46 protein-coding genes and 2 pseudogenes (1 of these 48 cut by a window edge) are annotated in these 57,671 nt (G+C 67.8%); 19 read left to right on the top strand and 29 right to left on the bottom strand.

The genetic code is table 11. The features are described from left to right. The 3 genes from ASV56_RS15065 to ASV56_RS15055 form a co-directional block, all read left to right on the top strand. Positions 1-1,919: the 3' end of an annexin gene (locus ASV56_RS15065; RefSeq protein ID WP_062562832.1), read on the top strand. Its footprint begins 5,518 nt before the window's first position; 1,919 of the gene's 7,437 nt are visible here — the last part of the coding sequence; the start codon falls outside the window, past its left edge; its stop codon occupies positions 1,917-1,919. Between the two features lie 6 nt (positions 1,920-1,925). Continuing rightward, a complete protein-coding gene (locus ASV56_RS24175) occupies positions 1,926-3,302 on the top strand; it encodes an SUMF1/EgtB/PvdO family nonheme iron enzyme (RefSeq protein WP_062562831.1) in 1,377 nt (458 codons plus the stop codon). Positions 3,303-3,482: 180 nt separating this feature from the next. Continuing rightward, a complete protein-coding gene (locus ASV56_RS15055; protein WP_172823778.1) occupies positions 3,483-4,022 on the top strand; it encodes a LuxR C-terminal-related transcriptional regulator in 540 nt (179 codons plus the stop codon). Between the two features lie 544 nt (positions 4,023-4,566). Here ASV56_RS15055 and ASV56_RS15050 read toward each other — a convergent pair. The 8 genes from ASV56_RS15050 to ASV56_RS15015 all read right to left on the bottom strand — a co-directional run bounded on the left by ASV56_RS15050 (position 4,567) and on the right by ASV56_RS15015 (position 22,805). Further along, entirely contained in the window at positions 4,567-8,151 is a 3,585-nt protein-coding gene (locus ASV56_RS15050) for a transporter (RefSeq protein ID WP_062562829.1), read from the bottom strand. Next, positions 8,151-16,148 (bottom strand): DUF7507 domain-containing protein, encoded by a 7,998-nt coding sequence (locus ASV56_RS15045; protein ID WP_082724855.1) that lies wholly within the window; start codon positions 16,146-16,148, stop codon positions 8,151-8,153. The genes ASV56_RS15050 and ASV56_RS15045 overlap by 1 nt, the downstream gene beginning before the upstream one ends. Positions 16,149-16,456: 308 nt before the next feature. Then, positions 16,457-18,514 carry an ASKHA domain-containing protein gene (locus tag ASV56_RS15040; protein WP_062563336.1) on the bottom strand — a complete coding sequence of 686 codons (2,058 nt, stop codon included), beginning with the start codon at positions 18,512-18,514 and terminating at the stop codon, positions 16,457-16,459. Positions 18,515-18,518: 4 nt separating this feature from the next. Beyond that, entirely contained in the window at positions 18,519-19,469 is a 951-nt protein-coding gene (locus ASV56_RS15035) for a methyltetrahydrofolate cobalamin methyltransferase (protein WP_062562827.1), read from the bottom strand. 31 nt (positions 19,470-19,500) lie between these two features. Beyond that, positions 19,501-20,613, bottom strand: a complete 1,113-nt coding sequence (locus tag ASV56_RS15030) for a methylenetetrahydrofolate reductase (RefSeq protein ID WP_062562826.1) — start codon at positions 20,611-20,613, stop codon at positions 19,501-19,503. Then, the gene (locus ASV56_RS15025) at positions 20,610-21,194 is read right to left on the bottom strand and encodes a methylenetetrahydrofolate reductase C-terminal domain-containing protein (RefSeq protein ID WP_253880064.1); all 585 of its coding nucleotides are present in this window, start codon (positions 21,192-21,194) and stop codon (positions 20,610-20,612) included. Before ASV56_RS15025 ends, ASV56_RS15030 begins: the two co-directional genes overlap by 4 nt. Before the next feature lie 183 nt (positions 21,195-21,377). Further along, entirely contained in the window at positions 21,378-22,082 is a 705-nt protein-coding gene (locus ASV56_RS15020; protein WP_082724854.1) for a DUF1638 domain-containing protein, read from the bottom strand. 27 nt (positions 22,083-22,109) lie between these two features. Beyond that, a complete protein-coding gene (locus ASV56_RS15015) occupies positions 22,110-22,805 on the bottom strand; it encodes a corrinoid protein (RefSeq protein WP_062562825.1) in 696 nt (231 codons plus the stop codon). Positions 22,806-23,016: 211 nt separating this feature from the next. Between ASV56_RS15015 and ASV56_RS15010 the strand changes: the two genes are divergently transcribed. Beyond that, positions 23,017-24,585: a trimethylamine methyltransferase family protein gene (locus tag ASV56_RS15010; protein WP_062562824.1), complete on the top strand. Its 1,569-nt coding sequence runs from the start codon at positions 23,017-23,019 to the stop codon at positions 24,583-24,585. Positions 24,586-24,664: 79 nt separating this feature from the next. Then, positions 24,665-25,357 carry a hypothetical protein gene (locus tag ASV56_RS15005; RefSeq protein ID WP_062562823.1) on the top strand — a complete coding sequence of 231 codons (693 nt, stop codon included), beginning with the start codon at positions 24,665-24,667 and terminating at the stop codon, positions 25,355-25,357. A 19-nt stretch (positions 25,358-25,376) separates the two neighbouring features. Here ASV56_RS15005 and ASV56_RS15000 read toward each other — a convergent pair whose 3' ends face one another. The 8 genes from ASV56_RS15000 to ASV56_RS14970 all read right to left on the bottom strand — a co-directional run bounded on the left by ASV56_RS15000 (position 25,377) and on the right by ASV56_RS14970 (position 32,359). Continuing rightward, the gene (locus tag ASV56_RS15000; RefSeq protein WP_062562822.1) at positions 25,377-26,375 is read right to left on the bottom strand and encodes a GlxA family transcriptional regulator; all 999 of its coding nucleotides are present in this window, start codon (positions 26,373-26,375) and stop codon (positions 25,377-25,379) included. Between the two features lie 328 nt (positions 26,376-26,703). Next, a complete protein-coding gene (locus tag ASV56_RS14995; protein ID WP_062562821.1) occupies positions 26,704-27,495 on the bottom strand; it encodes an SDR family NAD(P)-dependent oxidoreductase in 792 nt (263 codons plus the stop codon). A 43-nt stretch (positions 27,496-27,538) separates the two neighbouring features. Continuing rightward, positions 27,539-28,126 (bottom strand): DUF4142 domain-containing protein, encoded by a 588-nt coding sequence (locus ASV56_RS14990; protein WP_062562820.1) that lies wholly within the window; start codon positions 28,124-28,126, stop codon positions 27,539-27,541. An 11-nt stretch (positions 28,127-28,137) separates the two neighbouring features. Then, complete coding sequence (locus ASV56_RS14985; protein WP_062562819.1) at positions 28,138-29,532, bottom strand: hypothetical protein; 1,395 nt, start codon at positions 29,530-29,532, stop codon at positions 28,138-28,140. 103 nt (positions 29,533-29,635) lie between these two features. After that, on the bottom strand, positions 29,636-30,109 hold the full coding sequence (locus ASV56_RS14980) for a DUF2269 family protein (protein WP_062562818.1): 474 nt from the start codon (positions 30,107-30,109) through the stop codon (positions 29,636-29,638). Next, the gene (locus ASV56_RS14975) at positions 30,109-30,996 is read right to left on the bottom strand and encodes an SDR family oxidoreductase (RefSeq protein ID WP_216635398.1); all 888 of its coding nucleotides are present in this window, start codon (positions 30,994-30,996) and stop codon (positions 30,109-30,111) included. Before ASV56_RS14975 ends, ASV56_RS14980 begins: the two co-directional genes overlap by 1 nt. Continuing rightward, positions 30,996-31,385, bottom strand: coding sequence for an NAD-dependent epimerase/dehydratase family protein (locus ASV56_RS24170; protein ID WP_216635397.1), 390 nt, complete (start codon positions 31,383-31,385; stop codon positions 30,996-30,998). The genes ASV56_RS14975 and ASV56_RS24170 overlap by 1 nt, the downstream gene beginning before the upstream one ends. A gap of 92 nt (positions 31,386-31,477) precedes the next feature. Then, on the bottom strand, positions 31,478-32,359 hold the full coding sequence (locus ASV56_RS14970) for an MBL fold metallo-hydrolase (RefSeq protein WP_062562817.1): 882 nt from the start codon (positions 32,357-32,359) through the stop codon (positions 31,478-31,480). Between the two features lie 180 nt (positions 32,360-32,539). On the opposite strand from ASV56_RS14970, the gene ASV56_RS14965 reads away from it, so the two are divergent. Beyond that, a complete protein-coding gene (locus ASV56_RS14965; RefSeq protein ID WP_062562816.1) occupies positions 32,540-33,484 on the top strand; it encodes an NAD(P)/FAD-dependent oxidoreductase in 945 nt (314 codons plus the stop codon). A 196-nt stretch (positions 33,485-33,680) separates the two neighbouring features. Here ASV56_RS14965 and ASV56_RS14960 read toward each other — a convergent pair whose 3' ends face one another. The 3 genes from ASV56_RS14960 to ASV56_RS14950 all read right to left on the bottom strand — a co-directional run bounded on the left by ASV56_RS14960 (position 33,681) and on the right by ASV56_RS14950 (position 36,774). Beyond that, positions 33,681-34,130: a hypothetical protein gene (locus ASV56_RS14960; protein WP_062562815.1), complete on the bottom strand. Its 450-nt coding sequence runs from the start codon at positions 34,128-34,130 to the stop codon at positions 33,681-33,683. A 206-nt stretch (positions 34,131-34,336) separates the two neighbouring features. After that, a complete protein-coding gene (locus ASV56_RS14955; RefSeq protein WP_253880062.1) occupies positions 34,337-35,578 on the bottom strand; it encodes a hypothetical protein in 1,242 nt (413 codons plus the stop codon). Positions 35,579-35,626: 48 nt separating this feature from the next. Next, positions 35,627-36,774 (bottom strand): IS3 family transposase gene (locus ASV56_RS14950; protein ID WP_437435906.1). Its coding sequence is split into 2 segments (ribosomal slippage): positions 35,627-36,519 and positions 36,519-36,774, totalling 1,149 coding nucleotides; the frame shifts between segments, so codons are not numbered across the junction. Between the two features lie 101 nt (positions 36,775-36,875). On the opposite strand from ASV56_RS14950, the pseudogene ASV56_RS14940 reads away from it, so the two are divergent. From ASV56_RS14940 to ASV56_RS14905, 8 genes and pseudogenes are all read left to right on the top strand, one after another. Next, a pseudogene (locus ASV56_RS14940) lies at positions 36,876-37,094 on the top strand (transposase); the annotation flags it as partial. A gap of 153 nt (positions 37,095-37,247) precedes the next feature. After that, positions 37,248-37,808: a TetR/AcrR family transcriptional regulator gene (locus tag ASV56_RS14935; protein WP_233352081.1), complete on the top strand. Its 561-nt coding sequence runs from the start codon at positions 37,248-37,250 to the stop codon at positions 37,806-37,808. Positions 37,809-37,811: 3 nt separating this feature from the next. Beyond that, entirely contained in the window at positions 37,812-38,957 is a 1,146-nt protein-coding gene (locus ASV56_RS14930) for an efflux RND transporter periplasmic adaptor subunit (protein WP_062562811.1), read from the top strand. Continuing rightward, on the top strand, positions 38,954-40,087 hold the full coding sequence (locus ASV56_RS14925; RefSeq protein ID WP_062562810.1) for an ABC transporter permease: 1,134 nt from the start codon (positions 38,954-38,956) through the stop codon (positions 40,085-40,087). The genes ASV56_RS14930 and ASV56_RS14925 overlap by 4 nt, the downstream gene beginning before the upstream one ends. Before the next feature lie 5 nt (positions 40,088-40,092). After that, positions 40,093-40,785: an ABC transporter ATP-binding protein gene (locus ASV56_RS14920; protein ID WP_062562809.1), complete on the top strand. Its 693-nt coding sequence runs from the start codon at positions 40,093-40,095 to the stop codon at positions 40,783-40,785. A gap of 76 nt (positions 40,786-40,861) precedes the next feature. After that, on the top strand, positions 40,862-41,344 hold the full coding sequence (locus ASV56_RS14915) for a cytochrome b/b6 domain-containing protein (protein ID WP_062562808.1): 483 nt from the start codon (positions 40,862-40,864) through the stop codon (positions 41,342-41,344). Between the two features lie 96 nt (positions 41,345-41,440). Next, positions 41,441-41,821, top strand: coding sequence for a hypothetical protein (locus tag ASV56_RS14910; protein WP_062562807.1), 381 nt, complete (start codon positions 41,441-41,443; stop codon positions 41,819-41,821). A 59-nt stretch (positions 41,822-41,880) separates the two neighbouring features. After that, positions 41,881-43,821 (top strand): heavy metal translocating P-type ATPase, encoded by a 1,941-nt coding sequence (locus ASV56_RS14905; protein ID WP_062562806.1) that lies wholly within the window; start codon positions 41,881-41,883, stop codon positions 43,819-43,821. Between the two features lie 15 nt (positions 43,822-43,836). Here ASV56_RS14905 and ASV56_RS14900 read toward each other — a convergent pair whose 3' ends face one another. Together ASV56_RS14900 and ASV56_RS24165 are read right to left on the bottom strand one after the other, a co-directional pair. Next, positions 43,837-44,487 carry a DUF924 family protein gene (locus tag ASV56_RS14900; protein ID WP_233352082.1) on the bottom strand — a complete coding sequence of 217 codons (651 nt, stop codon included), beginning with the start codon at positions 44,485-44,487 and terminating at the stop codon, positions 43,837-43,839. A gap of 68 nt (positions 44,488-44,555) precedes the next feature. Beyond that, positions 44,556-44,855: a hypothetical protein gene (locus tag ASV56_RS24165; RefSeq protein ID WP_199286329.1), complete on the bottom strand. Its 300-nt coding sequence runs from the start codon at positions 44,853-44,855 to the stop codon at positions 44,556-44,558. A 487-nt stretch (positions 44,856-45,342) separates the two neighbouring features. Between ASV56_RS24165 and ASV56_RS14890 the strand changes: the two genes are divergently transcribed. Together ASV56_RS14890 and ASV56_RS14885 are read left to right on the top strand one after the other, a co-directional pair. Next, the gene (locus ASV56_RS14890) at positions 45,343-46,695 is read left to right on the top strand and encodes a ferredoxin reductase family protein (protein ID WP_062562803.1); all 1,353 of its coding nucleotides are present in this window, start codon (positions 45,343-45,345) and stop codon (positions 46,693-46,695) included. Between the two features lie 412 nt (positions 46,696-47,107). Continuing rightward, complete coding sequence (locus ASV56_RS14885) at positions 47,108-48,022, top strand: LysR family transcriptional regulator (RefSeq protein WP_062562802.1); 915 nt, start codon at positions 47,108-47,110, stop codon at positions 48,020-48,022. Positions 48,023-48,066: 44 nt separating this feature from the next. On the opposite strand, the gene ASV56_RS14880 is transcribed toward ASV56_RS14885, so the two are convergent. The 8 genes from ASV56_RS14880 to ASV56_RS14845 form a co-directional block, all read right to left on the bottom strand. Continuing rightward, entirely contained in the window at positions 48,067-48,540 is a 474-nt protein-coding gene (locus ASV56_RS14880) for a hypothetical protein (protein WP_062562801.1), read from the bottom strand. 141 nt (positions 48,541-48,681) lie between these two features. Continuing rightward, positions 48,682-49,674 (bottom strand): FAD:protein FMN transferase, encoded by a 993-nt coding sequence (locus ASV56_RS14875; protein ID WP_062562800.1) that lies wholly within the window; start codon positions 49,672-49,674, stop codon positions 48,682-48,684. Beyond that, positions 49,655-51,862, bottom strand: a complete 2,208-nt coding sequence (locus ASV56_RS14870) for a PepSY domain-containing protein (RefSeq protein WP_062562799.1) — start codon at positions 51,860-51,862, stop codon at positions 49,655-49,657. Before ASV56_RS14870 ends, ASV56_RS14875 begins: the two co-directional genes overlap by 20 nt. A 9-nt stretch (positions 51,863-51,871) precedes the next feature. Then, positions 51,872-52,342 (bottom strand): DUF2271 domain-containing protein, encoded by a 471-nt coding sequence (locus tag ASV56_RS14865; protein WP_062562798.1) that lies wholly within the window; start codon positions 52,340-52,342, stop codon positions 51,872-51,874. Between the two features lie 26 nt (positions 52,343-52,368). Then, positions 52,369-52,749, bottom strand: coding sequence for a PepSY domain-containing protein (locus ASV56_RS14860; protein WP_062562797.1), 381 nt, complete (start codon positions 52,747-52,749; stop codon positions 52,369-52,371). 111 nt (positions 52,750-52,860) lie between these two features. Then, a complete protein-coding gene (locus ASV56_RS14855) occupies positions 52,861-53,163 on the bottom strand; it encodes a PepSY domain-containing protein (protein ID WP_062562796.1) in 303 nt (100 codons plus the stop codon). 186 nt (positions 53,164-53,349) lie between these two features. After that, a complete protein-coding gene (locus ASV56_RS14850) occupies positions 53,350-53,982 on the bottom strand; it encodes a cytochrome b/b6 domain-containing protein (RefSeq protein WP_062562795.1) in 633 nt (210 codons plus the stop codon). Then, positions 53,975-54,289 carry a PepSY domain-containing protein gene (locus tag ASV56_RS14845; protein ID WP_062563333.1) on the bottom strand — a complete coding sequence of 105 codons (315 nt, stop codon included), beginning with the start codon at positions 54,287-54,289 and terminating at the stop codon, positions 53,975-53,977. Before ASV56_RS14845 ends, ASV56_RS14850 begins: the two co-directional genes overlap by 8 nt. 141 nt (positions 54,290-54,430) lie before the next feature. Between ASV56_RS14845 and ASV56_RS14840 the strand changes: the two genes are divergently transcribed. From ASV56_RS14840 to ASV56_RS14830, 3 genes and pseudogenes are all read left to right on the top strand, one after another. Continuing rightward, positions 54,431-55,090, top strand: a complete 660-nt coding sequence (locus ASV56_RS14840; protein ID WP_062562794.1) for a response regulator transcription factor — start codon at positions 54,431-54,433, stop codon at positions 55,088-55,090. Next, a pseudogene (locus ASV56_RS14835) lies at positions 55,087-56,403 on the top strand (ATP-binding protein); the annotation flags it as partial. The gene ASV56_RS14840 and the pseudogene ASV56_RS14835, both read left to right, overlap by 4 nt. A 114-nt stretch (positions 56,404-56,517) precedes the next feature. Next, positions 56,518-57,620 (top strand): IS3 family transposase gene (locus tag ASV56_RS14830; protein ID WP_156429039.1). Its coding sequence is split into 2 segments (ribosomal slippage): positions 56,518-56,779 and positions 56,779-57,620, totalling 1,104 coding nucleotides; the frame shifts between segments, so codons are not numbered across the junction. Positions 57,621-57,671: the final 51 nt, after the last annotated feature.

Raw genomic sequence — 57,671 nt, 5'->3', positions numbered from 1 at the left:
AAGCAGCCAAGAAATTGCTGAAAGGCAATTTGCCGGAAAGAGTGAATCCCAGGGCGGTGGACACGCTTTTCGCGATTGCCCGACACGCCGACCAGGAGGCGGTGGTCAATTTTCTGGCCAGCCTGCGGCAACGCAACGCGGAATTCGCGCAGCGCGCGGCCAGCGCGGTCGACCAGGTTAGGGGCACGAAATTCGCCGAACTGTTGCAGGCCAGGGCGGCTGACCTCGACGCGCGCGCCAAAAGCCGGCAGGACCAGCTGGACCGCCTGCGGGCCGAACAGCTGCCCGAGCGCGTCAGACGTTTCATCGAGACCATGGCGAGGGTCGCGGACACGGGCCCCGAGCAGACCACCCGCATGTTCGACGAAACGCTGGACTGGATAACCAACCCACCCAGACCCGCGGCCGGCGACGATGCCGGCCGAAGCCTCGCGCTGTTCGAGTGGCGCAAGGCGGAAATCGACGCCATGCACGAGATGACCGAACTGCTCGGCAAGATCATGGCCGATCCGGATCTGGCGCTCAGGTTCGTGGACGCGGATGCCTCTCGGGCGGGCATTCCCGAATTTGACCGCTACGACGCGCTTCAGGCCAGGCTGGCGAAAATCCAGGAATTCAACGCGGCCCTGGACGAGGCCATGGCCGATGTCCGGGCCGGAAGACTGTCGCTGGACCAGGTGAAAGCCGGCGAGGTGCCACGCCTGCGCGACGCGCTTGCAGGGCTGGATGGGCAAGGCCCCGAGAAGGCCCGGACCCTGCTCCAGCACCTGCCCTTCAGCGAGGGATTGCATGGCCGGCGGCCCGCGTCGCGCGAGACGAAATGGATCGCCAGGGGCGAAATCGAAGCCCCCGGAACCTCCGACAGGCTGGAAGGCATGTTCGAGCGCAGCATCCTTCAGCAAAACATCGAGGCCATGGAACAAGTGCGCCAGTTCATCAGCGCGTTCAAACCCGACCTGGTTCTGGGGGTCGAGCGTGGCGGCGCGTTCCTGATCGAATCGCTCGGACCCGGCTTACCGACCAGGACGGTTCCCAAGGCACCGGACCTGAAGGGACGCAAGAAGCCCCTGGGCGAATTCGAACAGCCCAAACCGGAAGGGTTCGAGGGCGTCCAGGGCCAGCGCGGCCCCCATCTGGTCAAGGCCATCATGGACGCCATCGGCGACGGGTCGCAAGACTCCTATCGCTTCGTCGTCGTCGATGTCATCATGGGCGGCGGCGGCATCGCCGACATCAGGCGCAACGTCTTCGACAAGGTGATGGAGCGCCTGCCCGAGCATGTCCGGTCAAAGGTCAGGTTCGAAAGCATCTGGCTGCGCGAGCAGCACGGCTTCGAGCGCAGCGATCTTGCGCCCGAGGTGAGCAATCTGCTGGGGTTCCTGAATGTTGCGGACGATCCGGGTCCGATCATGGCCAGGCTGCGCGATGCTGCGCATCAGTCGCCCGAAGTCTTCCGCGATGCGGTCATGGACTTTGCGCTGAATACGCTGCCCGACGATCTGACGGGCAGCCAGACTCCGATCAATCAGATCCGGTCCTGGCTGGCCAGCTGGCAGAGGCTGACCGACCCCGAGGCACTGGCGGTCCTGCGCGACATCTTCCGCGCCGATCCCAGGCAGCGGGCGTATCTGCTGGGCGACGGCCTCGAGGCGCTGGGGCCATTCGAAGCCAAGTTCCTTCAGCAAGGGGTCAACGTCACCGAGCGCATCATTCCGGTGCGCCTGGCCGCGGGCGACGACATGAAGATGGTGATGGAACCGGGCACCAGTTCCGACCCCATCGTCATCGTCGACATCAAGACCGGCCGCTCTCTTGTCCTGCCGCTGGGGACGGCGGACCCCGTGACGAACGAAACGCTCACCTCGCAGCGCGCCATCGTCGCGGCCTTGCTGCAAGGCCATTTCAAGCTAGATTGGTAAAGACCGATGCCCAGCCCGCCCCCCGTCCCGGACCCGACGACCCCGCAGGTGCTGACGCGCGCCCTGGATTGGGACGCGGTCGTCCTGCGCCTGCGGGCCGCGGGCTGGTCGCCGCTGGATCCGCCGGTCGATCCGGGGCCGGTCGCATGGCGCAGCGGCGGCGCGACGCTGTGGCTGCTGCGCGACCTTGCGACCCGCAACCTCGTCCTGCGCCAAGGCCGGGGCGGCTTCGTGCCGGACGGCCTTGCCCTCATGCCGCCCGACGAGATCATCGGCCTTGCCCGCTCGGCGGATGCCCTGGAGCGGCTGGCGGCCCTGCAAGCGGCCGAGGGTGCCGATCCGCATATCGCCGCGGTCTGCGCCCTGGCGCTGGTCGCGGATCCGGAGCCGGTGATCGCCGAGCAGGCCTTGGCCCTGCTCGACCGGCTTGGCGCGGGTTCGCTGCCCACGCATTCGGCTGCCGCGCTGTTCGCGCTTCCCGGCTGGCGCCGGGAGAAGCTCCAGATCATGCGCTGGTGGATGCGCGACCGCCCGGCCGACCCGGCGCGGGTCGAAGGCGCGCTGGTCCGCGCACTGGCCGACCCCGATTGGGAGATCGCCGTCACCGCGATGCTGGCCGCCGGCAGCTTGCGCCTGGCCCCTCTTGCCGGCGCCGTCGCCCGCATCCGCCTGCCCGAGACGAAATCCGAGGGCGTGACCCATGACGAGGCGCGCATGATCCTCGCGCTGCGCGACGCCGTGCTGACCCGCCTTGGCGGGCCGCCAGGCAAGGCGCTTCCGCCCGGCGTCGAGGCGGTACTGGACGACGATCCCGACCGCCTGCCGCCGGGCCTGCGCGACACGGCCGCGGCGCTGAGCCAGCCGCTGCCGGGAGGCACCCCGCCGCAACCGGCGCCCGGCGTGATCCTCGGTCCCGCCGGGCCGGCCCTTGCCGATGGCACCCTGCTGACCTGGGTGCCGCCGGGCAGCTACCGGCTGGGCACCTCGCTGGCGCCGCGCGGCACCGTGCCGAACCCGCCGCATCGGGTGAGGCTTGAGCGCGGCTTCTATATCGACAGCCTGCCGCGCCCCGCCGTTCCCCTGACCGCCGCACAGGCCGAGGCGCGGCGGCTGGGTGGACGCCTGCCGACGCCCGACCAATGGGAAATGGCCGCGCGCGGCGCCGACGGCCGGCGATATCCCTGGGGCATGAATGCCGCAAAGCCCGTCGACCTGTCGCCCCTGGGTCTGTCCGGTCTGATCCACGGCCCCGGCGAATGGCTGGACCCCGGCCCCGGCAAGCCGCCCCTGATCGCCGGCGGCGCGGCATCGCCGGTGCCGGCCAACCGGCGGCCTGCCCTGGCGTCAGAATCTCGAAGCCACCGGTTGATCTTCGTGTTATGATATTTCCCTGTGATTGATTGCACTGCCCATGGCGTCCTCCTGAACAGGAGATTACTTGGTATGGATCGGTTCTCGTTACTGCTTTGCATTGAACATCGCATTTACCGGGAGGGGCTTCAGAAAGCGCTCTCCGACCGTTCGGAAATCCACGCCATCCTGGCATGCGACGGTCCGGGCTGCATGGATGGCGGCGCGCTGGAACGGGTGGATACCGTGCTTGTCGATGTGCGTGCCAGCCAGTCCGGCGACCCGGCGGCAGGCGTCCGGGCGGCCTTCGCCGTCGCCCGGGGCAAGCCGGTCGTGGCGCTGGGGCTGGACCGGGACGAATGTGCGCTGCTGGCCTCGGTCGAGGCCGGGGCGGCGGCCTGCGTCACCGTGGACCAGTCGATCGACGACCTGGTGACCATCATCCAGGCCACGCTGCGGGGCGATCTGGTCTGCCCGCCCCGGATCAGCCGGTTGCTGCAGGAACACCTTCTGCAGATCTCGCTGCGCGAACGCGAGGTGCAGCGGCTGACCAAGCTTTCAAGCCGCGAATACCAGATCCTGTCGCTTCTGACCGACAGCCTGTCGAACAAGCTGATCGCGCGCCAGCTCGGCCTCGAGGTGCCGACCATCAAGAACCATGTCCACAACATCATCGTGAAGCTGAACGTGCAGAACCGGGTCGAAGCGGCGGCGATGCTGCGCGGCGCCGGCGAGGCGATGGCGGCGAAATAGCGCCGGATCAGGCATGGACCGGCCCGAGGCGCGGCGTGGCGCATGGGCAGTTCGGCACAGGTCGGCGTCCTGCGCGATGCGCTGGACGGATGACCAGGCTTTGCCCGATGGCCTCTGCCGTGGGTCGTGGCGCATGTTTCGAGTTCGATGGCCGCCGCCGGTTCAGGTCCATCAGGCGGATCCACGACCCGGCCGCGGCCCTGGGGCGCCACCATTGGCGTTCCTGGTGATCCGATCCCGGCCAGATCGCGCCGGATCATGAGGCCAGAGCGCAGGGGGTCGGCCTGACTGGCTTTGAATTGTCTTGGGTTTATGGGCAACTCACCGGCGAGCACGGTTGGCCGGTGGCGGCAATGGCGCGATGCACATGCGGCCTCTGGCAAGATGCGATCCTGTTCCGGTCTGGCGGCTATACCGTCAGCGCCGCGCAGCCCGGTATCGATGAATCGGGGCAATGCTGCCAGCGAACCGAAGGCTCGCCGGAAAACACTCATCGCCCCCGAGGCCAGGTCGCGGCCTTCTGGGGAAACCTGCGCTCCGCGCGTCAGAACTTGCCGATCAGGTTCACGAACACCCCGCGCTTGGCCGGCTCCACCCCGCGCAGATCATCCGACACCCCGCCCCAGGCGTAGCCGATGCCGATCCGCGCGTTCGGGCCGATCTCGCGGTAGACGGCCAGCAGCGCGCCGTATTCCGTCATCGAGGCACGCGGCGCGTGAAGCACGCGAAGCTCGGCCATCGCGTCCCACAGATGCACGATGCGGTAATCCGCCCGCAGCACCGCCAGATGCGCGGTCGATGTCACCTGATCCGAACGGTCGCGGTCCGCCTGCCGGCGCGTGCGGAAGCCGTATTTGCCGCCCAGCGTCCAGCGCTGGTCGAGATCATAGCTGAAAGCGGCGTTCAGGATATGGCTGCGCTGGCGCGGCCCGTCTGTCTTACCGTCGATATTGACCTGATCCGCGCCCGGCAGGTCCTCGAGGTAGGTATAGCTCAGCAGCGCGTTCAGCCGGTCGCTGTCGATGGGGCGATAGGCATAGCCCAGCATCGCCTCGACATAGCGGCCGTCGCGCAACTCGTCCTCGCCCTGCGAGATCACGGCATCCAGCGCGCCCACCAGGCGCCAGTCGTCACCGGTGCGCCAGGTGAACTCGCCCGTGACCATCCAGCTCTGGCGCGCGGCCAGCCGCAGCGGATCGTCCGAGCGCTCGCGCCGCCATTCGCCGCGCAGCTTCGCGGCCTGATCCCCTCCGTTCGAGAATTGCGTGCCCAGCGACAGCCCGCTGCGCCGCATCATGGTGCCGTCCGGTTCCAGCACCCGCCCGGTGATCAGCCCGGCATCATGGCGCCACCGTTCGTCCGGCGTGTAGCTGACGCCATGGGTCGAGGCCAGCGACCGGCGGCTGGCGATGCCGCTGCGGATCGTCTCGGTCGTATAGGTCCAGGCGCGGTTGATCTGCCGCTGCGCGCCGAAGGTCAGGCCGCGCCGTTCGCCGCTGGCGAGGTTGTCGACCTGCGTCGGATCCTCGCGCCAGCCCAGCGTATAGCTGCTGGCCGCGCTTGCGGCCCAGGTCAGCTGCGCCTGCCCGGCGGCGCCCTGGGTGCCCTGCGAAACCTCGGCCAGGGCGCGCAGGCGGTCGGAGACCGCCGCCTCGGCCCCGACGCCGACCCGGTCGTCCCTGCGCATGTCGCCCGAGCGCGACAGGCTGGCCTGGCCAAAGATCCATGCCGAAAGGTCGTCGTCGCGGTGCCAAGTCAGGCGGGCGGCGGCGTCGGTGCCGCGGCCGTTTTCGCCCACGACCAGCGATCCGGGATTGGCGCGGTCGCGATGCGCGAGTTCAGCCTCGATCTGCCAATGGCGGCTCAGCCTGTGGTCGATGCCGATGCGCGCGCGGTCGTCGCGCTTTCCGGCATCGTCGCGGAACCGCGTCGCGCCAAAGGTCAGGGCGGTCGCCGGGCCGATCCCGACCTGCCCGTCAAGGCCGGCGCTGCTCTGGCCCACCGTCACGTTCCAGTCGGGCGCGGTGAAGCCCTGGTCCCGCCGGTCCCAGAAGGCAGAGACATGGCCCGCGCCGCCGATCTCGGCCAGATCCAGCCGGCCCTCGACATGCGTCCCGCGCGCCCGCAGGCCCTTGGCCCCGGCAGTCGGGCTCGCCGGGTCCAGATCCAGGCCGCCGGTCAGCGACAGGGTCTGGCCGAAGCCCGGCCCCTCGCTTTCGGCGATCTCGGCCGAGAGCCAGCTGTCCTCGTTGCGCTTCCACAGCAGGTCCGCGCCACCCAGCCGGTTATCGGCCCCGCCGGCCGCTTCCTGCGCCAGCGTGGCGCCGAAGCGCAGATGCGGCGTGACCCAGGTTTCGGCCCGCGCGCCATGGCTGTCACCGGCGCCGGCGCCATTGGCGGGAACATAGTCGTATTGCGCCACCAGATTGACGATCCGGTCGCCAAGCGTGCCGTCGCCGACCAGCCCCGGCCCGCTGGCCGAAGGCGACAGCGGCGCGTTCAGGATCACCACGCCCTGCACATAGTCGATGCGGTAGTCCCGGCCCTCGACCAGGCGCCGGGACGAAACGATGGTGTTCGAGACCCGGTCGCGCAGCTCGACCAGCAGCGTCTCGGTGCCCGATTCGATGTCGCGGTGCGACAGGAAATAGGTGCTGCCGCCGGTGCCGCGGAACACGTCGCGCTGGCTCAGCCGGTCGGTCGAGGCCGCATAGGCGCTGATCCTGCCGCGCGGGCTGCCATCGGCGACGGTCTCGGGCGATTGCCAGCCAGCCGAGGCGCCGTAGAGCGTGCGGTCGCTGCGCACCATGCGGTCCAGGTCGCCCTCGGGGCGGAAATCGCCCCACAGCGCATGGCCCCGGTCGTTTTCCAGCCGCAGGAACAGCCGCCCCGAGGTTGGCGCCAGATCCTCCACCGTGCTGTCGTCGCCGGTCGCCACCCAGACGTCGCGATCCTCGATCTGGCGCAGCACCTGGTCGGGGAAGCGCCGGGTGCCGTGGCGGAACATGTCGCGCAGTTCCGTGTCGCGCGTATCGACCGAACCGGTCAGCTTCGTTCCATCGGCCAGCACCCCTTGGACGAAACCCGCGACCCGGCCGTGACGCCAGTTCCCATCGGTCGCGCTGTCACGGCCAAGGGTGATCTCGGCGATGCCGGTCGCGAACAGCTCGCGCTGCGGCACGGTGACGCGGTGGGTCTGCGACTGGCTGCCCATGGCGATGTCCAGGTCATGCTCGCCCGGCGGCAGGATGCGTTGCAGCACGAAACGCCGGTCGGCGTCCGGCGTCACCGCCTCGCCCAGCACGGTCAGCCGGGCACCGGCCGGCAGATCCTGGCCCGAGACCGTGACCACCGCGCCGCGCACCGGGATGGTGCGGCGCGCCGTGCGATCCTCGCCCTCGCCCGCCGCGATGATCGGGCCGGTCAGTTCCGGCCCCTCCAACGGCGCCGAGGCGCGGGTCAGCGGCAGCGGCGCGGTCTCGTCGTAACGCCCGCTGCGGTCATGCACCCGCAGGACATAGAGCAGTTCCTGCGGCCCATCCGCAGGCATCACCCATTCGGTCAGCCCGTTCGGGCGCGCGGGCAGCACGGCGATCGGATGGCCGGGGCGGTCGGGATCGGTCACGATGACCTCGGCCCGCGCGATCCAGCCGGGATAGTTCGATGCGGTGCGGAAGCCTATCGCCTGCCCCGCCCGGTAGCGGCTGCGCATGTCGGCGGTCGAGACGTTCAGGACCGGCCGCGCGCCCAGCCCGTCGACGCTGACCTGCAGGTCCAGCCGGTCCAGATCGTGATCCACCACCGCCTGCGGCCAGTCCGGCGGCGGCGGCGGGCCGGCAATGGTCCGGGGGGGCGCCGCAGGGGCTGCATCGACCGAGATCGAAAAGCCCAGATCGCCCAGATCTCCGGCCGGATCGCGCTGCGCGTCGGGCGGCAATGCGGGTGAAGCCACCGATCCGGTATTGCCATATGCGCAAGCGCCGGGCCGTTCGCCCGGAACCGGCGCGCAGCCCCTGTCATCCCGCTGGGCCAGTCCCGGTTGCAACGAAAGGATCAGGACAAGCGCGGTGCAGGCCACCAGCCTGTGCTTGCTGATCGGGTTCATGCTGGAAAAATCCGCCCTGATCATCAGCGCCCCACCGGCCGCGTTTCCACCACCGTCTCGATATGCGGGGCAAATCGTCCGTTCGCGGGCCACAGCCGGCGCAGCGCGGCCTCGACCCGGCGCAGCCGAACCCTGGCGTCGCCGCGCCGCTCGCCCGGGCCCAGCCGATAGCTCAGCCGCAAGACCGAGGGCCGGGCCGCGATTTCGGCGACGAGCCGGCGCAGGCCATCCTGCAACTCGGGGCGCGGATCGTCGCCGCTGAAGGCGCGCGCCGAGAGATCCACGCGCGCGACCCGGGACAGGCTGGCTCCGAAATTCATCTTCGTCAGCATCCCCGGCGTCAGCCGCACCACGCGTGGATTTTCGGAGGTCGGCCGATAACCCAGCGGCAGCGTGCGCTCATCCAGCTTCAGCATGAAATTGGCGCCGATGTCGCGCGGCAGCGCCGCGCAGGGCAGGCTGAAGCGGCCATGCCGGTCCGTCGTCACCGCCAGCCCGTTCGGCGCTACCAGCCGCACGCCCGGCAGGCCCTGTTCGGCCCCCTCTTCGCCGGGTCGCGCGTTCCGGTAACCGTCATGGTCCAGGTCGTCGAAAACCCGGCCAATCACGGTGGCACAGGCAAGAACTGCATCGACCTCGACCCGGATCGTGGCCGTCGCCTCGGGCGTGACCGGCCGGCCGGTCGCGGGGCTGAACGCCTGCGCCCGGCTCGCATGAGGGCCCGGCCGGACGCCGCCGCCGACCAGAGCCTCGATTCGCACCCGCAGGGTTTCCCCCGCAGCAAGGGTCAACCCGCGCCAGAGCAGGCGGTTGCCCCGGATCTCGGGCTCGACCCTGGCGCGGCCGACCGTCGCGCTGCCGGAACGATAGCTGAAGCCGGCGGGCAGGGTATCGACCAGGTCGGTGGTCGTGGCGATCCCGGCGGCGTTATTGGTAAGTTCCAGCACATAGCCGACCAGATCGCCGACGACGGCCGTGCCGCGATCCGCCGCGTTGGTCAGCGTCAGCCCACCGGCCCGCATCGTCGGCGAGACCACGGCGTCCTCGGACACCGCCCGCACGCCCGCGACCGAACGGCCTGTCGCGGTGGCGGCCAGGTTGATCTGGCCCTGGCGGGCATCCTCGGCCGTGACCGTGTAGCGATTGCCGGCGCAGGTCAGCACCGCCGTCCCGGCCACCGATAACCGGATCGGCCGGCAGGAGAAGCCGGGCATCTCCAGGCTAAGGCTGCCCGCATCGATGGTGACGTCCTCCAGCGGGACATTGCCGGTATTGGTCACGGCGAAGCCATAGGCGATCTGGTCGCCCGCATCGAAGATGCCGTTGCCGTTGCGGTCCGGCGTCTCGACGATGCTGATCTTCAGCAGGATCTCGGGCCGGCCCAGCTTGACCACGGTGGGGTCGTTGGCCGGATCGCCGTCGGTGCCGCCCTTGCCGTCCGGGGTTTCCACCGCCTGCGGATCGTCCAGCGCCGCGCCCTCGGGATCGGTGCCGCTGTCCGAGACGTCTGTGACGCTGAGCAGCCCTCTGCCGTCGCGGATCGGCAGGCCCTGCGTCGTCACCGCATGGCCGGTGACCCGGGCCGCGTTCTGGACATGGCCGCGCCGCATATCCTGATCGCCCAGCAGCCAGATCGCGGCAAAGGCCGTGCTGTCGGTTTCTCCCGGGGCGAGGATCACCGGCCCGCCCGAGACCGTGGCCGCCGGGTCGTCGATGGTGTCGATCCGCAGCGCGACATTGCCGGTGTTGGCGACGGCAAAGGCGAAGTTCAGCGTATCGCCCGCGTCCTCGACGCCGTTTCCATTGGCGTCGGCAAAGCCGGCATAGCGCTTGATCAAGGCGACCGCCGGCGTCCGGGCCAGCCGCGCCACGGTCGGGTCATTGCCCGGATCGCCGTCGGTCTCACCGGCGCCATCCCGCGTCTCCGTGGCTTCGGGATCGGGGACCGCGCGCCCCTCGGGATCGGTCCCGGCATCCGAGCTGGCGCTGATCCGCAGCGGCGCGCCGCCGGGGCCGGGAATGGGGCTGCCGTCGCCGCGCACCGCCGTGCCGGCCACCACCGCCGTATTCTGCACATGGCCGCGATCCAGATCGGCCTGGGTCAGCACATGGCTGGCGGTAAAGCTGCCGCCGTCGCTCATGCCGGCAGCGATGGTGATCGGCCCGCCCGAGACGGTCGCGGTCGCATCCTCGATGCTCTCGACCTGCAGCGCGACACTGCCGGTATTGCCGATCCTGAAGCCAAAGCGGACCACATCCCCGATATCCTGGATGCCGTTGCCATTGGTATCCTCGATTCCGGCCAGCGACTTGATCAGCCGCACTCCGGCGGCGGGCGCGATGGGAACGACGGTGGGGTCGTCATCCCCGGCCGTGGTGCCGGAAATGTCGCTTGCAAGTTCGCCGCTGTCGGCGGAGCCCGTCACCGTCGCGCTGTTGCGAACCTCGCCCGCGTCGATATCGGCCTGGGTCAAGCGATAGGTCGCGGTGAAGCTGGTCGAATCGACCGCTCCCGGCGCCAGCGCGGCGATCGGCCCGCCGGTCAGTTCGACACCCGGCATCGTATCGGTCAGCGCAATGTCATTCAGGGCCGCGCTGCCGGTATTGGCCACCGTGAAGCTGTAGGTGATCGGGTCGCCGATGGCGGCCGGTGTCGAGATGCTGCTGGCATCGGCCAGCTTGATCAGGGCGATGGCGGGCCGGCCCGTCAGCGCCACCACGGTCGGATCGTCGTTCGTGGCATCCGTGCCCGAAACGTCCGTCACCCGGCCGCCACCCGGAGCCTCGCCCTCGGCGGTCGCGGTATTGACCACCTCGCCCGCATCCAGATCCGCCTGAGTCAGCGCATGGCCGGCCGTCACGGTCCGCGACGCGCCCGGCGCCAGCACGGCCACCGGACTGCCCGCGACCGCACCCAGCATCGGGTCGGCCACGGTGACATTCGTCAGCGTCACATTGCCGGTATTGGTCACCGTCAGGCTGTAGGCGATCTGCTCGCCGACCGCCGCCGGTGAAGAGAGCGCAGAGGCATCCGCCGTCTTGATCAGCGCGATCGCCGGCCGGGCAGCCAGGTTCGTCTGCGTCGGATCGTCATTCGTCGCATCCGTTCCCGAAACATCGTCCACCGTGCGGCCGTCGGGCGCCTTGCCTGCGGCGAACGCGCTGTTTTCGATCCTGCCCCGGTCCAGATCGGCCTGGGTCAGTTCGTGATCCGCATTCAGGGTCCGCGACGCGCCCGGCGCCAGCGCGGTCACGGGGCTGCCCGGGATCGCGCCCAGCATCGGGTCGGTCATGGCGACATCCGTCAGCGTCACGTTGCCGGTGTTCGTCACCGTCAGGTCATAGCTGATCCGGTCTCCCCGCATCGCCGGCAAGGACAGGGCCGAGACATCGGCGCTTTTCACCAGCGCGATCGAAGGCGCTGCGGTCAGCGGCACCACGGTCGGATCGTCATTGCTTGCACCCGTCCCCGAGACGTCGGCCACCGCGCTGCCATCCGGGGCTTCGCCCTCGGCGGTCGCGGTGCTGACGACCTCGCCGGAATCCAGATCCGCTTGCGTCAACTCATGGACCGCCGTCAGCGCCTGCGACGCACCCGGCGCGAGCGCGGCAATCGGACTGCCCGCAACCGCACCCACTGCGGGAGCCGCGACGGTGACATTCGTCAACGTCACGTCGCCGGTATTCGTCACCGTCAGGCTGTAGGTGAGCCTGTCACCCTTCGCCGGCGGCGTGTTCAGGGCCGAGGCATCGGCCGTCTGCACCAGCGTGATGGATGGAGCGAAGACCGGCGCCAGCGGCGTCGGCGAGACGACCCCCGGCTGAACCATCGTGCCATTGTTGGAACCGTCGGCAAGCGCGGGGTTGCTTGCCCTGGTCTGGCCCGACAGCGCGCCGGTGCCCTCGGCCTGCGCCCTGTTCTCGTAATGGCCGCCCGATGCCTGAACCGGGGGAAGCGGCCCCAGCGGACGCACGCGGATCCGGAAGCCCAGGCTGCACTGCGCCCCGGCGGCAAGGCTGAAGCCGCTGGCCACGACGTCGTTCGACGCGCCGTCGAAGCCGCCATTCGCACCGCCGCAGCTGCCCGAGGGGGCCGCGACGATGGTGTAACTGCCCGGCGCCAGCGGATCGGTCGCCGGGCTGGCAAGCGCCGCGAAACTGCCGAAGGCCGGCGCGGCGCCGGCCAGCGGGTCGGTGACCTCGATCTGCTCCAGCGCCTCCAGCGAGGGGTTCTGGACGATCAGGCCGAAGCCCGCCGTGAAGCTGCCATCGGCATGGATCGTCAGCCCGCCGGCCAGGGATTTCGCGATTCCGATGCGCGCCCGCGGCACTTTCGGAAACAGGTAGCCGGTCGCGGGCGTCGCGGCGGGCAGCGCGATGCCGCTGATCGTGCTCGCGGTCGCCGTGCCGCCCGCACTGCCGGCGGTCGTCATTCCGTCCTGCAGGTCCGCCTCGCCGATGGCGGCATGGCTGACGCTGTAATGCCCTGCGGGAAGCCCTGCGAAGACATAGCTGCCATCCGGCGCGGTCGTCGCCGTCCGGTGGACCGGCGTCGTGTCGAAGGCGGTGCCGCTCAGCGAGACGGCAAGGCCGCCGATCCCGGCATCGCCGCCATGCGCCGCGGCATCATTGTCGAAATCGCGGAACACGCGGCCCCCGAGCGAGCTGGCATTGACCGTGACGGTGCCGGATCTGGCATTGTTGGCGGTATTCGCCTCGAAGGACGAGGTTGCGATGCCCGCGGTATTGGTAAAGACCTGCCCGGTGGCCGCGATGGAAATCACCCGCGAGGGGGCGGTGATGCGGAGTTCGGCGCCGGGGCTCAGCGTCCCGAGATTGCAGGTGAAGGTGGTCGCGCCGGCCACGCCGGTGCAGGACGACAGGCTTGCCGTGCCGCTGACCATGGCGACCGTCGGGGTTCCGGTCAGTTCGATCCCGGCGGGCAGGTTGCCGGTGACGACCACGTCATCGGCTTCGGCCAGGCCGGCACCGGCGATATTGCGCAGCTCGATCCGGAAATCGAACGGATCGCGCAGATTGACCGTGGCGGGATCCGAGGTGTTCGACACCATCTCGACATCCGCACGGGTGCGCAGCGTGGTCGGCTGGGTCGCGACATTGTCCAGAAGGTTCGCCTCGAATCCGGCCCGGGTTTCGGCTGATGCCACTTCGACCCGGTTCAGCGCCACGCCCTTCGCCAAGCCGCGCGCCGTCACCTCGATCACCCGGCTGTCGCCCGCCGCCAGCAGCGGAAAGCTGCAGGCCAGCTGCCCGCCCGGAACGCCCGCCGCGGGCACCGTGCCGCACGTGCCGTCACCGGGCAGGTCATGGCCGGCATAGGCAAGCGCGCCCGGCAGGTCGTTCGTCACCGCGACGCTGGTCGCGGCCAAGGGCCCGGAATTGGTCACCGTGATGCGATAGACCGTGTCGTTGCCCACCGGCAGCGGATCGACGCTGTCGGTCATATTGACCAGCAGGTTGATCTGCGGATCGGCAATGGTCGTGTTCAGCGAGAAGCTGTTGTTGCCGGTCTCGGTTTCCGGGCTGCTGGTCGCGACGCTGACGGTATTGGACACCGATCCGCCCTGCGCGCCCAGGTCGGGCCGCATGCGGATGGTGACGGTGCGCTGCGCATTGACCGGGATCGTGCCCAGGTTGCAGCTGACCGTATCGTTGCCAGGCCCGACGGCCGTGTTCGCCGCCGGCTTGACCGCGCAGCTTCCGCTGGCAGGCGTGGCCGAGATGAAGGTCAGCCCGGCGGGCAGCGTATCGGTGATGGTCACGTTCTCGGCCTGCGAGAGCCCGCTGTTCAGGTTGCGCGCGGCGATCTCATAGTCGAAGGGCTGGCCCACCGCGGGCGTCGCCGGAGCGGCGGTCATGCTGACAGACACATCCGCCCGCGCGGTGACGGCATAGCCGGTGCTGCCGGAATTGTTGCCGGGCACCGGATCGGGCGTGCCGGCCGAGAGGGCGCTGGCCGTGTTCGTGCGCGCCCCCGCATTGCCTCCGGGTCTGACGGTAAAGATGATGCGCGGGCAATCGCTGCCCGCCGTGCAGACCGGCAGGGTCGCGATGGTGCAACTGGCGGTGCGGCCCGATCCGTTGGAGCCGGTCGAGCAGGACGGGGCCGACGCGCTGCCCGGCAGCGCCGCATAGCCCGCAAAGCCGTGGTTCGGCCCCACGTTGCTGTTGAGAAGCCCGGTCAGCGCATCCGTGACCGTGACCCCGGTGGCGGTGGCGGGACCGTCATTGACGATCTCGACGGTGAACAGGATCGGATCGCCCGAAGCAACCGCGGCCAGGTTCGCCGTCTTGATCACCCGCAGGTCGGCGCTGTTGGCCGCAAGCACGGCAGTGCCGGCATAGGTGGTGCTGTTGTTGCCGGTGTTCGGCTCATCCGGCAGATCGGGTGAACCGACCGTCAGGCCGTTCGGCTGCGCCCCGGCCTGCGTCACCTCTGCCGTCAGCGTGACGGCCGGCGTGGTCCCGTTCACGCCCAGCGGCGCGGCAGAGGAATAGTCCCGCTGGCAGCTCAGAGGCGCCGGCCCCGTCACCGGCAGGGCGGTGCAGCTCCAGCCGTTCGGCGCCGCATGCGTCACCCGCAGCCCGGCGGGAAGCTGGTCCGTCATGCGCAGCCTGCCCACGAAGGCCGCGTTGCCGATATTGCTGGTGCTGATGGTGAAGTTATAGCTCTGGCCCACGACATAGAGCGCCGGCGAAGGGCCGCTCTTGTTCGCGCGCAGATCGACCTGCGGCGCCTGGATGGTCACGCCGCCGTCGCTGGCGCCGTTGTTGGCCGGGTTGGGATCCTCCGGCGCGGCCGAGACGATCTGCGCCGTGTTGCTGACATTGCCCGCCGCATCCGCCCGCGCCACGATGGTGATCGGGCCAAGGGCCAGGTTCGCCCCCGTCCCGCTGCCGGCGGCCCGCGTTGCCGTCACCGTCTGGCCCGAGGTGGTCACGTTCCAGCCCGGCGCGTTGTAGGATACCAGGCTGTAGTGTGCAGGCAGCGTGTCGGTCACGGTGATGCCTTGCGGGCTGTCGCCGGAATAGCGCGGCGTCAGTGTAAAGGTGACCTGCTGGCCCATCAGGATGACGCCGCCGGGCGCGCGCGACTTGCTGATGGACAGATCGCTGCCCGGCGCGATCCCGGTGGTCTTCTGGATGCTGTTGTTGGCCGGGACGGGATCGGGGACCGAGCCGCCGCCGATGCTGGCCGCCGGCGTGACGGTCAGGCCGGAGGCCCGCACAACCTGCGCCTGGAAGCTGCACGTCACCGTCATGCCGGCCGCGACCGGCCCGGCAATGGGGCAGCTATAGGTGCCCGCCGCCAGCGTGCAGCCCGCCGAGGGCGGCGGCACGATATTCGCCAGCCCGGCAGGGACGGCAAAGCCGAGCGTCAGGTTGCCGACCGGATCGGGGCCATTGTTCCTGGCGACGAAACTGTAGATCACGACCGCGCCCGACGGGGCATTGTCGGGTCCGCTCAGCGTCAGCGCCATGTCGGCGCCGGCGGTCAGGCTGGTATTCTCGGTAACCGCGTTGTTGCCGGGCTGGCTGTCGACAGCCCCGGCCATGCTGGTCGGAACCGAGGCGGTGAAGCCGATCGTCCCCTGCGTCGAGGTCCGCAGCTGCGCGGTAAGGCCCGCATGGGCATCCGCGGCCAGCGCCGGCACCAGGCAGGACACCCTCTGCGGGCCCGCGGCCGGCAGCGGCGCGCAGCCAGCGATCGCGCCGGTCGTCGCCTCCAGCACCGTGCCGCTTGGGACATCAAGGCCAAGCGTGGTCGCCGGGGCCGGGCTCAGGCCATCATTCGCGATGCGGATCGTGTAGTCGACAAGCCCGCCGGCCGGCGAAGGATCAGATCCCGAATCGTCGATATTGACGACCCAATCCACGGACTGCGCGACCGCGGCCTGGGATTGGAATGCCAGCAGCCAGCAACCCAGCAGGATCGAAGCCAGATGGCGCAAAAGCGCCCGATGAAAGGGCAACCCGTGATGAGTGAAGATTCTGAACATATGAATCGGGCCCGATCGTCGCCCGCCCCAAGCCTCGGCAGCAGGGTCGTTTTGGCAGAGGACCGATGAATAAATCCCTAATGCTGATGATTTTTTTGGAACGCCCCGGGAGTTCTAACTCCGACCATTGGGCGCCCAGCGCGTGCAGCGCCACCGCGGCGTCCGTCCCCCGGAAGCTGAACCGACGTCGAAGCCGCCCAGCACCAGCGGCGCCAGCATCGGGTTGGTGCGGCATCGCCCAGGTCCTTCGGTACCGGAAGAAGCCCGTGGACCCGCGCAAGAGGCCAGCCCAAGAGACAGGCCGCGCCTCAGGCTTGATCGCGGCGACGGGTCACGCGGTTCTCGCGCCGCCGGCGCGGGCTGTCCCCGGGCGCGCCGCCGCCGGGATCGCCGCGCGGTGGCAGGGCTACCTCGCGCGCCAGGTGCGGAAAGGCGTCAACCTTGTGGGGCAGGCCCATGGCATCGACGAAAAGCTGCTGGAAATGCGGCTCGAGCGCGGTCTCGATCTTCTCGATGCGCTGCACCACCTGCTCGATCTCGCGCCGGTGGCCGCGGTTCAGCAACGCCATCATCGCGCCGGTTCCGGCGGCATTGCCCACGGCCCGGACCTCGGCCAGGTCGCAATCGGGGATCAGGCCCAGCACCATGGCATATTTCGGGTCGATGAACGAGCCGAAGGCGCCGGCCAGCCGGATCGTGTCCACCGCCGCCACGCCCTGCTTTTCCATCAGCAGCCTGATGCCGGCGTAAAGCGCGGCCTTGGCCAGTTGGACCGCGCGCAGGTCGTTCTGCGTCACGGCGATGCGCGGCTGACCGTCGTGCAGCAGATAGGAAAACGTGCGCCCGTTCGGGATGATCCGCGGGCTGCGCGCCGCCTGCGCGCCGCTGATGACGCCGTCCCCGGTCACGATGCCCGACAGATACATCTCGGCCACGACCTCGATGATGGCCGAGCCGCAGAGGCCGGTGACGCCCAGCCGGTTGGCCTCCGCGGCAAAGCCCGGCGCGTCCGACCATAATTCCGAGCCGATGATGCGAAAGCGCGGCTCCAGCGTATCGGGGTCGATGCGCACCCGCTCGATGGCGCCGGGGGCGGCACGCTGGCCGCAAGAGATCTCGGCGCCCTCGAAGGCCGGGCCGGTGGGCGAGGAAGCCGCGACGGTGCGGGCGGCATTGCCCAGCACGATCTCGGCATTGGTGCCGATATCGACCAGCAGCATCATGCGGTCCTGGCGGTGCGGGTCTTCGGCCAGCGTGGCCGCGGCGGCATCGGCGCCGACATGGCCAGCGATGCAGGGCAGCAGATAGGCGCGCGCGCCGGCATTGCCGGAAAGCCCCAGCTCGGCCATGGTGGTCTGCACCGCGCCCGACACGGCCAGGGCGAAGGGCGCCTGGCCCAGCTCGGTCGGGTCGATGCCCAGAAACAGGTGATGCATGATCGGATTGGCGACGAAGACCGCATCCAGGATGTCGTCGGCCGCCACGTCGCCCTCGGCACAGACCTTCGCGATCAGCCCGTTCACCGCCTCGCGCACGGCTCGGGTCATCGCCTCGCGCCCTTCGGGATTCATCATCACATAGGACACCCGGCTCATCAGGTCCTCGCCGAAGCGGATCTGCGGGTTCGGGGCACCGGCCGAGGCCAGCACCCGGCCCGAGAGCAGCGACATCAGATGCAGCGCGATGGTGGTCGAGCCGATGTCGCAGGCGATGCCATAGGCCTGGTTGTGCAGGCCGGGCCAGAGCGCGAGGATTTCGGGGCGCGTGCCGTCCGCGTCGTGATGGACGGCGACGGTGACCCCCCAGTTTTCCCGGCGCAGGATCGTCTGCACCTGCGGCAGCAGCCGCAGCGGCACGGCCGGGTCGTGGATACCCCAGTCGCGCACCAGCACCGCCTTCAGCCGGTCGAGGTCGCCCAGCGGCTGGTGCATGTCGGGCGGGTCCACCTCGACATAGCACAGCCGCACCGCCGGGTCGCGCGCGATGACGCGGTCGCTGGCGGCTTTGCGGACCACCTGGGCATTGACGGTCGTGTCCTGCGGCACGTCCACCACCAGGTCGCCGAGAATGGCGGCGGAACAGGCCAGGCGCCGGCCCGCGGGCAGGCCGCGCAGACGGTCATAGCGGTCCTCCTTGCCGCCCGGGGCCGAGACGTGGTCGCTGGACGAGGTGATGCCGAACTTGGCGAAGCTGCCCTCCTGCACCGCGACCTGGCAGCGGCCGCAGGTGGCGCGGCCGCCGCAGACGCTTTCGACATGCACGCCAAGCTGGCGCGCGGCGTCGAGCAGGCTGGTCCCGACCGGAAAGCGCCCGCGCTTGCCCGAGGGCATGAACAGGACCAGCGGGTCTTTCGGGTCAGAGGCCATGGCGTCAGGCGGGCGCGCCGAGCCGCGCCGCCCGGCCACCGCGCCGCCGTGCCCCGCCCTCCACCGGAACCGCGGTGGGCGCGGCATGTTCGCCGGACCGGAAGTCCTTGTAGGTGCGGATCCAGGTGCCGCAGTCCTTGTCCACGCCGGCCAGCACATTGGCGGCGCGCACCGCCTCCATCTCCTGCGGGCGGCACGGGTTCATGATGGCGCTGGTCATGCCGGCGCCGATCACCATCGGGATGAAGCCCGCGTTGATGCCGTGGCGATGCGGCAAGCCGAAGGAGATGTTCGAGAGGCCGCAGGTCGTGTTCACCTTCAGCTCCTCGCGCAGCCGGCGCAGCAGGGCGAAGACCTGCAAACCGGCGTCCCCCAGCGCGCCGATCGGCATCACCAGCGGATCGACCACCACGTCCTCGGGGCGGATGCCGTGGTCCATGGCGCGCTGGACGATCTTCCTCGCGACCTCGAAACGCACGTCGGGGTCCATGGAAATCCCGGTCTCGTCGTTCGAGATCGCGACCACCGGCACGTCGTACTTGCGCGCCAGAGGCAGGATCGCCTCCAGCTTGTCCTCCTCGCCGGTGACCGAGTTGATGAGCGGGCGGCCGCGCGCGACCTTCAGCCCGGCCTCGATGGCGGCAGTGACCGAGGAATCGATGGCCAGCGGGACGTCCACCAGCTCTTGCACGATCTGCAGCGTCTGCACCATCAGCCCCGGCTCGGTGGCGTTGGGATCGACGGCGGTGACGCCCGCGTTGATGTCCAGCATGGTCGCGCCCGCGGCCACCTGCTCCAGCGCATCCCGGCGCACGGTGTCGAAATTGCCCTCGACCATCTCGGCCGCCAGCTTCTTGCGGCCGGTGGGGTTGATGCGCTCGCCGATGACGCAGAAGGGCTGGTCGAAGCCGATGGCGATTTCCCGGGTCTCCGAGGCGACGATGGTGCGGGTCATGGGTGTTTCCTTTTCGGAATGGGTGGTTGCGTCAGGTTGTGGCGGGATGCGGCGCCGCTTGCGCCTCCGTCAGGATCTGCTGCGGCGTTTCAACGCGGTTGTCGTGCAGGATGTGGTCCAGCCGGCCGGCGACCAGCGCATCGTCGGCCCTGGGCTCGGGGCGCCACGGGCGCCGGCCCTTCAGCACGCCCGAATCGTGGACGATCTCGGCCACGTATTCCTCTTGCCGATAGGCCATGACATGGATGCCGGCGACGCCCGCGATCTCCTTCACCTCGTCGATGATGTCGATGCAGAGCCGCTTGCCCTCGCGCTTCTGGTCGGCGGCGCCTTCCAGCCGGGCGATCACCGCGTCGGGAATATGCACCCCCGGCACGTTGGCCCGCATCCAGCGCGCGGTCCGGGCCGAGGTCAGCGGCCCGACCCCGCACATGATGAAGCACTGCTCGTGCAGGCCCAAGTCGCGGACCCGGGTCATGTAGTCGCGGAACATCGGCACGTCGAAGCAATACTGGCTTTGCACGAATTGCGCTCCGGCGGCGATCTTCTTGGCCAGCCGCAGCGGCCGGAAGTCGTAGGGCGGCGCGAAGGGGTTGATCGCCGCGCCCATGAACATTGCGGGCGGCGTGGTCAGCTTGCGGCCCGACAGGAACCGGCCCTGGTCGCGCATGGTGCGGATCGTTTCCATCAGCGACATGCAGTCGAGGTCGAAGACCGGCTTCGCGCCCGGCTGGTCGCCGGCCTGCACGCCGTCGCCGGTCAGGCACAGCACGTTCTGCACCCCCATGGCCGCCGCGCCCAGCACGTCGCCCTGGATGGCGATGCGGTTCCGGTCGCGGCAGGAAATCTGATAGATCGGCGCATAGCCCATGCGGGTCAGCAGCGCGCAGATCCCGACCGAGGACATATGGCAATTCGCCCCCGAGGCATCCACGGCATTGATCCCGTCCACCCAGCCGTCGAAGACGGCGGCGCGTTCATAGACATCCTCGGGGTCGGCGCTGTCGGGCGGGTTCAGCTCGGTGGTGACGGCGAATTCGCCGCGGCGCAGCACCCGCTCCAGCCGCCCGCGCGAGGCATGGCCGGGAAGCGGTTCCAGCGGCAGATGCGCGCCGGCGGGGTTCTCGTCATGGTGCGGGCTCATGCGGCATCCTTCCGGTGGTCGCGTTCGGCGGCGGCCTGGGCGGTCACGCGCAGCCAGGACGAGGTTCCGGCCAGCGTCCGGTCCACCGGCTTCTGCACCGTCAGGATGGCGTCGCCCTGCACCATGCGGCGCGAACCCTCCCAGGCCTTGACCCAGACGCAGGGCATGTCTGGCCTGACCTCGCAATGCCCGTTGGCGCGCACGCCGCCGCAGGGGCCGTTGCGCAGCTGCTTGGGGCAGTTCATCGGGCAGGACATGCCGGTTGAGGACAGCACGCATTGCCCGCACATCCGGCAGTCGAACATGAAGCCCTTGACCCGGCGTTCGACGAAGCGCATCGGCTTTTCGACCCGGCCGTAGCCCAGCGCCGACCACAGCGGATGCAGCAGCAGGACGGTTCGGGCGAACCGGCGATAGAACCACTCCAGCGCGCGGGCATGGCGCACCGACCACAGCCTGACCGCATAGCCGCGCCCGGGCCGCGCGACCTGCGCCGGACCCCCGGGCCTCGGCGCCTTCGCTTGCGGCGCCCGGCCCTGGCCTGCCGCCGGGATCATTGCACGATGGGTCTGGTCGGACATGCTTTTTCCTGCCTGGGTCAAGGAACACCTGCGGGTTCCGCGCGAAAGCCTGGGCGCCGAGGCCGCCTTGCCGGGCGGCCTTGGCATTTGGGGATGAATCTCCCCTTCCTTGGGGCGAGCATCGCCGAACCGGCAGCTGCCCACTGTCCGGCCCGCGACGGTGACCGCTTCAAAAGCGACGCCCTACCCCCCGCGGCGCAATGCCGCAGCTTGCAGCGCCGGGGCCAGGTCGCCATAGCGCGTCAGGCGTCTTTCATAGGCCAGGCCCAGCATGGCGGCGGCATCGCGCGCCACCCGCTCCAGCGCCGGATCCTCGGTCTGCGCCAGGTAGACGACCTTGCGGTAATTGCCGAAGAAGTCCCGCGCCAGCTCGGGGTGGCGGTCGAGCCCCAGCGGCCGCACGAAGAAGGCGTCGAACTGGCGGCACAGGAAATCCGTCATGTAGAAGGCCGTCACATCGGCATCCGCCACCGCGGCGAAGGCCGCGGCGCCCTGATAGACGGCAAAGCAATGCGGCCCTTCCAGCCGCGCCACGCCCTGCCGCGCCAGCACCTTGTCGAGCATGCCGCCGCTGCCGCAATCGGCATAGCCGACGAAGATGTGGCTATAGCCCTCGGCGCGCGCGGCGTCGATCGCCGCATCCACGGCGGCGGCGACGCGCTGGGGCTGGAAATGCAGCTCGGCCGGCAGGCATTTCAGCACCAGATGCGCCAGGCCCTGCTGCTGGCGGATTGCCAGGATCTCGCGCGCCAGCATGCCGCAGGCGATGACCAGCACCTTGTCCGGCGCGGGTGGCGGTCCCTCCGCCCGGGCCGGGGTCGGCAGGGGCGCCGTCACGATCCGACGCGCCTTCAGCCTTGCCGCGCGGCCGCGCCGAGCCTTTTCCATGCCCCCGCCCTGCCCTGCGTCCCGCCTTCAGGCCGCGCGGCTGTTGTGCTTGCGCGTCATGAAATCCTTGGCCATCTCGACGGTGACCGCGGCGTCGCGGCAATAGGCGTCCGCGCCCACGGCCTTGCCGAAATCCTCGTTCAGCGGCGCGCCGCCGACCAGCACGGTCAGCCGGTCGCGGATGCCCTTTTCCTCCAGGGCGTCGATCACCACCTTCATGTAGGGCATGGTCGTGGTCAGCAGCGCCGACATGCCCAGGATGTCGGGCTGGTGCTCCTCGATGGCGGCCAGATAGCTTTCCACCGGGTTGTTGATGCCGATGTCCACGACGTCGAAACCGGCGCCCTCCATCATCATGCCGACCAGGTTCTTGCCGATGTCGTGGATGTCGCCCTTGACGGTGCCGATCAGCAGCTTGCCCTGCTTGGGCGCGTCGGTCGCGGCCAAGAGCGGGCGCAGGATGGTCATGCCCGCCTTCATGGCATTGGCCGACAGAAGCACCTCGGGCACGAACAGGATGCCGTCGCGGAAATCCTCGCCGACGATGCGCATGCCCTCGACCAGGGCCTTGGTCAGCACGTCATAGGGCGTCCAGCCGCGCTCCAGCAGGATGGTGGTGCTTTCCTCGATCTCTTCCTTCAGGCCGTCATAGAGATCGTCGTGCATCTGCTGCACCAGGTCGTCGTCGGGCAGGTCGGCAAGGCTGATGTCGTCGTCGGACATGGCTGGACTCCGGAAGGTTGCAAGGGGCGCCTGTTTCCGCATCCGGCCAGCGCGCCGACTGGTGATGCGCCCTGTATAGCGCAGCGCCCCGCCGCCCCACTGTCCGGATTGCGACAGCCGCTGCCGCAGCCAAGCCGGTCCGCGCGCCGCGCTTGGCTACAATCCACAGTCAGCACGGCGCTGTGGCCGTGAGGGAGACGGGAATCACCGCATGACGGATAGCGTGACGACGGCAGAGGACACCGGCAGCAGGCGCGGCCGGGGCGAGCGCGGGGCATCGGCCCGGCGCGCGGCACGGGCCGGGGGCGGGCCGGGCGCGCAACTGACCTATATCAGGCGCCAGGTGCCCTATTACGAGGTGCTGAGCGAGGAAGGCCTGGCCCTGATCGAGGCCAATGCCGACACGGTGCTGGAGGAGATCGGCATCGAATTTCGCGACGACGCCGAGGCGCTGGCGATGTGGAGGGAAGCGGGCGCCGACGTGCGCGGCCAGCGCGTCCATTTCCCCAAGGGCCTGCCGCGGGCGCTGCTGAAGACCGCGCCTTCGGTCTTTACCCAGCACGCAAGGAACCCCGCGCGCTCGGTGCAGATCGGCGGCGGCGCCACGGTCTTCGCCCCGGTTTACGGTCCGCCCTTCGTGCGCGACCTGGACGGCAACCGCCGCTATGCGACGCTGGAGGATTTCCGGAATTTCGTGAAACTGGCCTATCTGGCGCCCTCGATCCACCATTCCGGCGGCACGGTCTGCGAACCGGTGGACGTGCCGGTGAACAAGCGCCACCTGGACATGCTGCTGGCCCACATGACGCTGTCGGACAAGCCCTTCATGGGCTCGGTCACCGCGCCCGAGCGGGCCGAGGACACCGTCGCCATGGCGAAGCTGCTGTTCGGCGAGGATTTCGTCGACCAGAACACCGTGACCATCAGCCTGATCAACGCGAACTCGCCCATGGTCTTCGACGACACCATGCTGGGCGCGGCCAAGGTCTATGCCCGCGCCAACCAGGCCTGCATCGTCACCCCGTTCATCCTGGCCGGCGCGATGAGCCCGGTCACGGTGGCGGGCACGCTGACGCAGGTGCTGGCCGAGGTGCTGGCGGGCGCCGCCTTCACCCAGCTGGTGCGGCCCGGCGCGCCGGTGCTGTTCGGCACCTTCGCCTCGTCGATCTCGATGCAATCCGGGGCGCCGACCTTCGGCACGCCGGAACCCTCGCTGGTCTCCTATGGCGCGGCGCAGCTGGCGCGGCGGCTGGGCCTGCCGTTCCGCACCGGCGGCTCGCTCTGCGCCGCGAAGATCCCGGATGCGCAGGCGGCCTATGAAAGCGCCAATACGCTGAATTCGACCCTGCTCTGCGGTGCGAATTTCGTGCTGCATGCGGCCGGCTGGCTCGAAGGGGGGCTTTCCGCCTGCTACGAGAAGTTCATCATGGACGCGGACCAGCTGGGCGTGGCGCAGAAGCTGGCCCAAGGCGTCGACCTGTCGGAAAACGGCCAGGCGCTGGATGCGATCCGCGAGGTCGGTCCCGGCAGCCACTACCTGGGCTGCGCCCATACCCAGGCGAATTTCCAGACCGCCTTCTATCGCTCGATCGTGGCCGACAACAACTCGTTCGAGCAATGGCAGGCCGAGGGCGAGAAGACCGCCCCGCAGCGCGCGGGCGAGATCGCGCGGCGCTGGCTGGACAACTATGAGGCGCCCTCGCTGGACCCCGGCATCCGCGACAGCCTGGACGATTTCGTGGCGCGCAAGAAAGCCTCGATGCCGGATGCCTTCACATGAAAGCCGCCGGTCTCGGCACGGGCAAAGGTGGCGGAGCTGATCCATGATGAGGTCTGGCGCAACCAGGTCCGCCCGCGCGATGGCGGCTGACCTGCCCGAGCGCGCGGCCGCCGCGCTGGCCCGCAGCGGCCTGGTGCTGCGCGGCGGGCTGAATTTCGAACCGGGGGAGCCGCGGCCCCCCGGCCCCGGCGGCGCCCCGGCAGCGGCGGTGCTGCTGGTCGGCAATGTCGGCGCGGGCTACTGGCCGGTGTTCACGCGATGGCTGGACCGGCAGGCGACCCCGCCGGCCGATCCGCTCGACCAATGGTCGCGCGCGGTGATCGCGCGGGCGGCGGCGCAGGTCGGCGCGCGGGTGCTGATGCCCAGCGACCGGCCCTTTGCCCCGGTCCAGCAATGGGCGATGCGGGCCGGCGGGCTGAAACCCTCGCCGCTGGGACTGCTGATGCATCCGCGCTACGGGCTGTGGCACGCCTATCGCGGCGCGTTGCTGTTCGACGCCCCGCTGCCCGGCGCGGTGCTGCCCGGACCGGACGGGTCCGGCGGCCATCCCTGCGATTCCTGCGCCGCAAAGCCCTGCCTGCACGCCTGCCCGGTTGCGGCCCATACCGCCACGGGCTTTGCCGCCGCGGCCTGCATCGCCCATGCCCGCAGCCCGCGCGGCGGCGCCTGCGCCCGGCAATGCCCCGCGCGCGATGCCTGCCCGCACGGCCGCGCATGGCGCTATCCGGCCGAGGTCCTGGCCTTTCACCAGCGCGCCTTCACCGGCGCATGACGGCCCTGCCCGGGCCGGGTCAGGGCAGGACCAGCACCTTGCGCTCGCCCCGCTCCTCATGCGGGGAAAGCGCATAGAGTTCGCGGTAGCATTTCGCGAAATGCGAGGCCGAGACGAAGCCGCAGGCCACCGCCACCTCGATCACCGGCAGCGAGGATTGCATCAGCAGGTGCCGGGCGCGGTCCAGCCGGATCTCGAGGTAATAGCGCGCCGGAGAACGGCCCATCTCGCGGTCGAACAGCCGCTCGATCTGGCGGCGCGACAGGCCGACATGGGCGGCCAGCCCGGCCAGGGACAGCGGCTCGGCCAGGTTCGCCTCCATCAACTCGATGACGCTCAGCACCTTGGGGTTCTGCACGCCCAGCCGCGCCCGCAGCGGCAGGCGCTGGCGGTCGCCCGGGCTGCGGATGCGGTCGGTCAGCAGCTGCTCGCAGACCCGGCCCAGCAGCGCCTCGTCGAAATCCTCGCCGATCAGGTGCAGCATCATGTCGAGCGCCGCCGTGCCGCCGGCGCAGGTGTAGATGGTGCCGTCCACCTCGAACAGGTCGGCATAGGCATCGGCCGAGGGGAAGGTCTCGGAAAAGCCCGCCAGGTTCTCCCAGTGCAGCGCGCAGCGCCGGCCGGCGAGCAGCCCGGCGCGGGCCAGGACGTAGGCCCCGGTGCACAGCCCGCCGATGGCGATCTTGCGGCTGTTCACCTCGCGCAGCAGGGTCAGGACCGGCTTCGGCTGATAGGTCTCGATCCCCAGGCCGGAACAGACGATCACCATGGACGGGCGGTCCGGCCCGGCGAGCTTGCGCCGTTCATCCTCGATCGAGGTATCCACATGGCATTCGACCCCGTTCGAGGCCTGCACCGGCCGACCGTCGAGGCTGGCCAGCCGCCAGCGATAGGCATCATGGCCCAGCATGCGGTTGGCTGCGCGCAACGGTTCAAGCGCGCTGGCAAAGGCCATCATGGTGAATTCCGGCACCATGAAGAAAACGATCGAACGCTTGACAGCGCCGACTTGTGACAACTGTGGTGTTCCCCCCGAACAGACCGCCTGCATCGGATGCCGCGGCCTCTCCAGCTTGGCGGAAAGGCCGGTCCGGTCAATAGCGCGCCGGGCCGCACCGCTGCGGCATGATGCCGCCGGGGGCGTCGGCCCGGACGCCAATGGCGGCCGCAAAGCCCTTCGTTGCACCCCAAGTTCGCGGACATCTTCGCAGGGGGCGCGATTGCCGCTAGTTCTCCCCAGCAAGCCTGAAACCGATGGAAGCGATGGGCGTGCTGGTGCGGATGAAGGCGGGCTGCCCGGTCGCAAGCCTCGAGAATCCGGAACCCGTCTTGCGGGAGCTGGGCGCTCAGCCCTCCTCCTCGCTCTCCTGCCCCGAGTTCGGCTCGGCCATGCGGCGATGCTGCTCGGCAAGCATTCCGGCGGGCGTCACATGCGCCGCCGCGACCTGCATCCTGTTCTTCCAGCCGGTGACGATCTGTTCCTCGCCGGCCATCATCGCCTTGAAGCCGGCCTCGGCCACCTCCGCGGCATCGGCTTTCCGGGCCTGGCCGATCCGGGTATCGAGCAGCCCGGCACGCTGGAAGAAGCGCGTCTCGGTCGCGCCGGGCATCAGCAGCGTCACGCTGACGCCGCTGTCCTGCAACTCGTGGCGAAGCGCGATGGCAAAGGAATCGATGAACGCCTTGCTGGCATTGTAGACCGCCTGGAAGGTGCCCGGCATGAAACCGGCGATCGAGCCGGTCAGCAGGATGCGGCCGCTGCCGCGCCGGATCATGTCGCGCGCGATACGCTGCACCAGGTAAAGCGTGCCGACGATATTGGTGTCGATCACATGGCGCGCCTGCTGCCAGTCCTGGTCGACGAAGGCATGGCCCAGCCCGCGGCCGGCATTGGCAAGCAGGATATCGACGGGCCGCGCGCCCGCCAGCCCGACCAGCCGATCGACCGCCGCCGGGTCCGAAAGATCGCCCTGCAGGGCCTTCGCCTCGCGCCCCATGGCGCGGATTTCCGCGGCGGCATCCTCGATCTCGGGCTCGTCGGCAGCCAGGATCAGGTCCAGCCCGTGGCGGGCGCAGCAGCGCGCCAGCTCCAGGCCGATCCCGCTGGATGCGCCGGTCACCAAGGCAAGTTGTGTCATGAAACCATCCTCCTTCGTGCCGCGCGGGTCGCGCGCGGCCTGCTCAGCGTGCCGGGCCGCCGGCCCCGCTCAGTTCCGCGTTCAGGCGCTGCGCCTGTTCCAGATGGCCCAGCACCACCGGCAGCTGCTCGGCCGCGAAGCGCTGGATCTCGCCGTCCTGGCCCTGCCCGACCTCCCAGGCCAGAAGCTGCGCCGTCTTCTGATGCTCGACGACCTGCGCGCGGACATAGGCCAGGTCGAAGGCCGTCCTCTCCGCTGCCTCCAGCCGTTCGCGCAGCGCCTGCTGATCGGGGGCGGGCTCCTGCGGCAGGGGAATGCGCACGGCCTCGGCCAGTTCGGCCAGCCGGGCATTCGCCGCGCCGTGATCCTCGACCATCATCGCGGCGAAATCCCGCACGCTCTCGGCCTCGGCCTTGTCGCGCGCCATCTCGCCCAGCTGCACCTCGGCCAGGCCGCCCGCGGCGGCAAGCTGCGCGAACAGCCGGTCCTGGGTATTCGTCTGGTGCGGCGCGGGCTTGCCCGGCTCGTCCAGCCGCGTGTCGGGGGCCATGCCGGCGGGATTGCCGATCTGGGCCAGCGCCGGAGCGGCAGTCAGTGCGGCGCCCAGCAGAAAAGCGGCAATGCGTGTCATGGAGTCCTCCGTTACAGGGTCAGCAGATAGGCAAGCAGGTCGTCCTTTTCGTCTTGGGTCAGCCGGGTGCTGAGGACGAGGTTGAAATACTCGACCGTGTCGGCCAGGGTCAGCAGCCGGCCGTCATGCAGATAGGGCGGCGAATCCTTGATGCCGCGCAGGGTGAAGGTCTTGATCGGCCCGTCCGGCAGCGTCACCATGTCGTTGGCGACCTGGCCCGGCTTGTAGAAGCGCTCCAGCTTCAGGTCGTGCATCTGGTTGTCCATGAAGGCGGTCTCGGGGCGATGGCATTCGGCGCAGCGGCCCTTGCCCAGGAAGACCTGTTCGCCCGCCAGCTCGCTTTCGCTGGCCAGCGCCGGGTCGAGCCGGCCGAACGGGTCGAGCTTCGGCGCCGGCGGAAAGTCGATGATGTTCTGCATCTGCGCCATCATCGCCACCTGGTTCGGCCGGTCGGGCAGGTTCACGCCCTTGCGGGTGGCGCTGACATGGTCGCCGTTGAAATAGGCGGTGCGCTGCTCGAATTCGGTGAAATCCTCGATCGAGCGCAGCGAGCGTTTCGAGCCGTGGATCTGCTGGTTGAACATGCCCCGCAGGCTGGTGGTGTCCAGGCGGAAGCGGTTGGCCTGCGGGCGCACGTCCGGCGTCAGGTGAAACGCCGCATTGCTGTGGAAATTCGAATGGCAGTCCAGGCAGGCCACGCCCAGGCTGGGCTGGGCGACCTTGCGATCCTCGGTCTGGTTGAATTCCTCCTGCGGGAAAGGCGTCAGCAGCAGCCGCAACCCCTCCATCTGCACCGGGGTGATCAGGCCGTTCATGATCTCGTAATAATTGCGGATGGTCAGCAACTCGCCACGCGAGACATCGCCCAGCTGCGGCTGCGTGGTCAGGAAGATCGGCGGGGGGAATTCCGGCGTCAGGTGGACGGGCAGGTCGGCTTCGACGTCGAAACGGCGCAGATCGCGCTGCTCCTGTTGCGCGATCGCGTCGATCTGCAACTCGGGAAAGACCTGGCCGCCGGTCGCCTGCTTGACATGCGGAAGCGGCAGGAAGCCCTGCGGCAGCAGGCCCTGTTCGCGGATCTCGGCGGGCGCCATGCCGGCCAGCGCGTCCCAGCTGCTGCCCTCGGGAAGCTTCACCCGCACGCCGTCCTGGACCGGCTTGGTGCCGCCCGACATCATCATGCCCTGTCGGGGCTGATCCGAGAGGTCGTAGCGCCGCTCCAGCAGCGCGCGCTGGCGTTCCATCACCTGGGGCTTCTGCGCCTCGTCCAAGGCCCTGGCCCTGGACAGCGGCATCGTGGGCAGGGGCCGGTAGGTGGTATCGGGCGGCAGCGGATCGGCCCTGGCCGCACCGATGCCGGCCAGGCTGGCGGCGCAAAGCAGGACGAATGCGTGACGGGCCGACATGACTTCCCCTCCCCGGTGTGCAGTCAGACGGGCGCCCTAACCACGACCCGGCCGAATTGTTCCCGGCCATCGCACGTCTCGGGATCCCGCCGCGCGGGCCCGCCTACCAGATCTGCTGCGGCCGCGCGATCATCAGCCACAGGATGCTCAGGACGGCGGCGAAGGCCGGAAAGCCGAAGACGAACCAGGTGCGGAACAGCCGGAAATAGCGCGGCGGCAGGGCGCCCCCCTCTTGCAGGGCGGCCACCGCGAGGTCGCGCATCTGCATCTGGATCCAGACCACCGGCAGCCAGAAGGCCCCGGTCACGAGATAGAGAATGAGCGAGAGCACGATCCAGTGCTCGCCCAGCCCATAACCCAGGTACCAGACCAGCGCGAAGCCCGTCACGGGCTGCGCCACGACAGCGGTGGCGGTGAACAGGAAATCCGCGATGACGACGATGCGCGCCACCCCCGCGATCAGCGCCCGGTCGCCGGAAAGATGCGCCAGCAGCATGAAGAAGGCGATGCCCGCCCCGGTTCCCAGCAGAACCGAGGCGCCGACGATATGCAGGTATTTCAGGATGAAATACAGCATCAGCGTTCGTCCAGGATCGCCAGCGCGACGAAATGCGCGACAAGGATCGGCCAGATCTTCAGCAAGGGGCCCAAGGGCTCATTCCACAATTCGGGCAGCAGCAGGCTTCCGGTGACGATATAGAAGCAGGACAGCGCGATCGCCGCCCAGAGCCCGCGCCGCGCCGTGGGCCGCCAGGCGATCGCCAGCCCGATGGCGCCGTCGGCCAGCGCCCCCGCCACCACGCCCGGCCCGGCCAAGGCTCCGGTCTGGGCGCGATGCATCAGCTCCAGCCCGTTGCCGAAACCGGTGGTCAGCGAGATCACCGCCGTCAGCGTCCAGAACAGCACCAGCACCACGAACAGCACCGGCTTGATGCAATAGAGCCCGGCGAACCAGCGGTCCTGGACCGTCGCCGGGCGCAGGCGCAGGGACTCGGCCAGGCTGCGCGGCCGGATGCCGGTGATCCGCGTCCAGGGCTCCGGGTCGCCCACGGCGCCATGCCGGATCTCGCGGCGGGCGGTGCTGCGCAGCGGCGGGCGCCAGCCCAGCAGGCCGGCCAGATCGCCCAGCCGATAGAGCAGTCCCGCCACCCAGCCCGGCAGCGCCAGGGGCCTGGCCGGGCGCCAGCCCAGCCAGGCACGATGCAGCGCGACCACCTCGGCAAAGGACAGCCGCTCGGGCCCGGCCAGTTCCAGCGCCACCCGCGCCGGGCTGTCGGGCCGGACGAGAAGGGCCACGGTCTCGGCGACATCCTCCAGCGCCACCACCTGCAAGGGGCCGGTATCGGGCATCACCGGCAGGACCGGAAGCGCCGCCAGGCCGCGGATCAGGGCGCTGGCACCAAAGACCGGGCCGCCCAGCACGACCGAGGGCCGCAGGATGACCCAATCGAGATCCAGCGCCATCAGCGCCCTGTCGCCCTCGAGCTTGCTGGCGGAAAGGCCGAGGCCTGGTGCCGATCCACGCCGATGGCCGAGAAATGCACTACCCGCCGCACGCCGGCTGCCGCGCAGGCGCGAAACAGCGCCGCCGCCCCGCTGGCATGGGCGGCGGCGGTATCCTCGCGCGCGTTGTCCTGAAGCACGCCGACGCAGTTCACCACCGCGTCGACGCCATGCAGATGCGGCAGCCAGGCCTCGGGGGCGTCGGCCTGCCCGAAATCCACCCGCACCCATTGCGACACGGCGCCAAAGCTGGACGGGTGCCGGCCGCGGCTTGCGCCCACCACGACATGGCCATCCGCCGCAAGCCGGGCGCAGACGCTTTGCCCGATCAGCCCGGTCGCACCTGTCACCAGCACCTTCATGGCGCACCGGCGCATGGATGCAGCGGAGGAACGGACTTGCCTTGTCCTGGGGCGTTGTCGAGGATCATTTCTGTCTCCCGTCAAGGATCGCGATAGATATCGCCGTTTTCAACCGTGGCCGGGTTGCGGGCATAGCGGCCGCCTGCGGGTATGGCGATGCGGTCGAAATCCCGCGCCAGCCGATGCAGGGCCTGCCGCATTCCCGCACCTGCCAGCGCCGGCCCATGACCCGTCACCAGAAGCTGCGGCTCCAGCGCGGCCAATTGCTGCGCCGAGCCCCGCGCCGCATCCCAGTCGGGGGTGAAATAGCGCGGCGGCCCGTGCATCTCGGGCTGCTGGACCATGACCTCGTAAGCGGATTCCTGGCCGGTGGCGATCACCGCATCGCCCGCGATCAGGCTGCGGTCCGCCTCGCGCCACAGCGAAACATGCCCCGGCGCATGGCCGGGCGTGTGAAGCCAGCGCCATCCGGGCATTCCGGGCACCGTCCCGTCCGCGGGAAGCGCCTGCAGGCGCGCACCCAGATCGACGGGATCTCGGGGATAGAGCGGCGATAGCAGCGCCATCAGCCCGCCTCCGACCCAAGGATCCGCCGGCGGATAGGACGCGGACCCGTTCAGATATGGAAATTCCAGCGGATGGGCATGGACGGGCACGTCCCATTCCTCGGCCAGGGTGGCGGCAGAGCCGACATGATCGAAATGGCCATGGGTCAGGATGATGGCCGCCGGCCGCGTGCCCGACCCGAAGCGCCGTTCTGCCCGGTCGCGTATCGTGCTGGTCGATGTGGACAGGCCGGTATCGACCAGCACCAAGTCCTCGCCGCCGGGCCGACCGTGAAAGACGCAATTGACGATCGACAGGCGCAGGCAAGCCAGGTCATCCGTCAGGCTGTTCAGCCCGTCGCCCAGGTCGCTGACCGGGGCAAGGCAGGCGGCGTCAAGCGGGATCTGGCTGCTCATGCTTTTCTCCTCAGGATCATGGACGAGGGCTTGGCGAGGCCGACTGAACCCTTTGCGCCCGGGATTGTTCCCGGCACCCCGGATGCGGCAGCGGCCGGCCCGAGCGGCCGAGCAGCGGGAACATTCGCCGCCGTCCCGGGTTGCACCGCCTTGCAGGACAGGAAAAGGAGCGTGGGCGACATGAGCACGGCGCCCGAAGATGTCGATTGCCTGGTGGTCGGCGGCGGACCGGCGGGGTTGCTGGCCGCGGTCTATCTCGGCCGGTTCCGCAGACGGGTTCTGGTCGCCGATGCGGGCGATGGCCGGGCGCTGCGGATTCCCTGTCTCAACAACTGCCCGGGCTTCCCCGAGGGCATCAGCGGCCGCGCATTGGTGGACAGGTTGCGCCGGCAGGCGGTCCGCTATGGCGCGGACTTCATCGACGGCCGCGTCAGCGCCATCATGCGCGACGGCAGCGGCTTTGCCGCGACCTGCGGCACGGTCCGGCTGCGGGCGCGGCGCCTGCTGCTCGCCACCGGCGTCCGGGACACCCTGCCCGACCTGCCCGAGATCGACGAGAACATCGCCCGCCGCACGCTCTGCGTCTGCCCGGTCTGCGACGGCTACGAGGCGACGGACAAGCGTATCGGCGTCATGGGCCGGGACGACCACGCACTGCGCGAGGCGATCTTCCTGCGGACCTATTCGCAGCGGGTTTCGCTGCTTCCATGGCCACCCGGATCAGACATGGCAAAGCTGCGGGCGGATGCGGCCAAGGCCGGTATCACGCTTTGCGAGGACATCGTCCGCATCCTCTCCGATGACGAGGGCTATGTCGCCCTGCTTCGCGACGGCAGCCGGGCTGTGTTCGACGTGATCTATCCGGCGCTCGGCTATGTGGTGCGAGGCGACCTGGGCGGCGGCGACATCGACATGCGCCGCGACGATCTCGGGCATGTCCGGGTGGACGCCCATCAGCAGACCAGCGTCCCGGGAATCTATGCCGCCGGCGACGTCGTGCATTCCCTGAACCAGATCGCCGTGGCCTTGGGGCAGGCCGTCACCGCGGCGACCGCCATCCACAACGACCTGCGCGCCACGCCGCAGGCTGGCAAATCCGGCGACGAGGGCATCATCGGCGGCTGAGCCCTCAGGCCGCGGCCGCCACGGGCGCCTGGTGCCGGTGGTGCATCGGCTTTGCGCCGAGGCCGGATCATGTGCATCTCGCGGCGAGTAGGTCGCGGTCGCAGCCCTATTGGAGAGCACAATGAACTTTTCCGCCCTCGGCTCAAGCCGGGGGCGGATTTTCCCTTTGGACAATGGCTGCGTGGCGCTTAACGGATCAGGACGCTTTCGCCTTCTCCAGCGCGGCCTGGCAGGCAGCCTCGTCACCCTTTTCCAGCGCCGCGCGGGCCTCTTTCAACGCCGCAGCATGGGCGTCCGAGCCGGTCTCGGCCTGTGCCTGTTCCGCAGCCGTGGTGTCGCCCTCTTGCTGGGCTTGCGCATCCTCGCCCGACATCGCCCGATCAGCGACATTACTGCCGGCATCTTGAAGCGGAGCGGTGGAGCCATCCTTGGCGATCTGGTTGCCTTCCTGCCCGTTGCTGTCGCCAGCCTGGGCCTGATCGGGCTTTTGCATCGGCGCCGTCGAGCCGTCCTTCGCTATCCCCTCGGCGGCCTGCTGTGGCATTCCGCTTTCCATCTGCGCCAGATCGGCTGCGCAATCGGCATAAGCGCTGCTGACAGCGGCCAAGGACAATCCGGCTATAAGAACTTTCAGCGATACCTTCATATTCGATTCCTCCCCTGCGCCATGGCGGCGCGGCTGACAACCGGGCAAGCGCCGGAATGTTCCCGCCAAAAAGGCGTTTCGCGCTTGCGGCTTCGGGTCGTGCCCCCGCGCGAACAGGAAAAACGCGCCCGACGCCCAAACCGCTGATGCTCGGATTGTTGCCATAGCCTCCGCTCCGGGCTACCCGGGGCGGAGGCTTTTTGCGTCTAACGGCGATAGGACAGCCCGCCCCACACCCGGCCGTCGTCGCGGTCCCGGCCGCCATGGACGGCGCCGATATAGGCCGCGGCGGCGGCGACAAGGGCGGACGCCGCAAGCAGGAAGGCGGTCAGGATGCTCGTGATGCGCGCCTTCTCGGCCGCATCGGCCGCCTGCTGCTTCGCTTCCTCAAGGCGCTGTTCGGCTTCGGCCTTCAGCTGTTCGGCCTGAGCCTTGGCCTCCTCGATCTTCTTCTCGGCTTCCTGCCGGATCGCCTGCGCCCGGTTCACCGCCTCGTCCACGCGGGCATTGACCTCCTGCTCGCTCAGCCCGGTGCGGGCGGCGACCTGCTGGCGAAGGTAATCGCGATCGGCATCCGAGATTTCCCCGGTGCGGACCAAGTTCGCGAAGATGCCCACCATCTGGCGCTGGGTCTCGGTCGCATCGGCCGCCGCGTCCTGTTGCAGCGTGGTCGCCGGGCTCTGGCCATCCGGTCGCAGCAGGGTATCGGTGATATAGTCCAGCGGATTGGCCTGCATCCCTGCGGGCATGGCATCCTCCAGTGCTGGGGCAGCGGCCTGGCCGACGCCCTGCGCCATGCCGCCGATCGCCTGACCCGCACCCGAGACCACGCCTCCGGCCAGCTGGCCGGCGCCCTGGGCGATCCCGCCTACGGCCGATCCGGTGGCTTGCGCGGCGGTTTCGACGGCGCTTCCGGCCGCACGCAGGCCGCCCGTCACGGCGGATGTCGCCAGAACGGCGCTGACGATGATGCCGATGCCCCAGACAGCCAGGCCGTTGATGCCGTCGCGGACGCTCACCTCATCGCCCGTGGCGGCGCCGACGGGACGACGCATCCGGCCCGCGATATAGCCCCCCAGCCAGTTCGCCGCGACCAGCGAGATCACGGCGAACAGCGCGGTAACGATGAGCCAGCCCATGCTTATGCCGCCATCTTCCCCGACCGAGACCGAGCCCAGTCCCAAAGCTGCAGCAAATGTGGTGAAGACGACGGCGAGGCCCGCCGCCACCACTGCCCCGGCAAAGACAGCTGCCCAATCGACGTAGCTGCCAGCGGATTTTTGCGGAATGTCGATCTCGGCCATCAGCGTAACCCCAGCAAAGACAAGATAAAAAGGACAACGACGACCAGGCCGACCAGGTAAATTATCGAATGCATGTGCTTCGCCCCTCCAGCTATGTGGTTCCCATCGCGTTAAACGTGTCACCAGGGCGATTGGTTGCCGCATGGCCTGAGCTGAGCTACTCCCCGCTCCTTGGACAGTTTTCGGGGATATTTAAGCTACTGCCTGCGCTTGCTGATCGATTTCGATATTGTTGAAGTAAACCACGGCGGGTGGCCGTCCACCATGGGCGGTGTGGGGCCTCTGGTGGTTGTAGAAGGTGATCCATCGGCCAATGGCAGCCTTGGCCTGTGACCCCGTTTCCCAGGCATGCAGGTAGACGCATTCGTATTTCAGGGACCGCCACAGGCGCTCGATGAAGACATTGTCGATGCACCGCCCCTTGCCGTCCATCGAGATGCGGGTGCCGACGCGCTTTAGCCGATCTGTCCAGGCGAAGGACGTGAACTGGCTGCCCTGGTCAGTGTTCATGATCCCCGGCGCGCCGAAGCGGTGGATGGCCTCCTTCAGCGCCTCAACGCAGAAGTCGGCCTCCAGCGTGTTCGAGATGCGCCAGGCCAGAACCTTGCGTGTGAACCAGTCCATGATGGCCACCAGATACAGGAAGCCGCGCCGCATCGGCAGGTAGGTGATATCGGCGCACCAGACCTGGCCGGGACGATCCACCCGCAGCCCGCCCAGCAGGTAGGGCCAGGTCTTGTGGCCCTTCCTCGGCTTGCTGGTGTTGGGCTTCTGATAGATCGGCATCAGGCGCATAAGTCGCATGAGCCGCCGAATGCGCTTCTGGTTCACGCCATGGCCTTCGTTCTGCAGGTGCCAGGTCATCTGGCGAACCCCATAGAACGGCGTGTCGAGGAACTGCCGGTCGATCAGCCGCATCAGGCCGAGGTTCTGATCCGTCTCTCCAGCCGGCTCGTGGTAGAACGACGAGCGCGAGATCGACAGCAGGCGGCACTGCGCCCCGATGGACAGCGCCGGGTGGTTCCGTTCGATCATCCCACGCCTCACTTTCCGGTCCACGGCTTGAGCTTTCGTGACAAAAAATCGTTGGCGACAGCCAGCTCCCCGATCTTGGCATGCAGTGATCGGACCGTCTCTTCATCCACCTCCGTCGAGGGCTTCTTGCCGCCGCGCTCGAAGATATCCGCAGCTCCGTCGAGCAGCGCCTTCTTCCATTGATGGATCATCGTCGGATGCACGCCGTATTCGCCCGCCAGCTCTGACACAGTGCGCTCGCCCTTAACGGCCTCGAGCGCCACGCGCGCCTTGAAGCCCGCGTCATGGTTTCTGCGTTTCCGCATTCCTGATCTCCTCGTTCTTGGAGACCAGCAAACGTCAGATCGTAGCTTCCGTCACTGTCCGATTTCCGGGGAGCAGCTCAGTTCGCAAAACCATGGAGGCGCGTAGCATCCTGCCGGTGGTCCCGATGCGCAAGTCTCGCAGGCTCCGTGTCGCTGTCGATCGCAGGCTCTACCGGCTGCGGAACCTTGTCGAGCGGTGCTTCAACAAGCTCAAGAACGCTCGCCGTGTCGCCACCCGCTACGACAAGACCGCCGAAAGCTTCCTTGGCTTCATCGATATCACGTCGATCCGCCTCTGGCTCCGCCATTTGTCAACATGACCTAGTTCCCGGTGTCGCGGCAATCAATGCATGCAGAAAATGATGCCCAGTGATTGACGCATCGCATGGGGCTGCCTAAATATGTTTGTGACTACTCACTAACTAACGGGGTGCCCCGTGCGAAAGTCAGCGGAGCTTCGCAAGGCCGAGATCGTGGCCACCGTGCTCGACCTGGCCGACCGGATCGGACCGGACCGGGTGACGACGGGGGCGGTCGCGTCGCAGATCGGCGTCACGCAGGCCGCGCTGTTCCGGCACTTCCCGACCAAGGCGGCACTCTGGCAGGCCGTTGCCGAGCATGTGGCCGAGGGGCTGGCAACGGCGTGGGAGGATGCATTGCGCCTCGGAGACACGCCGGTCGTCAGGTTGCGTGCACTGATTTCCGCACAATTCGCGCAGATCGACGCGACCCCCGCGCTGCCGATGCTGCTGTTTTCGCGTGAGTTGAATGTCACCAATGCGGAGCTGCGCGCCACCTTTCACGGCAGGCTCACGACCTTCCACGGCCTTCTGGCGATGGAGGTCAGAGCCGGCCAGAAAACCGGCGCGTTGCGCGGCGACATCGCCGCAAACGATGCGGCGGCGCTGCTGACGTCGCTCGTGCAGGGCGTGGCGATCCGCTGGGCGCTCGGCGCCCGCGATTTCGACTTGCGAGCCGAGGGGCTGCGCCTGTTCGACGCACAGTGCCGGCTTTTGGCTGCGGAAGGAGAATAGACGATGCGGCGCATCTGGCTGTCGGGTCTTCTTCTGGCGGCGGCTGTCGCTGCCGGCTTTCTGATCTTCACCGAACGTCCGCTGACGGTGGTGGTCGTTCAGCCCGAACATGATGTCGACCTTCGCATCTACGGGCTCGGCACCGTCGAGGCGCGGATACTCAGCCGTGTCGGCTTCGAGGTGGGCGCTGCCTTGGCCTCGCTGGCCGCCGATGCCGGGGACAGCGTGGCCAAGGGGCAGGAACTGGCCGTCCTTCACTCTGCCGAGCAGGAAGCGCGCGTTGCCCGCGCGGGCGCAGCGGTGACGGCCAATGAGGCCAATCTTGCCAAGGCCACCGCAGCGGTGGTGCGCGCCCATGCCGTTCTGGCCGAGCGCGAAGCGGCGAACCGCCGCCAGCAAGGGTTGGTACAGCGTGATATTGCGTCGGTCCAACGCGCCGAGGAAGCGCAACGCGACGAGGATGTGGCCCGCGCCGATCTGGCCGTGGCCGAGGCTGATGTGGCAGTGATCCGGGCGCAGGGCCTCGACGCGGCGGCGGCCCTGCGGCAGGAGGAAGCCCTTCTCGCCCACCACCGCCTGCTTGCCCCCTATGACGCGCTGGTCGTCGCCCGCCATGCCGAGCCGGGCACGGTGGTGAAGGCGGGCGATGCGATCTTCACCCTGATCGACCCGGCCACCATCTGGATCCAGGCCTATGTCGACGAGGAACGGGCCGGGCAGCTCGTCGCGGGCCAGCCGGCCACGATCCGGCTGCGGTCGCAGCCCTCGGCCGAATTCCACGGCGCCATCGCCCGCATCGGCCTCGAAAGCGACCGGGTGAACGAGGAACGCCGCGTCTGGGTGACCTGCGCCGACTGTCCGGCCGAGATGTTCCTCGGCGAACAGGCCGAGGTGCGCATCACCACCGGCACCCGCGCCAGTGCGCTGATGGTGCCGGAGGTGGCGATCACCGGCTTCGACGGGCATCGCGGCACGGTCTGGACCGTGCGGGACGGACGCCTCGCGCGGGTGGAACTGACGTTCGGCGCCCGCGACGACCGCGGCCGGGTCGAGGTCACGGGCGGCCTGCCGGACGGCGCCGCCATCGTCGCCCGCCCGCCGGCGGGCGCGGCCGAGGGCCGCCGCGCGCGCATCGGCGGGGCGACATGAACCTTGCGCTCAAGGACATCCGCCACGGGCTGTTCCGCTTCGTCCTCACCTGTTTCGGGCTGGGGCTGCTGATGACGGTCGTGCTGGCGATGATCGGCATCTACAACGGCCTCGTCTCGGACGCGCTGGCGGTGGTAAAGGCACCGGCCGCAGATGTCTGGGTGGTGGAGGCCGGCACCAAGGGACCGTTCGCGGAAGCCTCCAGCATCCCCGTCGACACGCGCGACGCGGTGGCGCGAATGCCCGGCGTGGCCGAGGCCGGTGCGGTCAACTACCAGAACGTCGAAGCGCCTCATGCCGGGCGCACACTGCGACTCTATGTCGTCGGCTACGATCCGGGCCGCCCGGGCGGGCCGCAGGCGATCGCCGAGGGGCGCGGCATCGGCGCGGGCCATTTCGAACTGGTGGCCGACCGCAAGACCGGCCTGCTGCCCGGCGAGACGATCCGGCTCGGGCGCGACCGCTTTACCGTGGTCGGGCTGGTCGAAGGGGCTATGAACTCGGGCGGGGATCCGGCGGTCTATGTGACGCTGGCCGACGCGATGGCGCTTCAGACTGAACTCGACCCCGCCGCCCAGCGGGTGCAGGCCGCGCGCGGGGCTGTCTCTGTCAAGTCCGCATCGGTCGCCGCCATAATTGCCCGCATGTCGCCGGGCGCCGATGTCGATCTGCTGACCGCGACCGTGCGCCAATGGAAGCACCTCGCCGCCATGACCCAGGCCGAACAGGAGGAACTGCTGCTCGCCTCGGTGGTCGACAAGGCGCGCCGCCAGATCGGGCTGTTCCTCGGCATCCTTCTCTCCGTCAGCGCCGTGGTGATCGCCCTCATCATCTACACGATGACCATGGAGAAGCTGAAGCAGATCGCCACGCTGAAGCTGATCGGCGCGCCCGACCGCACCATCATCGCGCTGATCGTGCAGCAGGCGCTGATCCTCGGCGCCTCAGGCTGGGGGATCGGCCTGATGCTGATCCTTACGGTGAAGGACTATTTTCCCCGTCGCGTGGTGCTGGAGCCGTTCAACGTCATGGTCCTTGCCGGCATCATCGCCGCCGTCTGTCTTCTATCCTCGGCGCTCGGCGTGCGGGCGGCGATGAAGGTCGACCCGGCCACAGCGCTCGGGAGCTGACCGACATGGCGCTCGGCGACATCCTCATCGAGGTCTCGAACGTAGCCAAGCATTTCGGCGAGGGCGAAACCCGCGTCGATGCCCTGCGCGCGGTCGATCTGACCGTGCGGGCCGGCGAGGTGATCGCACTGCTCGGTCCGTCCGGTTCGGGCAAGACGACGCTGCTCAACATCATTGGCTGCATCCTCGCCCCATCGGCGGGACGAGTGGTGCTGGACGGCGAGCCGGTCTTCGACGGCAAATGGCTGCGGCGCGACCTGAGGCGGCTGCGTCTCGACAAGATCGGCTTCATCTTCCAGAGTCACAACCTGCTGCCCTTCCTGACGGCGCAGGAGAATGTCGCGGTCGTGCTCGATCTTGCCGGCCTGGCCGCCGAGGAAGGCCGGACGCGGGCGCGCGAACTCCTGGACTATCTCGAAGTCGGCCACCGCGCGATGGTCAAGCCGGCGCTGCTGTCGGGCGGCGAAGCGCAGCGTGTGGCGATTGCCCGCGCGCTGGCCAACCGCCCTCGCATTATCCTTGCCGACGAACCCACCGCAGCCCTCGACGGCGCCCGCGCCGGGCTGGTGATGGACCTCATGCGCAAGCTCGCGGTCGAGCAGGAAGCCTGCATCGTGACCGTCACCCATGACGAAAAGATCTTCGACCGTTTCGACCGCCTGATCCACCTGCGCGACGGCCATCTGGTCAGCACATGACGGGCAGGATTCAGGAGGCAGACATGACCACAAGACCCCGCACGCCGATCCTCGCCCTTGAAAAGGTATAACCAAGATGCAGCCGACATCCTATTCCAGAACCCAGATCGCCCTGCACTGGACGATTGCGGCCCTCGTTTTTTTCCAGATCCTCATGCATGACGGCATCGTCAAGGTATGGGACGGGCGGATGGAGGGCACGCTCCCGAACCAGCCGACAATCAATCCCCATGCCATTGCCGGCGCGCTGATCCTCGTGCTGGTCCTGTGGCGGCTGGTGCTGCGCCGTCGGCGCGGCGTCCCCGGCCTGCCGGAAGGCGAGCACCCGGCCCTGAAAGTTCTGGCCACGGGCATGCATGCGGCTCTCAACCTCCTGCTGATCCTGATGGCGCTTTCGGGAATGGCGGCGTGGATTTCCGGCGTCGAGGCGATCGGCGAAGCCCACTCCATCGCGCGGCTGGCGCTGGTTCCGCTGGTCCTCCTGCATGTCCTCGCCGCACTTTACCATCATTTCTGGCTCAAGACCGATGTGCTGCGGCGCATGCTTGGCCGGGCCTGAGGCGGGGTCCGTTCCGCGCGCCGCAACCCGCAACCCATGGCAGGCCGGGCCACACCCGCCCGGACGCTCCCCAAACCCCGAACTTCGGAGGCAGACATGACGAGACGACCGCGCAGCCAGACCGTTGCCGCCGCCGTCGCGGTAATCTTCGGCCTGCTGACCATCGTTTCGGGCGGCAGGGCGCTGTTCGGCGGCGTCGATATGGGCGCAGTGGTGCCATTCGTGCTGTGGTTCAACTTCTTCGCGGGCTTTGCCTATGTCCTGGCCGGGATCGGCCTGTGGCGCGGCGCGGGCTGGGCGCCGATGCTGGCGATTGCCATTGCCACGGCCACGGTGGCCGTCTTCGCTGCCTTCCTGTGGCATGTCGGTGCCGGCGGCGCATGGGAAGCACGCACCATGGGCGCGATGATCCTGCGCAGCGCCATCTGGATAGCCGTCGCGGCCTTTGCATTTCGGTGCCATAAGCCATCCGATTGATACTCACCCAGCCAGCGATGGCGGCTGCCAGCCGCGACCTCGCCAGCCAGGAGCCTGACATGAAGCGCTTTCCACCTGTTGACCTGTCACTGACCCTTTCGCTCGTCACCGTGCTCGGCATGGCAATGGCGGCGGCCGGCAGGTGGCTGCCAAGCGGAGCTTTCGACGCTCTGGAGCTGCCGGGACTGGTGCTGGTCTATCTGGCTGGCGGCCTGCCCACCGGCTGGCGCGCGCTGTCGGAACTGTGGCGCGCGCGCGTGCTTGACATCGACCTGTTGATGATCGTCGCGGCAATCGCCGCCGCAATCGTCGGCGCCCCGTTCGAGGGTGCGGTACTGCTGACGCTGTTCAGCATCTCGACCACGCTGGAGGAACGCGCGCTTGGCCGCGCCCGCCGCGCCATCGAGGCCCTGATGGCGCTGCGCCCCGAGACCGCCTTGCGCAAGACCGCCAACGGCGCTGTCGAGGAAGTTCCCGCCGAGGTGCTGACCGTCGGCGATGTAGTGGTGCTGCGCCCCGGCGCCCGGGTGCCCAGTGATGGCGTGGTCGTCACCGGGCGCGGCGGCATCGACGAGGCCAATATCACCGGCGAATCCATGCCGGTGTCGAAAGAGGCCGGTGCGCAGGTGTTCGAGGCCACGATCAATCTGGACGGCGTGCTGGAGGTTGAGGTCACGCGCAGCGTCAGCGACAGCACCATCGCCCGCATGATCCGGCTGGTAACCGAGGCACAGGCCGCCCGCGCGCCCTCCGAACGGTTCAGCGAATGGTTCGGACAACGCTACACGGTCGCGGTGCTGGCGGGTGCGGTGATCGCCTTTGCCACGTTCTGGTGGCTGGGCGGCGACTGGGAACTGGCGCTTTACCGCGCCGCCACGCTGCTGGTCGCCGCCAGCCCCTGCGCCATCGTCATTTCCGTCCCCGCCGCGATCCTGTCGGCCCTTTCGGCGGCGGCGCGGGGCGGTGTTCTGTTCAAGGGCGGCGGCGCGCTGGAGACGCTGGCCGAGGTCGATATCTTCGCCTTCGACAAGACCGGCACCCTGACCACCGGCCGCGCCGAGATGACGGAAATCGTCGCTCTGGATGGCGACGAGGCCGGGTTCCTGTCGCTGCTGGCGGGGCTGGAGGCGCATTCCGAGCACCATATCGCCGCCGCGATCCGCCGTGAGGTCGCCAGCCGCGGGCTTGATCCGGCGCAGGTGGCCGATGTGAACGCCCGGCCAGGCATCGGCATCGAAGGGTCCGATGCGCTTGGCCCGGTCTGGGCGGGCAATGCCTATCTTGCCGAGGACATGAAGGCCGCAACGGATCACCCCGCGTTGCAGGCGCTGGCGGATGGCGCCAATACGGTCGTCTATCTGGGTCGCGGCGCCACCGTGCTGGGCGCCGTCAGCGTGGCGGATGAGGCACGGGCCAGTTCCGCCGGGGCGATCGCGGCCCTGCGCGACAGTGGTGTCCGCCGCATCGTCATGATGACCGGCGATCGCAGGTCGGTGGCGCTGCGCATCGGCGCCCGGCTTGGGCTGGGGCCCGAGGAGACTCACGCCGAAATGCTGCCACAGGACAAGGTTCGCGCGGTTGGCGAATTGGCCGCAACCGGCCGCGTCGCCTTTGTCGGCGACGGCGTGAACGACGCCGCGGCGCTGGCCCGCGCCGATGTTGGCATCGCCATGGGCGCGGCCGGGTCCGAGGTGGCGCTTCAGGCCGCCGATGTGGCGCTGCTGTCCGAGGATATGGAGCGGCTTGCGGACGCGCACCGCCTGTCGCGCCGAACGTCAAGGGTGATCCGGCAGAACCTGACCTTCGCCATCGGCGCCATGGTGGTTCTGGTCATCGGCGGGCTGTTCTTCGATCTGCCGTTGCCGCTGGTGGTGATTGGCCATGAAGGCGGCACCGTGCTGGTGGTGCTGAACGGGCTGCGGTTGCTGTCGGACCCGATCCGCCGGCCGAAGGCGTCTGTTGCCGGACAGGCGCTGACGGGTGTCGCGCAGCCCACCTGAACCGTGGGGATGCGCTCACCCCCGAAAGACGCGCAGATGCGGAAACGCGCCCTTTTCCAGATAGGCTTCCTCCTCGGGCGTCGATCTGCGGCCAAGGATGGCGTTGCGGTGCGGGTGGCGGCCAAAGCTGGCGATGATGCGGCGCACCTGCCCCGCTTGATCGACGAGCGAGGCATAGAGCGGCCGCAACGGCGCCGGCGCGCGGGCGGCGATGTCGCGGCGCAGGGCGATCAGCCGGTCGATGCGGGCCAGATGGTCCGACCCCTCTGCATGGCCCAGGGGCTGGGTGAAGGCGATCTGGAACCACGGCAGGCCAAGTGCCGCCCAGTCTCCGTTTTCCAACCCTTCTAGCGCCTGCGCCAATGCCGCCGGGTCTTGCGCCCAAGCCCGCGGGCTGCCCCGCCACAGCGAGCGCGGGAACTGGTCCAGCACCACGATCAGCGCCAGCCGGCTCTCGGGCGTCCCTGCCCAATGATCCAGCGCTCCCGCCGCGCCGCGTTCGGTCAGCGGGCCAAAGCGCGCCGCAATCGTACCGTCCGCGCCGCCATGCATCCGCCAGCGCCATAGCTCGGCATGGCGGGCGGTGTCGATATCCAGCGCCCGGCCCTCGGGGAACCAGAAATCCAGAACCTCGCCGATCTGTCTGGCATCATTGCTATCGGTCATGTCATCCCCCATGAAAACGCCCCCGCGCCATGGGCACGGGAGCGGAATTGTTGATGAGGCACACGCGCCTAGGCGGTCGCGGGCACCGCTGCCGGCACAGGTCGGCGCCCGCCGGGCCCGCGCGGGACGCGCAGCAGGCGCATGGCGTTGGCGATCACCACCAGTACCGAAAGCTGATGGATCAGCATGCCCTCGGCCATATGCACATCGCCGTTGAACACGCCCGCCAGCAGCCCGGCCACCGTCAAGAGCGCAATGACAAGGTTCTGGCGCATGTTGCGCAACGTCGCGCGCGAGATCGCCGTGGCCTCGGCCAGCATGTCCAGATCGTTAGCCATCAGCGCGATGTTGGCGGTCTCGATCGCCACGTCGGACCCCGCAGCACCCGTGGCGATCAAGGTATCGGCGGCGGTCAGCTCGGGAGGTCGTTGATGCCGTCGCCGATCATGGCGACTTGGTGCCCTCGGCCTGAAACCGAGGGATAAGGTGGAGCTTGTCGTCGGGCAGACGAGCGGCGGGAACCTGTAGCTGCTCGCGGTTAGCCTGGTGATGTGCCGGATTCCAATGTCATGAAGCCGGGCGATGGCCGGCGGCCGAGGGGCACAATTGATCGAAAGGCACAAGATTCCCGCGATGCACCCATCGAGAGGAACGATCACCAGCGTATGCCCACGCTCCGGAAGCGCGGCCAATGCCAACGCCGAGGCATCGTCAAAGGCGATGCCAGGTTCGAGTAGTCTTCACGATTTCGCGACAAATGCGTGGCAAGTTCCACTCTTGACCTGCATCAACGAGTCTGAATCCTTCCTGCGATACACGAAAGCACAGTGGCCACTATAGAAAGAACTCGCCGCGATGCAGCACATCAAGCTCACCTTCTGGGGCGCTCTGGCACTGTTGACCGTTTTGTGGCTGGTCGCGGAGCCCACGGTATTCCAACCGGCCAATTTCTTCGTGCTTCGGGGAACGATGGTCCAGTACACTGGCATCATCGCCATGGCTGCAATGAGCGTTGCCATGATCTTGGCGCTGCGGCCGCGCTGGCCGGAACGGTGGTTCGGCGGGCTGGACAAAATGTACCGGCTGCACAAATGGCTGGGCATAGCGGCTCTCGTCATTTCGGTGATCCATTGGCTGTGGAGCCAAGGGCCGAAATGGGCGGTGGGCTGGGGCGTGATCGCGCCGCCGGTGCGCGGTGAGAGGCCGTCCCTGGAAAATCCGATCGAGCAGTTTCTCATGAGCCAGCGCGGGACGGCGGAGGGTCTAGGCGAATGGGCGTTCTATGCTGCTGTGCTGCTGATCGCGCTGGCGCTCATCAAATACTTCCCCTACCGGCCGTTCTATAAAACGCACCGCTTGTTGGCCGTCGTCTACCTGATACTCGTGTTCCATGCCGTGGTGCTGACCACGTTCAGCTACTGGACGTCGCCAATCGGCGCGGTGATGGCGCTGCTTCTTGCGGCAGGTACTTATGCGGCGGTCGTAGTCTTGCTACGCCTCGTCGGTGCGGGGCGGCAGGTTCGGGGCAGGATCGCCTCGCTCCATTACTATCCGGGTGTGAAGGCTCTCGAGACAGAGATCGAGGTGCAACAGGGCTGGCCCGGCCACAAGCCTGGCCAGTTTGCCTTCGCCCTGTCCGACCGTACCGAAGGGGCTCATCCCTACACGATCGCCTCTGCCTGGAACGAAAAGGATCCACGCATCACCTTCGTGACCAAGGAACTCGGCGACCACACCAGCCGTCTGCGCGAGAAGCTGAACGTGGGCCAGGAGGTCAGGATCGAAGGGCCGTATGGCTGTTTCGACTTCGACAACGGTCAGCCCCGGCAGATCTGGATCGGCGGCGGCATCGGCATCACGCCGTTCATCGCCGGCATGAAGCATCTGACGCAAGAACGGCGCGTGCATCTGGTCCAGCCTCATCCCGTAATCGACTTGTTTCACACGACCGCCGACTATGACGAGAAGGCCATCGCCAAGCTGACGGCGGATGCGAAATCGGCGGGCGTCCGTCTGCATGTCCTGGTTGATTCCCGCGACGGCCTACTGACCGGCGAGCGTATTCGTGCGGCTGTGCCGGATTGGCGCGACGCCAGCATTTGGTTCTGCGGTCCGACGGGGTTCGGTGAGGCGCTGCGGCGGGATTTTGCCGCGCAGGGACTGCCAGTCGCGAAGCGGTTCCATCACGAGCTATTCGCCATGAGGTAAGTTTGATCTCTAGGCCATGCAATAGAGCGCAGCGGCCCGGATTCCGCGTCGCGACCTGATGCGTAAGTCTGTCGCACAAGCTTTGACTTTTGCATCGGGCTTTTGCGACAGGATTTCCAAGAAAAATGCCGGCGATTCTGTCGCGAAACTTGGGCAGACCATCCTAAAACCTTTGAAGGGATTCCTGCTGCGGTTGGCGCATAATAGAATCAGCTTATAACCACGTGCCGAAGAGTTTTAAGACATTCTCCTCCTCAAGTTGAGCGACGCAGGACAAACAGGGGAGCTCGACACTGCACAGGGCGATTCTGGTCATGTCTAGTTCACCGCAGCTACCTCATTATTGCCTGCCGATTCAATATGTTCTGTCCTCTCAGGATCAACATTATTCAAATCGGCACGGAGACCTTGCATGAATACACAGGCGCAGGACTGGGACGATCTGCGATTGTTTCTTGCCGTAGCCCGAGCGGGATCGCTTTCGGGCGCGGCACGGGTGCTTGGCGTGACCCATTCAACCGTTTTTCGTCGCATCGGCGCTTTCGAGCAGCGGATGGGTGTACGACTTTTTGACCGGCTGCCCGGCGGCTATGCCCTGACGGCCGCCGGCGAAGAGATGCGCGATTCTGTCACCTGCATCGAGGAGGAGGTTGCGGCGCTGGCGCTGAAGGTCACCGGGCAGGATCAGCGGCCAAGCGGGATGATCCGTATCACCGCGACCGACCTGTTGGCCGTCGGGGTTCTTCCGCGGCATATCGCGGCGTTCCGGGCGGAATGGCCGGGGATCGAGATCGAGGTGGTCGTAGCCGATACCGTGCTCGACCTGACACGGCGCGAAGCCGATGTCGCGTTGCGGCTTGGCAATCCGGGGCAGGAAACACTGGTCGGACGGCGGGTCGGGCGGTTGGCCTTCGCTATCTATGCAGCGCCCGGCCTTCATGCGCGAGGGCTGAGCGACCCGGCCGATGGCGACTGGATCAGCTACGGCGCGGCCCATGGTCCGCTCAGCCGCAGTCTGGCGCGCTGGTGGCCGCAAATGCGGCAGGTTTACCGGACGAACTCGATCATCGCCGCCCATGCCGCGGCGCAAGCGGGGATCGGTGTTGCAGCCCTGCCCTGCGTGGTTGCCGATTGCGACCCCGCACTGATTCGCGCCGCCGCATTGCCCGAGGATTTCATGCTGGATCTCTGGGTGCTGACCCATGAAGACCTGCGCCACACCGCGCGCATTCGCATCTTCGTGGATTTCATGGCCGCAGCCCTGGCCGCCGATGCCGATCTGCTGGAGGGGCGCTGCCCATGCAAGGCGATACCGGCAGGGGCATGACGCCTCTGCCGGTCCGGCCCCTTTCTGACTTGCGCAAATAGGCCTCAGTTGAAATTCTGCCAGCCCGGATGCTCGAAATGCTCGCCATAGGCGTTCAACGCCTGAACAATCGTCACCGCGCCAGTCTCGACCTCGCCGGCTTCCAATGCCGAGATACCGGTCATCACCTCCCCGAGGACGATATGGAACTGCTCGTCCACCTCGGGTTCCAGCACACAGTTCTCGACCATGAAATCGACCTGCTTCTGGACATCGGCAGCGACCCCTTTCGCAACCTCGGCCGGCAGGGTGCCGTTGTGGATCGCGTCCAGGTTCGCGGCCATGGTTCCGTGAATCGCGGTCATGCCGGTGATCATGTTTTGATCGCCCTGCCATTTGACGCCATCGTTCAGCGTGATCTTGATGGCCCCCGCGCCATGGCCGTCATGTCCCTGGGATTGCGCGGCAGCAATGCCGGATGGCCCCAGCGCAAGGGCGAGAGCGACAGCGACGGTGGTGAAAGATTTTACAGTCCGCACGGTGATCTCCTGTATCTGCTAAGTGGTTCTGGCCGCGGCCGGCATCGACAGAAGCGCCGGGCTTGGGATAGACATAGGCTGTCCGTTCTCGCACGAGAATTGACGAAACCTGCAAAGACCTGTTGCACGAATGGACAGACCTCAGGCACGAACCAGTCCCTCGCGGCCTGCCGCCGATACCATCGGGCTGTCGAACAGCGCCCCGACGGCATGGGCCCGGATGCCGCCTGCCTCGCGCATGAGAAACAGAGCATCGAGGGAAAGGCGTGCAGCGAGTTCGCCGCCAGCCTGCGGACCCTGCACCATCAGCGCGGTTGCCCAGGCATCGGCTTCGGCGCAGCTGCTCGTGACGACCGTGACCGAGGCCGGCGACGACCGCAGCGGGCCGCCCGTCGCCGGGTCCATCGTATGCGACAGGCGCTGGCCCTGAACGGTGATATGATGCCGGTAATCGCCCGAGGTGGCGACGGCGGCATCTTGCAGCATCAGGACCGAGTGGGGCGCGCGGCGTTCGGGATCGGGCGCCTCGACGGCAACGGTCCAGGGCATGCCGTCGGGCCGCAGCCCGGAGGCCCGCATCTCGCCGTCGATGCCAACAAGGAACCCGGTGATGCCGAAGCCCTGCAACATTTCGGCCAACCTGTCGACGCCGTAGCCCTTGGCGATGCCATTCAGGTCGAGCGTGATGGGTGCATGTTTTCGCGCCAACCCGGCCGTGCGGTCGATCTCCAGCACCTCATGCGCGGGCGGGCGCGTGGTTACCATGGTCGCACGGATAGCTCCGGCATCGGCCTCCTCGGGGCCGAAACCCCAGGCGCGCACCGCATCGCCCATGCCGATGTTGAAAGCACCGCCCGATACAGCCCCGATCCGCAGCCCGAGGTTCAGCACCTCGGCCAAGCCGGCAGGAACGGCCACCCAGGCGCCTGCGGGCGCCCGGTTTAGGCGCATTAAGTCGCTGTCGGGTTGCCATGTCGACATCGCGGCATCGACCTCCGTCACGACCGCTTGCAGGGCAGCCTGCACCGGGGCGGGGTCCAGCCCGGCATCGGCGTGGAAAAGCGCCGACCAGCGCGTGCCCATGGTCGGGCCGTTCAGTGCGTGGCGGCCCGGGTCAGTAGATATCTTCGGCATAGCGCCCCTCCGCTTTCAGCGCGAGCGGGGTAAGGCCCGTCGGCGCGAGGATGTCGGTCAGCGCATCGGCCACACCCGAGGCCATGTCGCGCCCGCCGCAAACCATGATGCGCGCCCCTTCTTGCACCAGCCGGATCAGTTCAGCGCTCTCGGCCCGCAGCGAGTGCTGGACATAGCGCGGCTTTGCCCCGCGCGAGTTCGCGGTGGTCAATCGCGCCAGACGGCCATCGACCTGCCAGCCGGCCAGATCGTCGCGATACAGGAAATCGCTGTCGGGGTGGCGCATCCCGAAGGCCAGATGGATGGGCCGCTTGCTGCTGTTGCCCCGGATGAAGCCCGCAAGCGGGCCGATGCCGGTGCCGGCGCCGATCAGGATCAGCGGCGAGCGTCCTGCTGCGGCATGGAAAGCCGGATTATGCCGGACCAAGGCGCGGATCGCCTGGCCCGGCTCCAGCGCCAGAAGCTGACCCGAGCAGAGGCCGCCGGGATGCTTGCGCACCACGATCTCGACGAACCCGTCGCGCCGTCCGGACGCCAGCGAGTAGAAGCGCGGCAGGTCCGCACCCTCGGGCAGAACGCCGAGGAGATCGCCGGCCTGAAACCGGCCAAACCCCCGACCTGTCAGCCGTTGCAAAAACGTCGCCTCGGGTAGGGCAAAGCGCAGGATCGTGGTCGGCGCCTGCACCTCCGCCCCGTAATCACGGCGCGAGATCAGGGTGAGCCGCCCCGTCACCGGCGGGGTTGGCACATGTTCGAGCGTAAGCTCGATCCCCAGCGCCGCCCCCAGGGCGCGGCCCCAGCGGGCGAAATCCTGCGGCGACTGGCGATCGACCGTGTCGAAGGGCATCAATTGCGCCCAGCCTTTGGCAGCAGCCCGACTCGCGACTTCATCGGCGAACGCGCAGAACGCGGGAAAGCTGCGATCGCCGAAACCAAGCACGGCAAGCGGGGCCTCAGGGACAGATTCCAGCGCCGCGAGGCGTTCAATGAACCCCTTCGCCGTGGCGGGAGCCTGTCCCTCGCCCCAGGTGGCGGCGAGAATGACGAACCGTTCGGCCTGCGGATAGCGCGCCGGCTCGAAACCGGACATTGGCGCGACATGAACATGCTGGCCCGCCGTGGTCAGCGCATGTTGGAGCGTCGCAGCGAAACCCCAGGTGCTGCCGCCCTCCGAGCCCACCAGCAGGATGGTCGCAGCGCCTTTTGCAGGATGATTGCCACGGAGACGCGGTCTTGACCGCCGCCCCGCGAACCAGAGCACAAGACCACTCACCCCCATTGCCGGCACGCCGAGCGCCAGCACACCCAGCACGAGGCCGAGAGATGCGGCCCCCTGCCCGGTATGCAGCATGTAGATGGTTTCAGATATCCGTTCCCACATCGTCAGCTCGGCCCAGGCCAGAAGCTCACCCGTCCCCTGATCGAGATAGCCGGTGCCGCGATCCGTCTTCAGAGTGAAGGCGTCCGTGGCGTCGCCAGGATAGGGAAAGCTCAGCTCGCGCAATTCCGTGACAGCAATCACGGAGAGCGGCTCCATCGCAGCAAGCAAGACCCCGGTGCTGCCGCTGACCTCAGTCGGAAAGGTCGGCGGTGCGGCTCCATCCGGCAGAAGATCGAAGGTCGAGGCGGCCATCCACAGTGCAGTCGCCGAGGACAAAACCAGCCCCGTGACCGCCACGCGGGCGATCCCGGTATGGATGCGGCTCGACGCCGGCCCGCGCAAAGGGGCGAACCAACGCCGCCAGCCGCCCATGCGCCGCGCGACTAGCATCGCGCCGGAGACCGACAGGATCAGCATCGCCACGGCGCCAATGGCCATGGCGATACGACCGGCATCGCCTAGGAATAGCGAACGGTGAAGGTTGGTCAACCAGCGTTTGACCGGATCGGGATCGGCGCTGGCGATACCCTTGCCGGTCGCCGGGTCGATTACCGCGGCGCCGGGCGTGCCGTCGTCGAACCAGAACGCGGTGATCCGGCCCGACGGCGCGCGCCGGATCTGCTCCACCCCCGGATAGGCAGCCAGGATACGTCCTGCGAGATCGGCGACCGTCAGCCCGGCCTCGGCCTGCGGCGTGGAAAGCCGCTCGGCCGCGGGAAAGACCGAGAGCGCCGCGCCGCTCAACGCAAGGGCCATGACGAGAATGAGGGCCAGCAGACCCGGCCAGCGATGCAGCGTGCGGATCATGGCGTTGCCTCACATGTCGTAGCGGAGGCTGGCGACATACCTGCGGCCGGGCGCAGGCTTTCCCGCTCCTGCCGTCGTCAGCGGCACGGCGATGTCGTTCGGGCTGTCGCGCATGTCCTCCACGGCGGCGTCGACATGCAGCGTATAGCCCGCATCGAACAGCGCATCGGCAAGGTCGAGGGTGATTTCGAGTGACCGGCCCGCGCCGACACTGGCGCCGGTGATGCCGTCGACCTGCGCCAGGTCGCCGCCGGTGGCGCGATACCAGTCGCTGAGATGTTCGTAATACTTCGACTTGCCGCCGGCCATCCACAGGGTTCCGGCATACGCCCCCTGCGCATCGGTGACGTAGAGGACGAGATAGGCACCATCGCCACCGTACGTGTTCAGGGTGGTGGTGAGGGTAACCGGCCGGGCCATGGCAAGGCTGGGCGCCACCAAGGCCGAAGTCAGCGCGAGTGCTGCAAGGATGGATTTCATGACTCTGCTCTCTTCTGCCTGATATATCAGTTCACCCGCACAACGGGCGGGGTGCCGTTCTGGAACAGCGGATTGGAGGGGGGTGCCGACGGAGCGACGGTGGGTGCATTGCCGCGATCCCGCTCGCGGATCTGCTGACCATCCCTGTGGCGCAATTTGACGACCTGCAACGTCGCGGGATCCAGTTTGGCCTTGATGCGACGGCCCTGGGCATCGCGTCCCTTGACCTCCCAGCAGCCGTCGTCCGCCTCGATCTTCTCAACATGCCAACCGAGGCCGGTTACCGCCTGCATTACCGCTTCGCGTGGTTGCCAGGCCCCGTGCCCCACATGGCAGTCGTCACCTGCCATCGCCCCCGCCGCAGGCAATACCGCGAGAGCGGCTACGGCGATCAATAGAGTTTTCATGGTTCGAATGTCCTTTACGATCATCTCGGGGGCACTTTCCCGGCTATGGCCGAGGCGAACGCCCGTGTGGAAAGAGGTCCACCTCGATGATGAGGTGGACCCTTGCAGCCATCAGTTGCGCTTCTCGGGCTTGGTGCCGTCGCTCCAGCGTTTGACCTTGCCGTCGATCACCTCGAGCGTTCCGGGATCGACGGTCATCTTCAGGCTGTTGCCGCCCTGGTCGATGACGTTCAGTTCGTAGCAGCCGTCGTCGAGTTCCATTTTCGAGATGGTCCAACCGAACTCGTCGGTCACTTGAATGAGAGCTTCCCACGATTGCATGTTCTCGGTCGGCACGTTGCATTTCTCACCAGCGAACGCGGCCCCGGCGGGGATCGCGAGGGCCAATGCGGTGGCGGTCAGGATGGTTTTCATGGCTATGCTCCTCAGCCTTGGTTGCCTGATGAAACCAATCTGGAGGGGGCGGCTGACGTGATCCTGATCGCCACGGAAAACCTGCGTCAGCTTCTCGTCAGCCTGCCGCGACGAACCGCAGCGGTTGCACAAAAGAAACAGGTCCCGCCAAACAGGCGGGGCCAGAACAGCGGGAATACGTAACGATCAGGTCACGTCATTTGTGCCGGGAGGGCGCTTTCGGCCCGTGACCATGGCACGGGGCAGGTTCTCCCGATGGCGCCATGAGGTGACGGCCACACCCCCAACATGCAAGGCCACGAGAACCAGAGCCATGTTGGCCAGCATTTCATGCACCTCCTTCAAGGTCTTATCCCCTCTGACTTCCCGGTTTCCGTGCTCGCCCGCAACCGTCACGGCCCGGGCTTCCTCGATCGATTGTTCGAGCAGCCAGCCGCTCAGCGCGGTGCCGGAAAGCGTGACCATGAGTGCCACGATCATCGCGGCGCCGGCCGGGTTGTGCCCGAGATGGCGTCGCTCGCGCCCGTGCAGCATGTCCCCGAGATAGGCCAGCGTCGCGGCGGGGCCACGCACGAATTGCGTGAAACGGGCATGGCGGCTGCCAACGAAACCCCAGATCAGGCGAAGGGCAAGCAACGCCGCCACCGCGTAACCGGCCGCCTCGTGAAGCGGCTGCACCTCGTCCGCCGCGAGCCATGCCACTGCAAAGGCGGCAACCAGACCCCAGTGAGAGCTGCGCACCAACGGATCCCAGACCAGCACCGTGCGCGTAGTATCGGCGACGTCCTGAATGCCGTCACCCTTCATCATCTCAGTCATGTTTGTGCTCTCTGCCCTCACGGGAGCGCCGATCATCTCCGTCCTTGTATTCGATCTCGATCACCTGAAGCGTGCCGGGATCGACCGTCACCTCGATGCGGCGTCCTTCCCGGTCTGTGCCTTTTATCTCGTAGCAGCCGTCGTCGATTTTGATGCGCCGCACCACCCATCCGTTTTCTTCCGCGAGCCGCACTACCGCGCTTCTTGGCTGCCAATCTGCCAGCGGCACGGCACAGTCGTCGCCGGCAAGTGCAGCCCCGGACGGAAGGGCCGCGAGAAAGGTCAGAATTGTCAGCGATCTCTTCATGGACCACACTCCGTATAACGGCCATTGGATGACATTCTGCGCCACGAACCTGACGGGATGCTGAAGCCCGGGGCGTCCCGCCATCAGCTTTGCGTCAGCCTGGATCGCCATAATGGCCAGAGGCAAACGAGTAGGAAGATCATGCGGATCCTGCTGATCGAGGATGATACCGTTCTGGGTGCCGCCGTGCGGGACCAGATCGCCGCGGGTGGCCAGTCGGTGGATTGGGTCACGCGTCTGGACGCGGCCGGCGATGCGATGGCCGGCACCGGCTATGATCTGGTATTGCTGGACCTCATGCTGCCCGACGGACGCGGCATCACCTTCCTTCGGTCGCTGCGCACCAGCGGCGACGTGACGCCGGTGATCATCCTGACCGCGCTGGACCAGATTTCGGACCGGATCGAAGGTTTGAACGCCGGTGCCGACGACTATCTGGTGAAGCCCTTCGATCTGGCCGAGCTTTCCGCGCGGATCGGCTCGGTCGCGCGGCGCTATAGCGGCAATCCCAACCCGATCATCGTCCACGGCGCGCTTGCCGTCGACCTTGCCTCGCGCAGCATCCGCCGCGACGGCCGGCCGGTGCAGCTCACCGCACGTGAATGGGCACTGTTCGAGGCGTTCCTCACCCGCCCGGGGCATCTTCTGTCCAAGGCACAGCTTGAGGAAAAGCTTTATGCCTTCGATACGGAGGTGGAAAGCAACACCATCGAGGTCCATGTCAGCCGGCTGCGCAAGAAGCTGGGCGCCGAGGTGATCGAGACCGAGCGCGGGTTGGGCTACCGGCTAGGTTCGCCATGACGATGCCACGCAGCCTTCAGATGCGGTTGGGGGTGTCGCTGGGTATCCTTCTGACGCTTCTGTGGATCGCGGCCGCCGCCGTCACGGCGGTCATGCTGCGGCACGAGATGGACAGGATCTTCGACTCGTCGCTACAGGAGGCGGCGCAGCGCCTGCTGCCGCTGGCCGCTGTCGAGATCGTCGGACGTGAGGAGGAAGGTGTGACACAACACCTTGCCGACCTGCGCGACCACGACGAATTCCTCACCTATATCGTGCGCGATGACGAAGGGCGAATTCTTCTGCAATCGCATGAGGCCGATCCCGCCATCTTCCCTGAATGGGACGGGCCGGGCTTTCGCACGACCGCAACCCATCGCCTGTATGGCGAGGACGCCCTCCAAGGCACGATCCGCCTCACGGTCGCCGAGCCGCTTGCCCATCGCGCGGCGGCGGCACGCGATGTCTGGGCGGGCCTGGGGTTGCCGTTGCTGGTATTCATCCCTGCCGCACTGTTGGCGATCGTATTGACTGTCCGCTCGGGTCTGGCCCCGTTGCGCCGCTACCGCGACCGGCTGGCCGCGCGTTCGCCGCGCGACCTCGCCCCCGTCGCCTGCGACGATCTTCCCGTCGAGGCCGCCCCGGTGGGGGCGGCGATCAATGTGCTTCTGGCGCAACTCAAATCCACATTCGAGGCCGAACGCACCTTCGCCGCCAACGCAGCGCATGAATTGCGAACACCGCTCGCAGGCGCAATCGCGCAGGCCCAGCGGATACAGGTAGAAACGAAAGATACCGGTGCCGGCCACAGGGCCGCCGAGATCGAGGCTTCTCTGAAGCGGCTGGCCCGGATCGCGGAACGGCTTCTGCAACTGGCCCGAGCAGAAGGCGGGCGGTTACGGCTCGATCACCTATCCGATCTTCGCATCACCGCCCGTCTGGTCGTGGACGATATCGAGAGGACAGCACCGAACCGGATCGCGCTCGCCCTGCCGGAGCACCCGGTAATGTCCGACCTCGACCCCGATGCGTTTGGCATCATCGGCCGCAACCTCATTGAGAACGCCCTGCGGCACGGCGCATCTGACAAACCGATCACGGTAAGCCTCAGTGAGGACGGCACGTTCCGCGTCGCCAATGACGGCCCCGTCGTGCCCGCCGAGGCGCTTGGCCGGCTGACCCGTCGTTTCGAGAGGGGGGCAGCCAAAACGGAAGGTAGCGGGCTTGGCCTTGCCATCGTCGCCGGCATTGCGGACCGGATTTCGTCAAAGCTCACCTTGCAATCGCCGAGGCCGGGAAGCTCGTCCGGCTTTGAGGCGATCGTGGTTCTCCCGATAGCTTCACGGAAGCTGAGCAAGGCTGCCGGCTGCTCTGCCCCCTCGAAACTGGATCGTTTAGAGCTGGAGTTTTCGGCTAACCTTCCCCGGCTGGGACAGGAGCTGAAAACGATGAAGGCATCGAAGTTCACGGAAGCGCAGAAGGCGTTCATTCTGAAGCAAGGCGAGGAAGGCACGTCGGTTGCCGAGATCTGTCGGAAGGCTGGGATCGGCCAGTCGACCTATTTTGCCTGGAAGAAGAAGTATGGCGGGCTGCTGCCCGACGAGATGCGGCGGTTGAAGCAGCTTGAGGACGAGAACGCGCGGCTAAAGCGGATCGTGGCGGACCTGACGCTCGACCGGCAGATGTTGCAGGATGTTGTGCGGCGAAAGCTCTGAAGCCGGCGCGGTCGCGTGAACTGGTTCGCGGGATGTGTGCAGACTGGGCGGTTTCGATCCGTAGGGCATGTGGGGCCTTGCGATTTGACTGCTCGAGCTACCACTACAAATCCCGCCGCACCGATCCGGCAGAGCTGAAACGGCGGATCCGGGAGATCTGTGAGACGCGTGTGCGCTATGGCTATCGCCGCGTTTACGTTGTCCTAGACCGGGAGGGCTGGGAGGTCAGCATTAAGATGGTCTATAACGTTTACAAAGCCTTGGGACTGCAGCTGCGGAACAAGACCCCAAAACGGCGGGTGAAGGCCAAGTTGCGTGACGACCGTGCGGAAGCCGTCGGGCCGAATGATGTATGGGCCATGGATTTTGTCCATGACCAACTGGCCTTGGGTAAAAAGCTGCGGATCCTAACCATTGTCGACACCCATTCCCGCTATTGCCCCGCCACGGACGTGCGGTTCCAATATCGCGGCGAGGACGTGGTCACGACGCTGGAACGGATCTGCACAAAAGTCGGCTACCCGAAGACAATCCGGGTCGACAACGGCAGCGAATTCATCTCGCGCGACCTGGATCTCTGGGCCTACGCCAAGGGCGTGACGCTCGACTTTTCACGCCCCGGCAAGCCGACAGACAACGGCTTCATCGAGGCTTTCAATAGTAAGCTCAGGTCCGAATGCCTGAACGCGCACTGGTTCATGAGCCTTGCGGACGCGGCCGAAAAGCTGGAGGATTGGCGCAGACACTACAACGATGATCGACCCCACAGCGCCATCGGATACAACGTCCCGAGCGCGCTGCACTTTCCCGACGGCGTCACCAGCCCGCCGCCGTGACAAAGGCCGGAAACTCCGGCTTTAGATGGTCCAAAATTGGTAGGCAGGGCA

The sequence above is a fragment of the Paracoccus aminovorans genome (assembly GCF_001546115.1).
In the GTDB taxonomy this organism is placed as follows: domain Bacteria; phylum Pseudomonadota; class Alphaproteobacteria; order Rhodobacterales; family Rhodobacteraceae; genus Paracoccus; species Paracoccus aminovorans_B.
Note: the sequence above shows the minus strand (reverse complement) of the source record. Positions and strands in the feature narration are given on the sequence as shown.

What these genes read in the sequence shown, in the direction of transcription:
- ASV56_RS24175 (WP_062562831.1), top strand. Translation starts at nt 1,926, where the DNA reads ATGCCCAGCCCGCCCCCCGTCCCGGACCCGACGACCCCGCAGGTGCTG.
- ASV56_RS15055 (WP_172823778.1), top strand. Translation starts at nt 3,483, where the DNA reads ATGGATGGCGGCGCGCTGGAACGGGTGGATACCGTGCTTGTCGATGTG.
- ASV56_RS15050 (WP_062562829.1), bottom strand. Translation starts at nt 8,151, where the DNA reads ATGATCAGGGCGGATTTTTCCAGCATGAACCCGATCAGCAAGCACAGG.
- ASV56_RS15045 (WP_082724855.1), bottom strand. Translation starts at nt 16,148, where the DNA reads ATGTTCAGAATCTTCACTCATCACGGGTTGCCCTTTCATCGGGCGCTT.
- ASV56_RS15040 (WP_062563336.1), bottom strand. Translation starts at nt 18,514, where the DNA reads ATGGCCTCTGACCCGAAAGACCCGCTGGTCCTGTTCATGCCCTCGGGC.
- ASV56_RS15035 (WP_062562827.1), bottom strand. Translation starts at nt 19,469, where the DNA reads ATGACCCGCACCATCGTCGCCTCGGAGACCCGGGAAATCGCCATCGGC.
- ASV56_RS15030 (WP_062562826.1), bottom strand. Translation starts at nt 20,613, where the DNA reads ATGAGCCCGCACCATGACGAGAACCCCGCCGGCGCGCATCTGCCGCTG.
- ASV56_RS15025 (WP_253880064.1), bottom strand. Translation starts at nt 21,194, where the DNA reads ATGTCCGACCAGACCCATCGTGCAATGATCCCGGCGGCAGGCCAGGGC.
- ASV56_RS15020 (WP_082724854.1), bottom strand. Translation starts at nt 22,082, where the DNA reads ATGGAAAAGGCTCGGCGCGGCCGCGCGGCAAGGCTGAAGGCGCGTCGG.
- ASV56_RS15015 (WP_062562825.1), bottom strand. Translation starts at nt 22,805, where the DNA reads ATGTCCGACGACGACATCAGCCTTGCCGACCTGCCCGACGACGACCTG.
- ASV56_RS15010 (WP_062562824.1), top strand. Translation starts at nt 23,017, where the DNA reads ATGACGGATAGCGTGACGACGGCAGAGGACACCGGCAGCAGGCGCGGC.
- ASV56_RS15005 (WP_062562823.1), top strand. Translation starts at nt 24,665, where the DNA reads ATGGCGGCTGACCTGCCCGAGCGCGCGGCCGCCGCGCTGGCCCGCAGC.
- ASV56_RS14995 (WP_062562821.1), bottom strand. Translation starts at nt 27,495, where the DNA reads ATGACACAACTTGCCTTGGTGACCGGCGCATCCAGCGGGATCGGCCTG.
- ASV56_RS14990 (WP_062562820.1), bottom strand. Translation starts at nt 28,126, where the DNA reads ATGACACGCATTGCCGCTTTTCTGCTGGGCGCCGCACTGACTGCCGCT.
- ASV56_RS14985 (WP_062562819.1), bottom strand. Translation starts at nt 29,532, where the DNA reads ATGTCGGCCCGTCACGCATTCGTCCTGCTTTGCGCCGCCAGCCTGGCC.
- ASV56_RS14980 (WP_062562818.1), bottom strand. Translation starts at nt 30,109, where the DNA reads ATGCTGTATTTCATCCTGAAATACCTGCATATCGTCGGCGCCTCGGTT.
- ASV56_RS14975 (WP_216635398.1), bottom strand. Translation starts at nt 30,996, where the DNA reads ATGGCGCTGGATCTCGATTGGGTCATCCTGCGGCCCTCGGTCGTGCTG.
- ASV56_RS14970 (WP_062562817.1), bottom strand. Translation starts at nt 32,359, where the DNA reads ATGAGCAGCCAGATCCCGCTTGACGCCGCCTGCCTTGCCCCGGTCAGC.
- ASV56_RS14965 (WP_062562816.1), top strand. Translation starts at nt 32,540, where the DNA reads ATGAGCACGGCGCCCGAAGATGTCGATTGCCTGGTGGTCGGCGGCGGA.
- ASV56_RS14960 (WP_062562815.1), bottom strand. Translation starts at nt 34,130, where the DNA reads ATGAAGGTATCGCTGAAAGTTCTTATAGCCGGATTGTCCTTGGCCGCT.
- ASV56_RS14955 (WP_253880062.1), bottom strand. Translation starts at nt 35,578, where the DNA reads ATGCGGCAACCAATCGCCCTGGTGACACGTTTAACGCGATGGGAACCA.
- ASV56_RS14930 (WP_062562811.1), top strand. Translation starts at nt 37,812, where the DNA reads ATGCGGCGCATCTGGCTGTCGGGTCTTCTTCTGGCGGCGGCTGTCGCT.
- ASV56_RS14925 (WP_062562810.1), top strand. Translation starts at nt 38,954, where the DNA reads ATGAACCTTGCGCTCAAGGACATCCGCCACGGGCTGTTCCGCTTCGTC.
- ASV56_RS14920 (WP_062562809.1), top strand. Translation starts at nt 40,093, where the DNA reads ATGGCGCTCGGCGACATCCTCATCGAGGTCTCGAACGTAGCCAAGCAT.
- ASV56_RS14915 (WP_062562808.1), top strand. Translation starts at nt 40,862, where the DNA reads ATGCAGCCGACATCCTATTCCAGAACCCAGATCGCCCTGCACTGGACG.
- ASV56_RS14910 (WP_062562807.1), top strand. Translation starts at nt 41,441, where the DNA reads ATGACGAGACGACCGCGCAGCCAGACCGTTGCCGCCGCCGTCGCGGTA.
- ASV56_RS14905 (WP_062562806.1), top strand. Translation starts at nt 41,881, where the DNA reads ATGAAGCGCTTTCCACCTGTTGACCTGTCACTGACCCTTTCGCTCGTC.
- ASV56_RS14900 (WP_233352082.1), bottom strand. Translation starts at nt 44,487, where the DNA reads ATGACCGATAGCAATGATGCCAGACAGATCGGCGAGGTTCTGGATTTC.
- ASV56_RS14890 (WP_062562803.1), top strand. Translation starts at nt 45,343, where the DNA reads ATGCAGCACATCAAGCTCACCTTCTGGGGCGCTCTGGCACTGTTGACC.
- ASV56_RS14885 (WP_062562802.1), top strand. Translation starts at nt 47,108, where the DNA reads ATGAATACACAGGCGCAGGACTGGGACGATCTGCGATTGTTTCTTGCC.
- ASV56_RS14875 (WP_062562800.1), bottom strand. Translation starts at nt 49,674, where the DNA reads ATGCCGAAGATATCTACTGACCCGGGCCGCCACGCACTGAACGGCCCG.
- ASV56_RS14870 (WP_062562799.1), bottom strand. Translation starts at nt 51,862, where the DNA reads ATGATCCGCACGCTGCATCGCTGGCCGGGTCTGCTGGCCCTCATTCTC.
- ASV56_RS14865 (WP_062562798.1), bottom strand. Translation starts at nt 52,342, where the DNA reads ATGAAATCCATCCTTGCAGCACTCGCGCTGACTTCGGCCTTGGTGGCG.
- ASV56_RS14860 (WP_062562797.1), bottom strand. Translation starts at nt 52,749, where the DNA reads ATGAAAACTCTATTGATCGCCGTAGCCGCTCTCGCGGTATTGCCTGCG.
- ASV56_RS14855 (WP_062562796.1), bottom strand. Translation starts at nt 53,163, where the DNA reads ATGAAAACCATCCTGACCGCCACCGCATTGGCCCTCGCGATCCCCGCC.
- ASV56_RS14850 (WP_062562795.1), bottom strand. Translation starts at nt 53,982, where the DNA reads ATGACTGAGATGATGAAGGGTGACGGCATTCAGGACGTCGCCGATACT.
- ASV56_RS14845 (WP_062563333.1), bottom strand. Translation starts at nt 54,289, where the DNA reads ATGAAGAGATCGCTGACAATTCTGACCTTTCTCGCGGCCCTTCCGTCC.
- ASV56_RS14840 (WP_062562794.1), top strand. Translation starts at nt 54,431, where the DNA reads ATGCGGATCCTGCTGATCGAGGATGATACCGTTCTGGGTGCCGCCGTG.